Annotated in this window: 58 protein-coding genes (2 of these 58 running past the window's edge); 35 read left to right on the top strand and 23 right to left on the bottom strand. The window is 35.7% G+C overall.

Annotated elements, in window-relative coordinates; translation table 11 throughout:
- On the top strand, window positions 1-4,363 hold the 3' portion of the coding sequence (locus tag JKP34_RS01120; protein ID WP_201916838.1) for a T9SS type B sorting domain-containing protein. It extends 1,739 nt beyond the left edge of the window; the window shows 4,363 of its 6,102 coding nt (coding positions 1,740-6,102); its start codon lies off the left edge, out of view; the stop codon is at window positions 4,361-4,363.
- A gap of 5 nt (window positions 4,364-4,368) precedes the next feature.
- Window positions 4,369-5,337, top strand: coding sequence for a PorP/SprF family type IX secretion system membrane protein (locus JKP34_RS01115; RefSeq protein WP_201916836.1), 969 nt, complete (start codon window positions 4,369-4,371; stop codon window positions 5,335-5,337).
- Between the two features lie 45 nt (window positions 5,338-5,382).
- Here JKP34_RS01115 and JKP34_RS01110 read toward each other — a convergent pair whose 3' ends face one another.
- The 7 genes from JKP34_RS01110 to JKP34_RS01080 form a co-directional block, all read right to left on the bottom strand.
- Entirely contained in the window at window positions 5,383-6,348 is a 966-nt protein-coding gene (locus JKP34_RS01110) for an AAA family ATPase (protein ID WP_201916834.1), read from the bottom strand.
- Window positions 6,349-6,350: 2 nt separating this feature from the next.
- Entirely contained in the window at window positions 6,351-7,700 is a 1,350-nt protein-coding gene (locus tag JKP34_RS01105) for a peptidylprolyl isomerase (protein WP_201916832.1), read from the bottom strand.
- Window positions 7,681-8,571 (bottom strand): peptidylprolyl isomerase, encoded by an 891-nt coding sequence (locus JKP34_RS01100; RefSeq protein ID WP_201916830.1) that lies wholly within the window; start codon window positions 8,569-8,571, stop codon window positions 7,681-7,683. The genes JKP34_RS01105 and JKP34_RS01100 overlap by 20 nt, the downstream gene beginning before the upstream one ends.
- A complete protein-coding gene (locus JKP34_RS01095) occupies window positions 8,561-10,699 on the bottom strand; it encodes a peptidylprolyl isomerase (RefSeq protein WP_201916828.1) in 2,139 nt (712 codons plus the stop codon). The genes JKP34_RS01100 and JKP34_RS01095 overlap by 11 nt, the downstream gene beginning before the upstream one ends.
- A 78-nt stretch (window positions 10,700-10,777) precedes the next feature.
- Window positions 10,778-11,197: an ATP-binding protein gene (locus tag JKP34_RS01090; RefSeq protein ID WP_201916826.1), complete on the bottom strand. Its 420-nt coding sequence runs from the start codon at window positions 11,195-11,197 to the stop codon at window positions 10,778-10,780.
- Complete coding sequence (locus JKP34_RS01085) at window positions 11,181-11,534, bottom strand: STAS domain-containing protein (protein ID WP_201916825.1); 354 nt, start codon at window positions 11,532-11,534, stop codon at window positions 11,181-11,183. The genes JKP34_RS01090 and JKP34_RS01085 overlap by 17 nt, the downstream gene beginning before the upstream one ends.
- A gap of 43 nt (window positions 11,535-11,577) precedes the next feature.
- Window positions 11,578-13,665, bottom strand: coding sequence for a PP2C family protein-serine/threonine phosphatase (locus JKP34_RS01080; RefSeq protein ID WP_201916823.1), 2,088 nt, complete (start codon window positions 13,663-13,665; stop codon window positions 11,578-11,580).
- Window positions 13,666-13,760: 95 nt separating this feature from the next.
- Here JKP34_RS01080 and JKP34_RS01075 point away from each other — a divergent pair, with 95 nt between their 5' ends.
- On the top strand, window positions 13,761-14,438 hold the full coding sequence (locus JKP34_RS01075) for a septal ring lytic transglycosylase RlpA family protein (protein ID WP_201916821.1): 678 nt from the start codon (window positions 13,761-13,763) through the stop codon (window positions 14,436-14,438).
- A 30-nt stretch (window positions 14,439-14,468) separates the two neighbouring features.
- A complete protein-coding gene (locus JKP34_RS01070) occupies window positions 14,469-15,263 on the top strand; it encodes an SDR family oxidoreductase (RefSeq protein WP_201916819.1) in 795 nt (264 codons plus the stop codon).
- 98 nt (window positions 15,264-15,361) lie between these two features.
- Here the strand turns inward: JKP34_RS01070 and metK are convergent, their stop codons facing one another.
- The 4 genes from metK to JKP34_RS01050 all read right to left on the bottom strand — a co-directional run bounded on the left by metK (window position 15,362) and on the right by JKP34_RS01050 (window position 18,906).
- Window positions 15,362-16,618, bottom strand: a complete 1,257-nt coding sequence (metK, locus tag JKP34_RS01065) for a methionine adenosyltransferase (RefSeq protein WP_201916817.1) — start codon at window positions 16,616-16,618, stop codon at window positions 15,362-15,364.
- A 78-nt stretch (window positions 16,619-16,696) separates the two neighbouring features.
- Window positions 16,697-17,410 carry an SAM-dependent methyltransferase gene (locus tag JKP34_RS01060; protein ID WP_201916815.1) on the bottom strand — a complete coding sequence of 238 codons (714 nt, stop codon included), beginning with the start codon at window positions 17,408-17,410 and terminating at the stop codon, window positions 16,697-16,699.
- Window positions 17,411-17,414: 4 nt separating this feature from the next.
- Window positions 17,415-18,179 (bottom strand): alpha/beta fold hydrolase, encoded by a 765-nt coding sequence (locus JKP34_RS01055; RefSeq protein WP_201916813.1) that lies wholly within the window; start codon window positions 18,177-18,179, stop codon window positions 17,415-17,417.
- A gap of 1 nt (window position 18,180) precedes the next feature.
- Entirely contained in the window at window positions 18,181-18,906 is a 726-nt protein-coding gene (locus JKP34_RS01050) for a pyridoxine 5'-phosphate synthase (protein ID WP_201916811.1), read from the bottom strand.
- A gap of 57 nt (window positions 18,907-18,963) precedes the next feature.
- On the opposite strand from JKP34_RS01050, the gene JKP34_RS01045 reads away from it, so the two are divergent.
- From JKP34_RS01045 to JKP34_RS00970, 16 genes are all read left to right on the top strand, one after another.
- Window positions 18,964-19,413: a GatB/YqeY domain-containing protein gene (locus JKP34_RS01045; RefSeq protein ID WP_201916808.1), complete on the top strand. Its 450-nt coding sequence runs from the start codon at window positions 18,964-18,966 to the stop codon at window positions 19,411-19,413.
- The gene (locus JKP34_RS01040) at window positions 19,413-19,937 is read left to right on the top strand and encodes a CvpA family protein (protein WP_201916806.1); all 525 of its coding nucleotides are present in this window, start codon (window positions 19,413-19,415) and stop codon (window positions 19,935-19,937) included. Before JKP34_RS01045 ends, JKP34_RS01040 begins: the two co-directional genes overlap by 1 nt.
- Window positions 19,938-20,528: an anthranilate synthase component II gene (locus tag JKP34_RS01035; RefSeq protein WP_201916804.1), complete on the top strand. Its 591-nt coding sequence runs from the start codon at window positions 19,938-19,940 to the stop codon at window positions 20,526-20,528.
- 93 nt (window positions 20,529-20,621) lie between these two features.
- On the top strand, window positions 20,622-21,392 hold the full coding sequence (locus JKP34_RS01030) for an alpha/beta fold hydrolase (protein WP_201919256.1): 771 nt from the start codon (window positions 20,622-20,624) through the stop codon (window positions 21,390-21,392).
- Window positions 21,392-22,051 (top strand): CBS domain-containing protein, encoded by a 660-nt coding sequence (locus JKP34_RS01025; protein ID WP_236664856.1) that lies wholly within the window; start codon window positions 21,392-21,394, stop codon window positions 22,049-22,051. Before JKP34_RS01030 ends, JKP34_RS01025 begins: the two co-directional genes overlap by 1 nt.
- Before the next feature lie 3 nt (window positions 22,052-22,054).
- On the top strand, window positions 22,055-22,930 hold the full coding sequence (locus tag JKP34_RS01020; protein WP_201916802.1) for an NAD kinase: 876 nt from the start codon (window positions 22,055-22,057) through the stop codon (window positions 22,928-22,930).
- 59 nt (window positions 22,931-22,989) lie between these two features.
- A complete protein-coding gene (locus JKP34_RS01015) occupies window positions 22,990-24,216 on the top strand; it encodes a DUF6089 family protein (protein WP_201916800.1) in 1,227 nt (408 codons plus the stop codon).
- A gap of 3 nt (window positions 24,217-24,219) precedes the next feature.
- Window positions 24,220-24,936 (top strand): type IX secretion system protein PorG, encoded by a 717-nt coding sequence (gene porG, locus JKP34_RS01010; protein ID WP_201916798.1) that lies wholly within the window; start codon window positions 24,220-24,222, stop codon window positions 24,934-24,936.
- Between the two features lie 85 nt (window positions 24,937-25,021).
- Complete coding sequence (locus tag JKP34_RS01005) at window positions 25,022-25,750, top strand: isoprenyl transferase (protein ID WP_201916796.1); 729 nt, start codon at window positions 25,022-25,024, stop codon at window positions 25,748-25,750.
- Window positions 25,747-28,395 carry a BamA/OMP85 family outer membrane protein gene (locus tag JKP34_RS01000; protein WP_201916794.1) on the top strand — a complete coding sequence of 883 codons (2,649 nt, stop codon included), beginning with the start codon at window positions 25,747-25,749 and terminating at the stop codon, window positions 28,393-28,395. Before JKP34_RS01005 ends, JKP34_RS01000 begins: the two co-directional genes overlap by 4 nt.
- 5 nt (window positions 28,396-28,400) lie before the next feature.
- Entirely contained in the window at window positions 28,401-28,940 is a 540-nt protein-coding gene (locus JKP34_RS00995; RefSeq protein WP_201916792.1) for an OmpH family outer membrane protein, read from the top strand.
- Between the two features lie 13 nt (window positions 28,941-28,953).
- Window positions 28,954-29,478, top strand: a complete 525-nt coding sequence (locus tag JKP34_RS00990; protein WP_201916790.1) for an OmpH family outer membrane protein — start codon at window positions 28,954-28,956, stop codon at window positions 29,476-29,478.
- A 58-nt stretch (window positions 29,479-29,536) separates the two neighbouring features.
- Window positions 29,537-30,409, top strand: coding sequence for a S66 peptidase family protein (locus tag JKP34_RS00985; protein ID WP_201916788.1), 873 nt, complete (start codon window positions 29,537-29,539; stop codon window positions 30,407-30,409).
- An 84-nt stretch (window positions 30,410-30,493) separates the two neighbouring features.
- Window positions 30,494-30,694 carry an HTH domain-containing protein gene (locus JKP34_RS18410; RefSeq protein WP_201916786.1) on the top strand — a complete coding sequence of 67 codons (201 nt, stop codon included), beginning with the start codon at window positions 30,494-30,496 and terminating at the stop codon, window positions 30,692-30,694.
- 65 nt (window positions 30,695-30,759) lie between these two features.
- Window positions 30,760-30,921, top strand: a complete 162-nt coding sequence (locus tag JKP34_RS00975; RefSeq protein ID WP_201916784.1) for a hypothetical protein — start codon at window positions 30,760-30,762, stop codon at window positions 30,919-30,921.
- Between the two features lie 43 nt (window positions 30,922-30,964).
- Entirely contained in the window at window positions 30,965-31,381 is a 417-nt protein-coding gene (locus tag JKP34_RS00970) for a hypothetical protein (protein ID WP_201916782.1), read from the top strand.
- Here the strand turns inward: JKP34_RS00970 and JKP34_RS00965 are convergent, their stop codons facing one another.
- Complete coding sequence (locus tag JKP34_RS00965) at window positions 31,382-31,756, bottom strand: helix-turn-helix domain-containing protein (RefSeq protein ID WP_201916779.1); 375 nt, start codon at window positions 31,754-31,756, stop codon at window positions 31,382-31,384.
- 258 nt (window positions 31,757-32,014) lie between these two features.
- Between JKP34_RS00965 and JKP34_RS00960 the strand changes: the two genes are divergently transcribed.
- From JKP34_RS00960 to JKP34_RS00940, 5 genes are all read left to right on the top strand, one after another.
- The gene (locus tag JKP34_RS00960; RefSeq protein ID WP_201916777.1) at window positions 32,015-32,188 is read left to right on the top strand and encodes a hypothetical protein; all 174 of its coding nucleotides are present in this window, start codon (window positions 32,015-32,017) and stop codon (window positions 32,186-32,188) included.
- Between the two features lie 12 nt (window positions 32,189-32,200).
- A complete protein-coding gene (locus JKP34_RS00955; RefSeq protein WP_201916775.1) occupies window positions 32,201-32,371 on the top strand; it encodes a hypothetical protein in 171 nt (56 codons plus the stop codon).
- Window positions 32,372-32,941: 570 nt separating this feature from the next.
- Window positions 32,942-33,280, top strand: coding sequence for a hypothetical protein (locus tag JKP34_RS00950; RefSeq protein ID WP_201916773.1), 339 nt, complete (start codon window positions 32,942-32,944; stop codon window positions 33,278-33,280).
- Window positions 33,280-33,759, top strand: coding sequence for a peroxiredoxin family protein (locus JKP34_RS00945; protein ID WP_201916771.1), 480 nt, complete (start codon window positions 33,280-33,282; stop codon window positions 33,757-33,759). The genes JKP34_RS00950 and JKP34_RS00945 overlap by 1 nt, the downstream gene beginning before the upstream one ends.
- Window positions 33,760-33,831: 72 nt before the next feature.
- Window positions 33,832-36,015, top strand: a complete 2,184-nt coding sequence (locus tag JKP34_RS00940; protein WP_201916769.1) for a peptidase domain-containing ABC transporter — start codon at window positions 33,832-33,834, stop codon at window positions 36,013-36,015.
- Here JKP34_RS00940 and chrA read toward each other — a convergent pair.
- On the bottom strand, window positions 36,004-37,182 hold the full coding sequence (chrA, locus tag JKP34_RS00935; RefSeq protein WP_201916767.1) for a chromate efflux transporter: 1,179 nt from the start codon (window positions 37,180-37,182) through the stop codon (window positions 36,004-36,006). The two genes, JKP34_RS00940 and chrA, sit on opposite strands and share 12 nt — an antisense overlap.
- Window positions 37,183-38,163, bottom strand: coding sequence for an isopenicillin N synthase family dioxygenase (locus tag JKP34_RS00930; RefSeq protein WP_201916765.1), 981 nt, complete (start codon window positions 38,161-38,163; stop codon window positions 37,183-37,185).
- A gap of 176 nt (window positions 38,164-38,339) precedes the next feature.
- Between JKP34_RS00930 and JKP34_RS00925 the strand changes: the two genes are divergently transcribed.
- Complete coding sequence (locus JKP34_RS00925) at window positions 38,340-39,188, top strand: phosphopeptide-binding protein (RefSeq protein WP_201916763.1); 849 nt, start codon at window positions 38,340-38,342, stop codon at window positions 39,186-39,188.
- 54 nt (window positions 39,189-39,242) lie between these two features.
- Here JKP34_RS00925 and corA read toward each other — a convergent pair whose 3' ends face one another.
- Window positions 39,243-40,385 (bottom strand): magnesium/cobalt transporter CorA, encoded by a 1,143-nt coding sequence (corA, locus tag JKP34_RS00920; RefSeq protein ID WP_201916761.1) that lies wholly within the window; start codon window positions 40,383-40,385, stop codon window positions 39,243-39,245.
- The gene (gene rho, locus JKP34_RS00915) at window positions 40,378-41,997 is read right to left on the bottom strand and encodes a transcription termination factor Rho (RefSeq protein ID WP_201916759.1); all 1,620 of its coding nucleotides are present in this window, start codon (window positions 41,995-41,997) and stop codon (window positions 40,378-40,380) included. The genes corA and rho overlap by 8 nt, the downstream gene beginning before the upstream one ends.
- A gap of 250 nt (window positions 41,998-42,247) precedes the next feature.
- On the opposite strand from rho, the gene serS reads away from it, so the two are divergent.
- The 4 genes from serS to JKP34_RS00895 all read left to right on the top strand — a co-directional run bounded on the left by serS (window position 42,248) and on the right by JKP34_RS00895 (window position 46,450).
- Window positions 42,248-43,522 (top strand): serine--tRNA ligase, encoded by a 1,275-nt coding sequence (gene serS / locus JKP34_RS00910; RefSeq protein WP_201916757.1) that lies wholly within the window; start codon window positions 42,248-42,250, stop codon window positions 43,520-43,522.
- 109 nt (window positions 43,523-43,631) lie between these two features.
- A complete protein-coding gene (locus JKP34_RS00905; RefSeq protein WP_201916755.1) occupies window positions 43,632-44,618 on the top strand; it encodes a YpdA family putative bacillithiol disulfide reductase in 987 nt (328 codons plus the stop codon).
- Window positions 44,605-45,141, top strand: a complete 537-nt coding sequence (locus JKP34_RS00900) for a lipocalin family protein (protein ID WP_201916752.1) — start codon at window positions 44,605-44,607, stop codon at window positions 45,139-45,141. The genes JKP34_RS00905 and JKP34_RS00900 overlap by 14 nt, the downstream gene beginning before the upstream one ends.
- 88 nt (window positions 45,142-45,229) lie before the next feature.
- Window positions 45,230-46,450 (top strand): glycosyltransferase family 4 protein, encoded by a 1,221-nt coding sequence (locus JKP34_RS00895; RefSeq protein WP_201916750.1) that lies wholly within the window; start codon window positions 45,230-45,232, stop codon window positions 46,448-46,450.
- On the opposite strand, the gene JKP34_RS00890 is transcribed toward JKP34_RS00895, so the two are convergent.
- A complete protein-coding gene (locus tag JKP34_RS00890) occupies window positions 46,447-47,688 on the bottom strand; it encodes a M28 family metallopeptidase (protein ID WP_201916748.1) in 1,242 nt (413 codons plus the stop codon). The two genes, JKP34_RS00895 and JKP34_RS00890, sit on opposite strands and share 4 nt — an antisense overlap.
- Window positions 47,681-48,874 carry a J domain-containing protein gene (locus JKP34_RS18265; protein ID WP_201916746.1) on the bottom strand — a complete coding sequence of 398 codons (1,194 nt, stop codon included), beginning with the start codon at window positions 48,872-48,874 and terminating at the stop codon, window positions 47,681-47,683. Before JKP34_RS18265 ends, JKP34_RS00890 begins: the two co-directional genes overlap by 8 nt.
- An 82-nt stretch (window positions 48,875-48,956) precedes the next feature.
- On the opposite strand from JKP34_RS18265, the gene JKP34_RS00880 reads away from it, so the two are divergent.
- The 3 genes from JKP34_RS00880 (at window position 48,957) to JKP34_RS00870 (ending at window position 51,621) form a co-directional block, all read left to right on the top strand.
- Window positions 48,957-49,616, top strand: coding sequence for a DUF2461 domain-containing protein (locus JKP34_RS00880; protein WP_201916744.1), 660 nt, complete (start codon window positions 48,957-48,959; stop codon window positions 49,614-49,616).
- 125 nt (window positions 49,617-49,741) lie between these two features.
- Window positions 49,742-50,377, top strand: a complete 636-nt coding sequence (locus JKP34_RS00875) for a deoxynucleoside kinase (RefSeq protein ID WP_201916742.1) — start codon at window positions 49,742-49,744, stop codon at window positions 50,375-50,377.
- Between the two features lie 38 nt (window positions 50,378-50,415).
- Window positions 50,416-51,621, top strand: a complete 1,206-nt coding sequence (locus tag JKP34_RS00870) for an NAD(P)-dependent oxidoreductase (RefSeq protein WP_201916740.1) — start codon at window positions 50,416-50,418, stop codon at window positions 51,619-51,621.
- Here JKP34_RS00870 and JKP34_RS00865 read toward each other — a convergent pair whose 3' ends face one another.
- The 4 genes from JKP34_RS00865 to JKP34_RS00850 form a co-directional block, all read right to left on the bottom strand.
- Window positions 51,622-51,837: a hypothetical protein gene (locus JKP34_RS00865; RefSeq protein WP_201916738.1), complete on the bottom strand. Its 216-nt coding sequence runs from the start codon at window positions 51,835-51,837 to the stop codon at window positions 51,622-51,624. It lies immediately after the preceding gene.
- A gap of 155 nt (window positions 51,838-51,992) precedes the next feature.
- Entirely contained in the window at window positions 51,993-52,931 is a 939-nt protein-coding gene (locus tag JKP34_RS00860) for a hypothetical protein (RefSeq protein WP_201916736.1), read from the bottom strand.
- A 109-nt stretch (window positions 52,932-53,040) separates the two neighbouring features.
- Complete coding sequence (locus JKP34_RS00855) at window positions 53,041-55,350, bottom strand: M1 family metallopeptidase (RefSeq protein ID WP_201916735.1); 2,310 nt, start codon at window positions 55,348-55,350, stop codon at window positions 53,041-53,043.
- A gap of 18 nt (window positions 55,351-55,368) precedes the next feature.
- The gene (locus JKP34_RS00850; RefSeq protein ID WP_201916734.1) at window positions 55,369-55,956 is read right to left on the bottom strand and encodes a HupE/UreJ family protein; all 588 of its coding nucleotides are present in this window, start codon (window positions 55,954-55,956) and stop codon (window positions 55,369-55,371) included.
- Window positions 55,957-56,040: 84 nt separating this feature from the next.
- On the opposite strand from JKP34_RS00850, the gene JKP34_RS00845 reads away from it, so the two are divergent.
- On the top strand, window positions 56,041-56,532 hold the full coding sequence (locus JKP34_RS00845) for a DUF6702 family protein (protein ID WP_201916733.1): 492 nt from the start codon (window positions 56,041-56,043) through the stop codon (window positions 56,530-56,532).
- Here JKP34_RS00845 and JKP34_RS00840 read toward each other — a convergent pair.
- Window positions 56,529-57,101, bottom strand: a complete 573-nt coding sequence (locus tag JKP34_RS00840) for a 2'-5' RNA ligase family protein (RefSeq protein ID WP_201916732.1) — start codon at window positions 57,099-57,101, stop codon at window positions 56,529-56,531. The genes JKP34_RS00845 and JKP34_RS00840 overlap by 4 nt on opposite strands.
- 66 nt (window positions 57,102-57,167) lie before the next feature.
- Here JKP34_RS00840 and JKP34_RS00835 point away from each other — a divergent pair, with 66 nt between their 5' ends.
- On the top strand, window positions 57,168-57,671 hold the start of the coding sequence (locus JKP34_RS00835) for a hypothetical protein (protein ID WP_201916730.1). The gene runs 1,077 nt beyond the window's last position; 504 of the gene's 1,581 nt are visible here — the first part of the coding sequence; it begins with the start codon at window positions 57,168-57,170; its stop codon lies off the right edge, out of view.

The raw sequence follows: 57,671 nt of genomic DNA, 5'->3' as shown, positions 1-57,671 counted from the left end.
AGGTGATGTGCCGCTTTCAGGTGATGTGCCTATTACCTTTTATGATGGTGATCCACTTGTTGCTGGTACAAATAGATTGAATACAGAATATTTATCACTCACAAATTTCGCGGTGGGTCAGGTAGATTCAGCTATTGATATTAACATTAGCGGAAGTGGTTCGGCATTTACGCTTTATGCTGTACTCAATGATGACGGTGCTACTACGCCAGCTCCTATTACCTTTCCGAGCACTAATTTTTTAGAGTGTGATTATTTTAACAACATTGTAGCCGCAGATGTAAACCCGGCACCATTTACTTTATCTGCTGAAATTACAAATAACTTTGCCTGTGTAGATTCTTTATTTGCAAATGGTACGGCAAGAGTTTTTAGAGATGTTGGTGGATCTGAAGTAACCACAAATTATGATTTCTTTTGGTTTGATGGAACAGATACTTCTGGTACTCCTGATTTTGAAGGGATTACTTATACAGGATTAGCTCCGGGAACCTATTCAGTTTATGCCACTCATAATATTGCAGGCTGTAGCTCTGATACTTTAAGAATTCAAATTGCTGATAGTAGTACTACCAGAGATTTAGTGGCAACCATCAATCTTGACCAAGCCGTTACCAATTGTAAGAACCCTAATGGTAAGCTTACAGTTACAGTTAACGGAGGAGACAATGATCCTAACAGTGCCGACCCACCTGGTAAATATGATTACGTATGGTTTGAAGGGTCTCAGGTCTTTACAGGTGATACTATAGCTGTGTCACATACTGTGACAACACTTAGTGCAGGTTTCTATTCCGTAAGGATTATAGAGAAAGCTACAGGGTGCACGGTAACACAATCGGCTCAAGTACCGGACAATACCGTTTCACCTGATATTACACTTGATGCAACAGATATTGTTTGTTCAGCTTTAAATTCAGGAAGTGTTAGTGTTTCCGTAACAGGTGGTAACTCTGGCCACAAATTTGATTGGTTTGAAGGAACAAGTATAAAGCCTAGTGCAGACTATACCGGAGCTGAAGTAACAGGGCTTGCCGAAGGTTGGTATACGGTTGTGGTGACTGATAATAGTTCTAAATGTACAACTACTGATAGCATCAGAATTAATCAAACCACCGCTCCAGAAATTGAGAGTGTCTCAGGTACTAATAATATCTCGTGCGATAATAGTCAACCAAATGGTTCCGTGAGTGCTACCATAGTTGGAGATATAAATGATCATACGGTAGAATGGTTTGCTGGTGCCAGCACGACTGGTTCACCAATTGGAACGGGCTTAAATTTAAATAACCTAAGTGGCGGTGTTTATACCGTTAAGTTGACGATAGATAGCACAGGTTGTTTTGTGACAGATCAGGTAAATATTATAAATGATATAGTTCAGCCTAATGTAAGCTTAACAGCTCAGCCTATTACCCAGTGTTCACCTTTTAACGGTAGTGTAACAGCTAGTGTAGACTTGGATGACTTAAATGATTATACCTTCTTATGGTATGACGGCCAACAAGTAAAAGCTTCTCCGGATTACACTGAAAACGGAAATGTACTTGATGACTTAGCTCCAGGCTTTTATACAGTTGAAGCTTTCCATAATGCAAGAAATTGCTTTGATATTCAAACCATAGAGGTGGCAGATAGTGCAACGGTAAATATTGAGCAGGATAAAGCGATTTTGGACACTCCAAGTACATGTGCCGAGCGAAACGGTATATTACAGGTTGAGGTAAGTTCGCCAAATAATACATCAGGTTTTTTTATAGAGTGGTACAAAGGTAATTCATCATCAGGAAGTCCTTTTTTAACAGAAGATGGTGTATTCATTTCAAGAGCCGATAGTTTACTCACTGGATTATACACCGTAACTGCAACAGATTTAGATAATGGTTGTACAAGTCAGGAGGTACTTTATTTACCTTTTGATGAGGCTCATAAAATTGACACTGTTTTGATAGAAAACGCCACTACTTGTATTCCAAATAATGGAAGTATTGAAGTGATCGGTTTAGATCCGGCTCCAGGAACTACGGCTAATCAATATCTTGCCATTCTTCAGATACAGAATGGTGCCGTTTATGATAGTGTTACTACCCTTAGGGGCAATACCAATCCTTTAATTTTTGAGAATCTTGAAAAGGGTATTTATATAGTTCAAATTTATTCTGAAGTTTCAGAATGTTCTATTTATGAAATAGATATAGAGATTGAATTAGAAGTTGAGGATCCTGTAATTTCTGGGGTGACAAGACAACCCAATACTAATTGTATTTCTTCTACAGCTAATGGTTCTATAACTATAGAAGTTGATCAGGGAAGTATTGATTTAAATGATTATGTGATCAATTGGTATAGTGGCACAACTGTTGATCCATTAAATCAGTTGGCTTTCGCTGGCCTTACGGCTGACAGTTTAATGGCTGGTGATTATACTGTTGAAGTAATAAATGATAGTTCGCAATGCTCAGTAGTTGAAACCTATAGTATTATAGATAATATTACTACAGTAAGTATTGCTTCTGCAGATTTACAGCTAACGCCTGTAACACTATGTGGTGATCCTGGTAATGGAACTGCAACCATCATTAATGTTAATGAAAATGGTAGTCCTGCTAACATGGCTGATTACACATTTGAATGGTTTGAAGAAAGCGATACAGCTAACCCAATTCAATCTGGAACTACTAACACTTGGTCAGACTTAAGAGAGGGTATATATTATGTAATAGCTACGAATACAGCAACTGGTTGCGCTAGCTCACTCACGGAGTTTGTTATTGAAAGAGATATTGACGAGCCAGTGCTTAGTTTGGATTTTGACAATCCACAACTATGTGCTGTTCAGCCTGGAGCAGGTGGAGGTCGTTTAGAGGTAACAGTTTCTGGGCTAAGCGGTCCTTATTCTATCGCTTGGTTTGAAGGAACAGGTACTACCAATCAAATTGGCACAACTAATGCAGGACCAAGCAATGAAATCACCGATTTGACTGAAGGCTCTTATACTGTTAGGGTTATGGATAGTACTTCAAGTTGTACTTATGAAGAGACTTATCAATTAGTTACTGAAGTCAATCAAGTTCAAATTACGACTTCTGCTACACCAGTAACAAATTGTGATAGTGATAATGGCTCTGTGTTTGCCACGGTTACTTCAGACGGTGGTTACAGCTATGAATGGAGAACGCTCAGTGGTACTTTTGTTGCAGAATCAAGAAGAGTTGAGAATTTATCTGCTGGAGATTACATAATTATTGCAACAGATACTATTACTGCTGCTTGTACGGCAAGAGATACTATTACCATAGCTAATGAACAAGTAATACCAAATATTCAGGTAAACCAAGTGGATCCTTTAACTGTGTGTGACTTGAGTTTAGCCAATGGTGTTGCTAGCGCTTCTGTTGATGGAGAAATTGTAGGTTATACATTTGAGTGGTTTGAAGGAAACTCGGCCACAGGAGATATAGTTTATACTGGACCTGAATTCGCAGAAATGCAAGATATTGCTTATACGGTTAGAGCAACAGATAATATTACTCAATGCTCAAATGAAGCAACAATAACTATTACTTCTGATGTGATAGCAACTTCAGCACCTACGATAGAGGTTCTATCCCATGATACTCATTGCCAATTAGATAATGGTAGTCTGAGAGTAGATGTAAATGGAAGTACTGGTCGATATATATTTAACTGGTATGTGGGGGAAGAGGTAGGAGCAACTACCTTCGCAGTTGGTGAAAGAGTAACTAATCTTTCAGCGGGTATTTACACAGTTACGGCTACTGATACAAGAACGGGCTGTATTTCTGAACCAGTATCTGCTGAAATTATAGAAGACCTGGAGTATCCTGATTTTGAATTTGAAGTTCAAGGTGTTAGCTGTAACGAATCAAATGGTTATGTTGCATTGCTAATTACATCAGCGATTGAAATTAATACCATCGAATGGACTAATTCCGCTGGTATACGTGTTGGTACTGGACCAAGTTTAACTAATGTACCGGCAGACACTTATACTGCTAGTGTAGAAAGCTCCATGGGATGTAGTGCTGAGAAGGAAGTGACTGTACCAACTGAGATTAATGCATTCAATGGTATATCAAGAAACGGAGATTCTAGAAATAATTCCTTCAAAATTGACTGTATTTCAAATTTTCCTAATAATCTTGTAAAAATATACAATAGAGCAGGAACTTTGGTGTATGAAGCAAAAGGATATGACAATAATACTGTAGTGTTTGATGGCGTATCTAACAAAGGACTGAATCTGATGGGGACAAACGTGCCAGATGGAACTTACTTTTATGTAATTGATAAGGGTAACGGTTCTAAACCTGTAACTGGCTATTTAGAAATAGTAAATTAAAATAAATGCTTAATAGATTTAGGAAATACATTTACGCCTTTCCAATAATCATTTTATTCTTTTTTTCTGCTGCTGAGTCTGGAAAGGCTCAGCAGTATCCTATTTATTCACAATATATTTTTAATGGGCTCATACTGAATCCGGCATATGCGGGGAGTCATGTACAATTTAGTGCCTCTGCAATGTATAGAAATCAATGGGTAAACTTTGATGGAGCTCCACAAACACTGTTTTTTAGTGCGCATACCTCATTATGGAAAGAGCGAATGGGTTTAGGTCTTTTGGTTTCTGATGATAGGATAGGTAGCTATTCTAATCAAAATGTATACGCCAGCTATGCTTTTATTATTAAAACACCAGTCGGTAAATTAGCCATGGGTTTACAAGCTGGTGTTAATATGCTATCAGCAGATTATGAGGATTTAAATTTGGATGACGTAAATGATATTTCTTTTACCAGTCTTAACAATCAGCTAAAACCCAATTTTGGAACGGGTGTGTATTATTACAGTAAATATTTCTTTGCTGGCTTTTCTGTGCCTTTCTTATTGACTAATGGTTATTCTAATGCAGAACTTGAGAATGTTATTAATGGAGGTATTAGATCAGCAAGAAATTATTATTTGTATGGAGGAATGAACATCCCCTTAAATAGAGATGCAACTGTAAAGTTTCAACCATCATTGTTACTAAGGGGACAGGAAGGCTCTCCTTTAAGTGCTGATATTAATGCTAGCTTTGTCTTTTATGACTTATTGAGCGTTGGAGCATCCTATAGAAATATTGATGCTGTAGTTTCTTATATCGACTTAAAGCTAAGCGAGTCTTTTCATTTTTCTTATTCTTATGACTTAACAACTTCAGCCATTAGAGCTGCATCCAACGGAACGCACGAGTTTATGCTCAACTACAGATTTAAGATAAGAAGCATACACGGTAATATAGAATGTCCGAACTTTTATCAGTTCCTGTAATCTATAAAAACTATTGACTGCAAGTCGGTAAAAAAACTTATAAAGTTAAAGAAGCTTTTCTATGATAGCCTCAATAGTTAAACCTTCGGCATCTGCTTTAAAGTTCTTAACCAATCTATGTCGCAAAATAGGAGTGGCAACAGCCCTTACATCTTCTATATCAGGTGAATACTTTCCGTTCAATAAAGCGTTGCATTTGGCTGCTTTAATTAGAAATTGTGAGGCTCTTGGCCCGGCACCCCATTCCAGGTAAGTATTCGTGATGTCTTTGCTTAAACCGGAGTTTGGGCGAGTTGAATGAACGAGCTTTACAGTATATTCTACCACATTATCGGCAACAGGGACTTTGTCAACTAGCTTTTGAAATTCAATAATCTCTGCAGCTGATAGTACTGCATTAATTTGTTGCTCTGCTTGTGAAGGTCCGTTTTTCACGATACTTAACTCATCCTCATAGCTAGGGTAGTCAAGATTAATATTGAACATGAACCTGTCAAGTTGTGCTTCAGGTAGTGGATAGGTACCCTCTTGTTCAATCGGGTTCTGGGTAGCTAATACAAAAAACGGATTAGGTAATGCATATTCTTTTCCTGCAACAGTTACATTTTTCTCCTGCATGGCCTCTAACAGAGCTGCCTGAGTTTTTGGAGGCGTACGGTTTATCTCATCTGCTAGGATGATGTTATTGAAAACAGGGCCTTTAATAAATTTAAAATTTCTATCCTTATCCAGCGTTTCGGCTCCTATGATATCTGAAGGCATCAGGTCAGGGGTAAACTGAATTCTATTAAAATCCAGGTTCATAGCTGATGCTACAGTTTTAATAAGTAATGTTTTTGCAAGGCCTGGTACACCAACCAAAAGGCTGTGAGCATGACAGAACAATGAACTTAAGACAAGCTTAACCACTTCATCTTGCCCAACAATAATTTTGTTGATTTCAGTTTTAAGTGACGTGTACTTTTCATGCAAGGCATCAGCTGCCTCTACCTCATTTGCAAATTTATTCATACTTAGTTATTCAGTATCTGGCAGTCTTGGTAGGCTTCATCAATTGTGATGTAAACTTCATCCTGTGCCTCCCTAAACCATTTGTCTAAAACTTCACTACGTTTTTTGTTTAGCGCAGCCTGTTTTATTCTTTGGTAGTCTAACTCAAGACTTGCCTGATGCGGTCTTATTCTGTCTTTGTAATATAAGATTCTAACCGCATCGGAACCATCTTGTTTAGTAAATGTAATCGGTTTAGTAATGCTTCCAATTTGCATAGTATCTATGGTAAAGAAAACATTTGGCTCTAATTCTTCAACTGATATTTTGGTGCCTTGAGATTCAGGATCAAGGAAATAACCACCACTCGAAGAGGTGTTCATATCATCGGAATATTCTTTAGCAGCACTCTCAAAACTGATACTGTCAGCAAGGATCACAGTTCTTAAACTGTCTAGATAGTTAGTGGCTCTTGCCATATCTTGCTTAGTGAAACTAGGTCTAATAAGAATGTGCCTGGTGTTAAATTCATTACCTCTTCTATCAATCAATTCTATGATATGAAAACCGAAATCTGTTTCTACTGGCTTAGAAATTTCACCTTTCTTAAGCTTTAGCGCAGCCGCTTCATATTCCGGTGCTAACTGACCTCTTTTAAAGTAGCCTAAATTACCACCTGATTGCTTAGCACCAGGCTCCTGAGAGTATAGTTTAGCTATTTGGGAGAAGTCTTCACCTTCCAGAATTCGCTCTCTTAAACCATTTAGTCTTGCTTTAATACTAGCTTTCGCCTCACGACTCATTTCAGGATATTTAACAATTTGACCTACCTGTACCTGTGTTGAATAAAAGGGTAAACTATCTCGTGGTATGTTCTTGAAGAATTTCTGAACCTCTCTAGGGGTTACTTCAATATCAGATGTAATGGTTCGCTGCATTTCGCCCATTACCATTTGCTCTTTGATGTCACCTCTAATTTCTACTTTAAATTCATCTAGCGACTTGCCATAATATTCCTCAATTTTCTCTACTGAGCCAATTTGGTTAATCATTACGTTTAACCTACTATCCAATTGTGCATCTACCTGAGCATCAGGAACTACTACTGAATCAATTTCAGCTTTCGCCAAGAGAAGCTTATTAACAACCAAGCCCTCCAATACATTACATTTGGAAGCATCGTTTTTATTATTACCTCTTGAAAGGTATTCTCTGTAGGCTATTGCCAGATCCGATTCTAAGATGATATAATTATCAACCTTAGCAATAATCTCATCAACAACTTGCTGCTTTTGAGAGTAGGCTGATGAAATAAAAAAAGAAGAAATTAATACTGCTAAAAAGATTAATGTTCTATTGGGCGTAAATCTCATATTTTTCTGACTTTGTGGCCTTTTTGAAAACGTTCTCTTCAAGTTCGTTGGCAAGGGCCACTTTTCTCTTATTTAAAATTATTTGTTCAATGTCATTTCTGACGAACTCCAACGGTGAAATCTGATCAGATATTTTGTATTCCTTAATTTTAAGGAGGTATTTAAACTGCTCATCTTCCTCTTCCACATAGTTATTGGATTTAAGAAACTCCACTTTATTGGTTACACTTACAAATGGTGTATTTTTAATAACCTCATCAAAATTTATCCAAATTGAATCTTCAAGAAAGTAGGTGTCTGCAAAACGGAAGCAGTATGATTTTAGCTCGGTGAAATCATCTTTCTTTTTTGAATTAACAAGTTTTTCTAAACGATTTAGCTTTGGTGCATCTTTAGTTATTTTAATAAAATAGCCACGAATAATATTCTGTTTCAATTCAAAATTATCCTTGTTTTCCTCATAATAATTTTGAATTTCTTTACTACTGATAGCGGTATCTAAATGCTGATCAACATAAAACTTTTTGTATTCATGAACCATGAGTGCATAGCGATAATCAAGTACCTTCCTGTCAATAGAGGGTAAATCAAAATTGATTTGCTCGGAAGCCTCAGAAATTAGCAGTTGTTTCCGTACCCAAGAATTAACGTATCGGTTCATTAGGTTGGCGCTGTCAGCAGATGAAGCATCTTTATTGACAATACCCTTTAAATCATCTAAATATAGTGTTGAATTACCAACTGTAGCTACAACCACACGCTCCTCTTCTTCCTCTTCTTCCGTAAATTGTTTAAGGTTTATATACTCACAACCTGAAAGTACTATAAGGGCTATAGCTATTAGTATATTATGGTAATGCTTATTCTTCAATCTGATTTTTTACTTTCTTTAATACTGCTTGATTAACTACAACTGAATTTTCTGCTTTTAATTGCTTAATCCACTCTCTTTCAAGATACTCCTGGTAGTCGTTTATCAACTCAGATTTGGCATCTTTATAACTTAAAGGTTTAGCGTCAAAAAACTGATAAACATTAATTAGTTGAAACTGATTTTCATCTTCTTTTAAAATTGATTCTCCGGCTTTTACTGAAGCTTCATTTCCAAGCAAATTAGCTACCTCAAACATTCCATTTTCAACCTGAAGTATAGATTCATATTCTTCACTAAGAATGTCAGATGCTGGGCAAAACAACTGCAAATATACTTCTTTTTTATCGGAATAAGATGGTTCCAGTGGAATGATGTACTTGCTAAAATCCTTCAATTGTTCCACAATATTTGTTAATGTTTTCTCATCTTCACCATTAGGGATAGTAAGCTTAGCATAAACTGGAGTTGTGTATCCTTTGAGGTAGCTCAGTTCTTTTTTGTTTAGGGTCTCAAAATTAAGTGCTTTGGTAAGTGCATAAAGACTATCATAAACTGTTTCTTTCAAACTAGTGACATTACTTGTATCAGCTAATAGGAATACGTCAGCTTCAATTTTTGGAGCACTGTAGTAGTCATTTTTGTTAGCAGTATAATAACTTTTCATACCCACAGTATCGGTACTGATTTTATCCCAAACTTTTCTGCTCATTATTTCAAACAGTAAAAGCCCATCTCTGTATTCAGAGGCCAATAACCTATATTCAGGATATTTGTCAGCAAGGTGTTCATCTTCGTAATCCAAAATGGCCTTTTCTTCAAATGCCTTAACAGCCGTTTCAAAATTTCTGATTCTCTTTTGTGAATCAAGAAACTCCTGAACAGTGTGAACTTCGCCATTTATGGTGAAAATAGTTTGTGGTTTTAAGTTTTCAGGAATATTAGCCTCCTCATAGCTTTCCTGTGAGCGAAGCTGAACATATACACCTTCATTTTTCTGAAAATTATTTTCCTTTTTAAGTTTCTCTATAATTTCAGAGACTTTCAAGGCAGATCTCTGATCGCGTTGAATTCTTCTAACGAGGCTTTCACGCATGTTTTCCATGCTTCCTATTCCTCTTTTTTCTTCCAGTTTAATGATATGCCAGCCGAAAGGGGTTTTAACAGGAGATGAAATCTGATCGGGTTGAGATAATTTGAAAGCTGCGTCCTCCATTTTTTTAGGTAAGCTGCCAATACCAAACCATGGTAAACTACCGCCATTATCCTTAGTATTTAAATCTTCTGAATATTTTGTGGCTGCTGCAAACCAGGGCTCTCCTTCCATTAACTCGCCATGAATTTCATATATTCTTTTCTTCACAGCTAATGAATCGGCAGTAGTGCCATTTGGTGGAAAACGTAATAAAATATGAGATATCTTTATTCTGCCAGAGGTTTCGCGTTTATCATTCACTTTAATCAAGTGATAACCAAACCTTGTTCTTACAATGTCTGAAATAGAATCTTTTGGCGTGTTAAAAGCAGCTGATTCGAAAGGATAAACCATCTGAAACGCAGTAAACCAACCTAAATTACCCTGATTCTGCTTTGCAGAAGGATCTTCAGAATATTCTTCAGCCAGTTTGCTGAATGATTGCCCTGCCAGGTATTTCTGACGGATTTCTTTAATTTTTTGATAAGCTTTAAGTGTATCTTCCGGTGATGGGTTTTCATCAAGTCTCACCAAAATATGAGATGCATTAATTTCTTGCTGCAGTCTGTTATACGTTTCTTCTAAAAGAGCTTCATTAACTTTTTCAGTAACCAGATAAGGCTTTTTAACATCTTTTAGGTATCCGGCAAGCTCATTCTGGTATGAGGGCAGAGTGTCAATACCGGCTTTTTTGGCATCTTCAACCTTTAGTTTAAAGTTGATGTACAGGTCGAGGTATTCTTCAATAGGTTCACGCTCCCCTTTATTCTTCGCACTCTTTTTATAGGCATATATGAACTCGTCAGGGTATACCTTGGTATTATTTACAGTAAACAGGGGCTCTTTTAATTCCTTACTATTTTGCTTGGTGTTTTTTGATACCTGGCACGACACAAATAATACAAGCAGTGTCAGCAATGAAAATTGGCGCATATGTCTATTGATTTTTCGATGCGCAAGTTATGTAATTGAAGGTAAATGGGAAAGATTAAGCGCCTTGAATGCTTAAAATTAACTGTTTCTTGAAAAGGTTTTGTACAGTATGCACTTATTTGAGTTTTTCTGAGAGAGAAATTCTACCTTATCCATAATCCGATTAACGAGCATAAGGCCAATTCCTCCTTTGCGTTTTTCACGAACTACCTGCTCAATGGTTGGCTCCTGATATTTACTAAAATCAAATTCAACTCCATTATCAGTTATCTCGAAGGTAACCCCATCATCATTAACTAATACTTCTAAATTGATAGATTCCTGAGCATTGCACGCGTTGGAGTGGATAATTAGGTTGGCACATACTTCATCCACGGCCAGCACAAGCTGGTTTATTTCTACCTCATCTGTAGTATAAGATTGGAGTTTATCGCTAACGAAATCTCTAATCTCTTTTAATCTGGTTTTTTCGCAATATACCTTAAGATTGAACTTCATGTAATTTCTCCTTCGCTGCTTCTTTGTCTTTAGTGATGTTCAACAATTGGTCAAGTCCTAAAATTTGAAACACATTAAAAACCTTATTGCTAAGTCCGAAAATGATGAGTTGTATGTCCTTAGACTTAAAAACATCTATATACGACATAAATACGCCTAAACCCGCAGAAGATATGTAGTCTAATTTACTACCATCTACTAAAATGGCTTTAATATCGTCACCATCCGCTAGTTTTGTAAGAGCCTCATCTAAATGTATGCTTGAACTTGCATCCACATCACCCTCAACAATCAGGTAATCTATTTGCTCTTCTTTATAAGTTTCAATGTTTATCATTACTGTTTTATTACGTGCTAGTTTTCAGTAAGTTGAGTCAATGTTATAAAAATCTTATTATTAATAGCGTATAATCGTCATCCAGCTCTTTTGACTCGGCAAAATCCGTTAATCTGTCTATTAAAACTTTTTTAATTTCTTTAGGGCTTCTGCCGGCATTAACCTCAATAGTGCTGCATAACCTTTCATAGCCAAATTCTTCTCCACTCTTATTCTTAGCCTCAATTATGCCATCTGTATAGAGGATAAGCATGTCATTAGGCTTGTAAGAAATTTGCTTCAACTCAATGTATTTTTCAAAACTTGCATCTCTCACAATACCTAGTCCAAGCCCTTTGTTTTTAAAATAGCTGGCTTTCTTTTCACTGCTATCATAAAAAAGTGCCGGGCAATGTCCAGCTCTTGATAGGCATATCTTTCTTTCCTTTGTATTGATGTTATAATAAGCCGCAGTTATAAAGCTGGTTTTATCCAGACAGGAGGCTAGCGCCTGATTAGCTTTATTTAGGAAACTTTTAGGATCGAGTCCGAGCTGAACAAGGCTGTGAAATACACCTTTCATCTGTGACATATGGAAAGCTGCTGATGTACCCTTCCCTGAAACATCACCTATAATTACGGCTACTTCATCTTCATTTAAACGATAATAATCGTAGTAGTCACCCCCTACTTCATCAGCTGACGTGTAAAAGGCGAACATTTCTAACTTATCGTCTTGTATAAGTTCACTAGGCAGAAGGCTTTTTTGAACTTTAGAAGCAATTTTTAACTCTTCCCGATAGCGCTCATTCTCTAAAGCTTCAGTGAGCAGTTCGAAATTTTCAATTGAGATACATGCCTGATTTACAAAAGAGCTAATAATATCAAACATCTCTCTATTGAAACCATCAGAAACATCTTTCAACAAAGTCAAACTTCCAATTTCTTCATCTTTCACTATTAGAGGCATCACCATTACTGATGAAAATGTAGGATCATTGATATTGCTGATAAGCTTACTCTGGATAAAATCCTTTTTATAACCAGCAGCCTTTTGCTTATTCAGGTAGGCATAAATGCCACTTTCCATTATGCTGTTTTTGGCCTGAATTATCTCATTATCTTCAATATTAGATTTCAGTACTTTTTTTCTTGTTTCGATAACACCTTCCTCATTTTCATAGGTTTCCGATATCTCTAGCCAGGCACTTGCTGAAAATACAGCATTAGTTGAACTGTCAAGAAGGGTCTCGTATACCTGATCTTTATTTTCACCTTTTTGGATAGATTGACTCAACTTTTGAAAGTTGAGCACCTCACTTATTTTTTGTTCAAAAACAGATGAGGTAGGCAAGTTGAATAATATGACAAGAATAGAGATTAAGGCGTAAACTGAAATGAAGCCAACTATTGAAAGGATAAATACGCTTTCAAGTAAGTTTAGCACCAGGCTAAATTCTTGAGCAAAATTAAAGAGGTTGTTTACAAAATAGTAAAGGTATAATAGCACCAACGAGAGTAATAAAATACTCCTCCACTTTTGTTTAAAGTTTAGATAGGCTATCCATTTAAGGTTAAAAGATAGGATGAGTCCGAAAATAAAAAAGCCTCCTAAAATCCCTGTAAATACCCATTGCTGAAAGGCACTATCAAAGAAACTAAATAATAAACTGGCTAGCAGCCCATACTCGAAAAACTGCCATGCAAACTGCAAACGCTTATTCTTTTGATAGAGAATTAGCCTTTTCCAGGTTATAAATGTTGAGATCAGAAATATAACAATGGCTCCTAAATTAATGTGGTAGAAGAAGTTTACTGCCAGTTCATTCTTTAAAAGCTTGCTATCTGATAAAAGGTAAAATAAAAGCCCTATTACCAACTGGATTATGGAAACCATTAATCCGATCGAAAATACGCGCCAGAGCAGATCAATAAAATTAATACTTTCTGCTTTTTGAGTTTTTAACCTGAAATAAAGAAATATGAAAAGAATAAATAAGGTTAAAAACAGAAAAGGAATTTCTCTTGTAATCCCAGCATTTACATTGCTCTGTTGGGCAAACAGCAAGAACAAATCAGAAGCTATTAATGCTAGCCAACATAAAATGGCGAAGAGAACGGCTAGTCTGATGAGTGCTTTTGTTGATATCAAGATTACTTAATTAGATCCGCAAATTAAGAGATAATTAATTATTGTGAAAATAAGGATTAGTACATTAATTTCATGTGTTGCTAAACCCAAACATTATGATGCATAAATTACTATTTACGGTATTATCCTTATTCATACTTCAAACCGCACTTTTAGCTCAAAAACAGACCGGAACAGCATCATACTATGCTGATAAGTTTGAAGGCAAGCAAACGGCTAGTGGAGAAAAATATAAACATAAAAAACTAACAGCTGCCCATAAAATACTTCCTTTTGGTACAATTGTAAGAGTTAAAAATTTAAAAAATGGAAATACGGTAGATGTTAGAATAAATGATAGAGGTCCTTTTGTTGAAGGTAGAGTAATTGATTTGTCTCGTTTTGCTGCCGAACAGCTTAAGTTTACAGCACAAGGATTAACAGAAGTTGAAATTGAAGTGATTGATGCAGGTGATGGAAGAAACTCAGCCGCACCTTTTCAAGTAGACAGGACTGTAGCCAGCGACACCTACTTTTCCATGAAAGTAGAGCGAGAAGAACCTAAGGGATATGGTGTGCAAATAGCAAGTTTTCAAAATCTTGACAATGTGCTAAGGTTATCAGAGAATTTAAAGAAATCATATGGTGAAGTACCAATAGTGGAAGTGAAGAACCTTAACGGCCAAAAGGTTTATGCCATTATTATTGGGGACTTAAAAAGCAGAAAGAAGGCGGATGATCTTAAGCTCGAAATCAACGATAGATTTCCCGATGCCTTTGTAGTTACTTATTAAGTTACTGTTTATTCTTAGTTTTACGATTCTATGACACAAATAAAAAATAAAGTTGCCTGGGTAACAGGTGCAAGTTCCGGAATAGGGGAAGCACTTGCAAAGGAGTTATCAAAACAAGGTGCTAAAGTTATAATCTCAGCCAGAAGAGAAGAAGCCTTAGAAAAAGTAAAAGCAAGCTGTACAAATCCTGATAATGTAGCTGTCCTTACTTTAGATTTGATGGACATTGACTCTTTTGAATCTAAGGTAAAAGAGGCACTATCATTTTTTGGAGCTATAGATATACTTTATAATAATGGTGGCATCAGCCAAAGGAGTATGGCTATGGAAACATCCTTAGAGGTTGACAGGCGCATCATGGAAATTGATTATTTTGGAACCATTGCACTCACTAAGGCTGTGCTTCCTCATATGATCGAACAGCAGTCGGGTCATGTGATAACAACTAGTAGTTTAGTTGGTAAATTTGGTAGCCCGTGGCGCTCTTCTTACGCTGCTGCCAAGCATGCACTTCATGGCTTCTTTGATTCTATTAGAACAGAGCTCTATAATGATAATATCAAATTTACCATGGTATGTCCCGGCTTTATTAAAACTGAAATTTCAGTAAATGCTTTAGGTGCCGATGGGAAACCAACTGGTGAAATGGATAATGCCCAGGCAAATGGCATGCCGGCAAGCACTTGTGCAAAGCATATAGTTTCAGCTACCAGAAATGAAAAGCTGGAAGTTGTAATTGGCGGTACTGAAAAGTTTGGTGTGCTATTGAAAAGGTTTTTACCTGGAGTTTTTGCTAAAGTTATAAGGAAACGAAGTGTGAGGTAATTTTCAATTAACAATGATCAATTAACAAAAAGGCAGCGAAGAACTTTTATTTAACTTCTTCGCTGCCTTTAATTAATGTCTTGTAAAAAATTAATTGATTAGAGCTTGAAGGCTGCTTTCACCTTATCAACGTAGTCTAACTTTTCCCAGGTGAATAACTCCACTTCTTTCGTAATTTCATCACCATTGCTGGCAACAAATTTCTTTGTAACAGTTTGCGGCTCTCTACCCATATGACCGTATGCTGCAGATTCGCTATACATCGGGTTACGTAACTTTAATCGAGTTTCAATAGCGTAAGGGCGCATGTCAAATATCTCAGAAACCTTTTTAGCTATTTCACCATCTGTCATATCTACGTTGGCAGTGCCATTAGTAGATACAAATATCCCCATAGGCTCCACTACACCAATAGCATAAGATACTTGCACTAAAATTTCATCGGCAACTCCTGCAGCCACCAGGTTTTTAGCGATATGTCTGGTAGCATAAGCAGCTGATCTATCCACTTTCGATGGGTCTTTTCCTGAAAATGCACCACCACCATGAGCACCTTTGCCACCATATGTGTCTACAATAATCTTTCTTCCTGTTAATCCGGCATCACCATGAGGGCCTCCAATAACGAATTTACCTGTTGGGTTAATATGGTATTTAATGTCATCATTGAATAACTTCTGCAATTCAGGCTTCAACTGATTTTTAACTCTTGGTATTAATACATTGATGATGTCATGCTTAATTTTTTCAAGCATAGCGTTATCATCCTTGTCAAATGCATCATGCTGAGTTGAAACCACAATTGCATCAATTCTTTGCGGTACATTATCATCAGAATATTCAATGGTTACCTGCGCTTTGGCATCAGGTCTTAGGTAAGTTACCTCACTATTTTCTCTTCTGATAGCGGCTAACTCCATCAATATCTTATGAGATAAATCTAGTGCAAGGGGCATATAGTTTTCGGTTTCTTTAGTCGCATAACCGAACATCATGCCTTGATCGCCAGCACCTTGCTCTTCAGGGTTCTCTCTGTCAACGCCCTGATTAATATCTTGTGATTGTTCGTGTATGGTAGATATAACTCCGCAAGAGTTACCATCAAACATGTATTCACCCTTGGTATAGCCAATTCTGTTAATTACTTCTCTGGCAACTTGCTGCACATCAACATAAGAGTTGCTTCTTACTTCTCCACTTAAAACAGTTAAACCAGTAGTCACCAATGTTTCACAAGCTACCTTTGATTTGCTGTCAAATGCGATGAAATGATCTAGAAGTGCATCAGATATCTGATCTGCTACTTTATCTGGGTGTCCTTCTGAAACTGACTCTGAAGTAAATAAATATGGCATAATTGAAATTTTAAAACTGGCTGCAAATTTAGCCTACTAAATAGATATTTTAAATTAATTGTTTAATAATAATTAAACTCAATGGTTTCCGATAAGGAAAATGCATGGTATTTTATGGAGATCAGGTTTGTTCTTGCTCCAACTATGTATAGTCTGAGTTTTTATCATTTCATCTTTTCCTGTGATATTTTTGGCTATGCACAGCAAATCATTTTTACCAAGCACCTTAATCAAATCCTCCAAAAGCGGATTATTTCTGTAAGGTGTTTCCATAAAAATTTGTGTTTGACCGCTTTTCCTTAAATTTTCAGATAACGTTCTGATTGCCTCGTGTTTTTCTTTCTTATCAATTGGCAAATAGCCATGAAAAGCAAATGATTGTCCGCTGAAACCTGAGGCCATTAATGCCAAAAAGATGGATGATGGGCCAACAAGAGGAATAACTTCTATACCTTTTGCATGCGCATAAGCAACAGCCCTTGCACCAGGGTCAGCTATACCCGGGCAGCCTGCTTCAGACATGACACCTATATCTTTACCTTGAAAAATAGGCTGCATCAAAGTATTAATCTGCTCTGCGTTTGTTTTTTTACTAAGCTCCTGAAAGTTGAGTTCCTGAATAGGCTTACTCATTTTCATGGCGCTCAAACATCTTCTGGCAGTTCTGATATTTTCTGCCAAGAAGTAATCTATTGAATCGCAGATGGTTTTCAAATCTGGTGGTAATACCAGGTTTTCGGTTTCAGCTGCTATTACAGTAGGTATTAGAAATAGCTTCCCTTGTTTTGCCATTTTATTATCTCAAGAAGTCTTCAATGATAGATAGAAATTCCTCTGGCTTTTCAGCATGAATCCAGTGACCAGCGCCTTCAACCATTTCTATTTTAGCATTAGGGAAGAAGTTATTGATAGTAATGTAGTCTTCTTCTTTTATGTAATAAGAATTTTTACCTCCAACAAAAAGCACTGGTTTTTCTGTAGCTAATCTTTTTTCGAGCCCCTCGCTGATTTGCTCAATATTTTTATCAAGTACATCGAGATTAATCTTCCATGAATATTGCTTTTTGGCGTCTCTGTTTAGGTTCTTTAACAAAAACTGTCTAACACCCAATTCAGGTACATATTCCGATAATTGCTTGTCAGCATCGCTTCTGGTTTTTACAGCATCTAAATCTATACTTTTTAAACCTTCCAAAATTTGATCATGATGGACAGGATAAGCTTTTGGAGCAATGTCAACCACAATTAATTTATCAAATAAATCAGGATGTGTAACGGCAAAATACATAGCAGTTTTACCACCCATAGAATGCCCCATTATATGAGGATTTTCAATCTTATGCTGTTTAATAAAATCGGCTAGATCTTGAGCCATAGCCTTATAAGAGTGCTCGTCAGAGTGTGGTGAATCACCATGGTTACGTTGGTCAACAATATATACTTTGTATTCTTCTGATAATTTTCTGCCAATTGTTAGCCAGTTGTCAGAAGAGCCAAAAAGTCCGTGAAGTATAATCAAAGATTTTGATCCTTCGCCAAGCTCTTTATAATTCAATTCCATATTATTTAGTCTTTTCTCTTAACTGTCTTAAATAAAGTTGTATCGTATTTTCAAGGCCATAATAGAGCGCATCGGAAATCAATGCATGCCCTATCGATACTTCATCAAGCTTCGGTAGCTGCTCTTTCAAATAAGCTATGTTTTCCAAACTTAGATCATGTCCTGCATTTATACCCAAACCCAATTTTGAAGCAATTTTGGATGCCTCGGCAAAAGCCTTTACGGCCTGCTCTTTATTTGTAGCGTATTCAGAAGCATAAGGTTCTGTATATAGTTCAATTCTATCTGTACCTAATTCGGCTGCCTTTTCTATTAGCTTAATATCAGGTTCAATAAATATGGAGACTCTTATTCCCATTGCTTTAATTTCCTGACATATGTCCTTGAGTAGATCAAAGTTTTTGACCGTATCCCAGCCAGCATTAGAAGTAAGCACATTAGGCGGGTCAGGTACTAAGGTAGCTTGCTCAGGATGCACATCATCCAGCAATTTCATAAACCTGTCGTCAGGATAACCTTCAATATTATACTCAGTGGTTACCACCTTCTTCAGGTCATAAACATCCTTGGTAGTTATGTGCCTTTCATCTGGCCTTGGATGAATGGTGATGCCCTGTGCACCGAACCTTTCACAATCTTTCGCTACCTGAACAACGTTAGGATTATCTCCACCACGCGCATTTCTTAATGTGGCAATCTTATTTATATTGACACTTAGTCTTGTCATAAAATTATTTTTATTATGATAACTTTGTGCGCAAGTTAATGATTTAAAAAATTTACAATGAGCTTAAAGGAACAAATAGACAACGATATTAAAGAAGCAATGAAGGCTAAAGACAAAGAGCAGTTAACCGCTTTGAGGTCTATTAAGTCATTAATATTATTAGCTGAATCCGAAAAAGGAGGTAGAGAAGGTATGAATGAAGATGCTGAAATGAAGCTTTTGATGAAGGCAGCTAAACAAAGAAAAGAAAGTGCGGAGACCTATCAAGCAAACGGCAGACAGGAGTTAGCAGATAAAGAATTAGCTGAATTACAGGTGATCGAAAAATATCTTCCAAAGCAGATGAGCGATGAAGAGTTAGAGGCTGCTTTAAAGCAAATAATAGAAAAAGTAGGAGCAAGCGGACCATCTGACATGGGGAAAGTTATGGGGGCAGCCACTAAAGAGTTAGCTGGTAAGGCAGATGGAAAAGCTATTTCTGCTAAAGTAAAGTCACTGCTTAATTAGTGAAAACACTAGATATTATTTTACTAATCCCCCTTATCTTCGGAGCATACCTTGGCTATAAAAAGGGTTTGCTTCTGGAGATTGTATCTCTATTTGCTTTTATACTCGCCATAATAGGAGCCTTTAAACTGGTTGATTTGGGGGAAGAATTATTAAGGCCTTATTTACCTGATTGGGAAAAGGCACTGCCTATTGTTTCTTTTATCCTGCTTTTTGTGGCTATTCTACTGCTCGTAAATATGATAGGCAAAATCACCAAGAAAATACTAGACATGACCTTACTGGGCGGGCTGGATAATTTTGCCGGAGCGGTTTTAGGACTATTAAAGTGGGCCTTTGGGGTTAGTTTGGTGCTTTGGTTGGCACAGTCTGTTGAAATAGGCGTTTCTGAAGAGATGACTAAAGAGACACATATTTACCCAATTGTAGCTTCTATTGCCCCTTTTGTGGTGGAATCATTTGCAGAATATTTGCCGTTTATTCAAGAGGTTTTTGATAACCTTAAGGAAAAGTTTATTAGCTAAATGCTGCTTATTATTGATAATTATGATTCATTTACCTTTAATCTGGTCGATTATTTTGAGCAGCTGGGAGAAGAATGTGTTGTGGTTAAAAATGATACTTCAATCGCTGATATTCCGGATTTGGATTTTAAAGCTCTTGTGTTGAGTCCCGGCCCTGGAAAACCGGATGAAGCCGGATATTTGTTAGATTACATAAAACACTATAAGAATAAACTTCCAATTTTGGGAATATGCCTTGGACATCAGGCTATTGCACAGCACTTTGGTTATGAGGTACATAAGGCAATAAAGCCTATGCATGGAAAAATCTCTAATGTTTTTTCAATATTAAGTGATAGAATTTTTGATAAATTACCTTCAACCTGGCAGGTTGTAAGATACCATTCTCTGGTTGTTTCATGTGCAGGAGAAGGTGAACTAATTGCTTTAGCCGAAACAGCAGAAGGAGAAAATATGATGCTAAAACACAAAGAATTAGCTATCTATGGTATTCAATACCATCCTGAAGCTGCTCTTACCCAACATGGATTGTTAATTTTAGAAAATTGGCTAAGATTAGTTGAAAGAGAAGTAGCCATCGAGCTGGCCTAATATTCGGAATAGAAACTATTTTAATATATTTAACATTTAATACATTGTTCCGTTTCCTGAATAGAGCATCTGTTTCAGGAGGAATAGAAACTTATTAGCATGAAAATTCATAAAAAAGGAGAATATAGTTTTATCGATGAGGGTCAGGGAGAACCATTAGTATTATTACATGGGTTGTTCGGTGCACTTAGTAACTGGGAGAGCGTAGTAGGAAAATTTTCTCAGGAATATAGAGTGCTCATCCCTTTGCTACCAATTTATGAAATGCCAATTAAAAAGGCAGGGCTTGATGCACTTACTGATTTTACCGAAGGCTTTGTTGATATGATGGGCCTTGATCAAATGACTTTAATAGGAAATTCTCTTGGCGGGCACGTTGCTTTGATATACACCTTAAGACATCCGGAACAAATTAAAAGACTTGTACTCACAGGAAGTTCTGGCTTATTTGAAAATACTATGGGTGGTTCTTTCCCAAAAAGAGGAAGTTATGATTATATTAAAGAAAGAGTAGCTTACACTTTCTATGATCCAAAAACGGCCACTAAAGAGTTAGTTGATGAAGTTTTTGAAACTACTAAAAGCATTCCAAAATGTATGCGTATTGTAGCCATTGCTAAGTCAGCTCAAAGACATAACATGGCTAAAGAAATAACAAAAATTAAAGCGCCTACTTTATTAGTTTGGGGACTTAACGATACTATCACCCCACCTATGGTAGCGCATGAGTTTGATAAATTAATACCTAATACCACGTTAAGGTTTATTGATAAATGTTGTCATGCGCCAATGATGGAAAAACCTGAGGAGTTTAATGAATATTTGGATACATTTTTAAAAAATGAAGCTATACTAGCTAACTAATGCTCGACCTAATAAACGATATGATTCCACCTTTAAAAGGGACCGATGATGCTGCTAAAGCACTCATATGGATGGAAGAATTACGTTTAGAGTATTTACCAGTAGTTGACAACCAAAAATTTCTAGGTTTTTTATCGGAAGGAGCTATTTTGGATGAAAACGATGCTTCAAAAACTGTTGGCGAATATTATCTGGATGGTAAAGAATGTTTCATTTTGCAACATCAGCATATATATGATGCAGTTAAAAAAGCTACAGATTATGATTTTCAAAGTGTAGCAGTTTTAAATGATGATGGTACCTATAAAGGATTGCTCATTCTGTCTGATTTACTTTCCGTTTTTTCGCAATCAGCATTCATTCAAAGTTCTGGCGGTATAATTGTATTATCAATTAATCAATTAGATTATTCGCTCAGTGAAATTAGTAGACTTATTGAGTCAAATGATGCACAAATACTTGGTTCCAGCATAAATGTTGATAAAAATGATTTTTCTAAATTCAGACTCACATTAAAAATTAATAGAGAAGATTTAACGCACATTATCGCCACTCTTGAAAGGTTTGATTATAAGGTTATTGCCAAATATCACGAAGCCGTTAACACAAGCAATGATAAAGAACGGCTAGATTTATTGATGCGTTATTTAGATGCTTGATATATGAAGATTGCACTCCACGGAAAAGTTTTTAATAAAGAAGTAGAGCCATATATTAAGAAAGTACTTGATTTTCTCCTTGCAGCAGATGCTGAATTGCGCATTTCAAATTTATCTATAAATAGTTTTATTGACACCTTCCCTGAGTGCGAAAAGTGCTCAAGTTTCGACAAAATCACCTCTTCCGATGACGTAGACTTCCTAATCAGTCTTGGTGGTGACGGAACTTTACTCGAGGCAGTTTCAATGGTTGGAAATGCTGAAATTCCAATTTTGGGCATTAATACCGGTAGGCTCGGGTTTCTGGCAACCACTCCAAAAGAAAAAATTGAGCAGGCTTTAACGGATCTTTTAAATAGAAACTATAAAATAGATGCAAGAACTCTAATAAAAATGGAGTCAAACAGACCTATTTTTCAAGATATTGATTTTGCTTTAAATGAATTTGGTATCCTGAAGACCGATTCATCTTCTATGATTACAGTGCATACTTATGTAGATGGAGATTATCTTAATTCTTACTGGGCGGACGGTTTAATCGTTGCTACGCCTACGGGATCAACTGGCTATTCTTTAAGTTGTGGTGGTCCAATAGTTTTGCCACATTCTAACAATTTTATAATTACTCCTGTAAGTGCGCATAATTTAAATGTTCGCCCTCTTATCGTTTCAGATCAGAGCGAAATTACCTTTAAAATAGAAAGTAGAAGCAACAAGTTTCTTGTATCCCTCGATTCAAAATCGGAGTCTGTCGATAATGATGTAAAGTTGACCGTAAGAAAGGAGGATTTTCAAGCAAAACTTGTTACGTTTAGTTATTCTAATTACTTCGATACATTAAGGCAAAAATTAAACTGGGGATTGGATTTAAGGAATTGATTTTCATTTAATTAAAATATTTGTCTTATTTTTGAGGTTTAATATCGATACTTCGCATAATGAGAAAAGTAATATTACTCTTTAGTATTGTAATGTCAGCAATGATGGTTTTACCAGAATCAGCTGATGCACAATTGTTTGGTGGTAGAAATAAGAGACGTAAGAGCAGCAGAAAGATTGGTTCTTTCTCTGGTTCTAAACGTGCTTTTAATCCGGAGATAACTTATTTTGCAATAGGGGGTGGCATTAATGCGCTAAATTATTTTGGCGATATAGCACCAAGACCATCAACTTTTAGTACTGATATTTCATTTACCCGTCCTGGCTTTAATATTTTCTTGAAACAAAAGTTCGGTGATAGATTTTCTTGGAGAGCCAATTTCATGTGGGGTAGACTCCAAGCAAGCGATCAGGAAACAATAGGAACAAAGAATTTTAATCAGGAAAATGCCAATAGATACCTGAGAAACCTTTCTTTCAGGAATGATATACTGGAATTGTCATTAACAGGTCAGGTAGATATTTTTAAGCACGGAGGAAGATTTGCCTCAAGACCGATTTTGAATATTTATGCTTTCGGAGGATTAGGTATCATCTATCATAACCCTAAAGGACAGGTCCCTAATTTTGCAACAACAGATGCTTTTATAGTTGATAATCCGGAAGACTTTCAAGGAGGTAGTAGTCCTAGATATATTGAGCTTGAGAATGCTGGAGAATGGGTTTCTTTAAGAGAGTTGGGTACAGAGGGACAGAATTTTACTGCAGCGCAGAGAGCACGATATGATACTTTATATAATCATGATCTTCCAGATCCTTATAGCAGGTTTCAGATAGTAATACCGCTTGGTATTGGAGCTAGATATAAACTGACTAACAATATTGATCTAGGTTTAGAATTTAGTTTTAGATATACATTTACGGATTATTTAGACGATGTGAGTGGAAGATATGTTGATTTAGGTGATTTCTTGGAGAATGGACAAGAGAATGATAATCTGGTTGCTTTTGCTATGTCAGATATGTCTAATCAGTTTAGTGGAGAAGATTTCGGAAGTATTACTCAAGCAACTTATACAGATAGAGTTAATGTCAACGAATCAAATTCTGAGTATCCTATAGTTTACAGAAGAGCTGCTGGCTATGGTTGGCCAGGAGGCCCCGCAGAAAGAACCTTCAACAATAGAGGAGATGGTGGTGCTGAAAATGATATTTACATCGTAACAAATATAAGTTTGACATACATTTTAGGAGGAGGATTCGTTAGAGGTGCAAAGTTCAGATAATTTATGATGCTTATTAATAGGCTTAAGAGCACGTCTTTTTTAATACTTACTTTAATTTTCGTTGTTTCTTCATCATTTAGAGGCTTTTCTCAGTCTAAAGAGATTGGCGGTGGCATATCATCATTTAATTATACAGGTGATTTAGTTAGAACCTATAATTTAGCCAACCAAACCATAGGAGGACATATTTTTTACTCCAAAACATTTAAAAAAGGTTGGTCCAGTAAGTTAATGTTAGCGGCTGGCAGAATTAAAGGGTCAGATCAGGGAAAGTCCGTTGATGCTTTATCAAGTGCTCGAAATTATTCATTTAATGAGTTTAATACTGAGGTGTCATTTCAAGTACAATACGAGTTTTTGGATTTTAGAAATGATAGAGCAATTGCTGACTTCACGCCCTATATAGGCTTTGGTGCTGGTTTCTTTCTAATTAATAGAGCTGATAAAAACGCTACATACAGTGATATTCAGTTAATGCTCCCTCTTAGCATTGGCATAAAGTATAATTTCAGTCCGCTGTGGACTATTCACTTTGAGTTTGCTGGAAGAAAAACTTTTTACGATTACCTCGATAATATTTCTGAAGAAGAGATAACTGATAAGAGAAATAGCACTTTTCAATTTGACAACTGGAATGATAATGATTGGTATTACTTCGCGGGTCTTGCTATTAGCTATACTTTTTGGCAGGTTGATTGTCCCGTTCCATTGTCTAAATAATTGAACTATATACTTTGCCTTTCTAGTTTATAAATTTCAATGATTTTTGTACCTTGCGGCCTAATTTTCAGAGGGCACCAGTTGCATGGAAAAAGAATTTGACAAAAGCAATTTACCAAAACACGTAGCCGTTATTATGGACGGCAATGGGAGATGGGCTAAAAAGCAGGGAGCAGCACGAGTGTTTGGGCATAAAAGTGCTATAAAGGCTGTTCGTGATGTTGTTGAAGGTTGTGCTGAATTAGAAATTGATCATTTGAGTCTGTATGCCTTTTCTACTGAAAACTGGGGGAGACCAAAAAGAGAGGTTGATGCTTTAATGCAGCTTTTAGTAAGTACTATCAAATCTGAAATGAAGACTTTACAAGAGAATAATGTAAGGTTAACATCAATAGGTGATATAGAAAATTTACCGACAAAGTGTTTTAATGAATTGAGTACAGCTATAGAGCAAACAAAAAACAATACAGGACTCAATCTAATTCTGGCATTAAATTATAGTGGCAAGTGGGATTTACTTCAAGCAACTCAAAAGATTGCCCAAGAAGTAAAAGCAAATAAAGTTGCTGCTAACGAAATAGATAATGCTCTTATTGAGCAATATTTATCAACAAAAGGAGTTCCTGATCCTGAGTTATTAATCAGAACTAGTGGGGAGTATAGAATTAGCAATTTTATGCTTTGGCAAATGGCATATACCGAAATTTATATTACAGACGTTCTATGGCCTGATTTCCGCAAGCAACATTTACACGGGGCATTGGAAAATTATCTCATGCGAGAAAGAAGGTTTGGAAAAGTATTAAGTGAATGAAGAAATTATTAGGGTTATTTTTTGTAGTAATTATTGGTACTGTCACTTCTGCTTCTGCTCAGAGTAGCAGTGCTTTGAATTATAATACACCTCGAAAATACGAAGTGGCGGAAATTGAAGCCAGAGGCTTAGAGTACCTTGATGAAGGAGCCGTTATTTCTATAACAGGAATTAAGGTTGGTGATAGGGTAGATATACCTGGTGATGATATTTCATTTGCTATCAAAAAACTTTGGAGACAAGGTTTATTTTCTGATGTAACTGTATTATACGAAGTAATTGAGGAGGGTAAAATCAAGTTGATCCTCGATTTACTCGAAAGACCAAGACTAACAAAGTACACTTTTGAAGGCGTTAAGAAAGCTAAAGTAACAGAACTTTCTGATGAGATCAGTTTAGTAAAAGGTAGAATTTTAACAGATGCATCAGTAAAGAATGCTGAGCTTAATATTATAGATTTTTATAAAGGCAAGGGGTTTCTAAATGTAAAGGTTGATTCACGTCAAAAGGCAGATACGCTAATTGGTAATGGAGTTGAGCTTATTTTCAAAGTAGATAAAGGGAGCAAAGTCAAAATCACTGATATTTACTTTGTAGGTAATGAAGCTTTTGGTGATCGTAGATTACGTTCTAAAATGAAAGAAACCCATGAAAAGCTGCACTTTACTCTTTTCGAAGATATTGTTTCAAGAGCTATTCATTCTTCACCTAAAGACTGGTTCAAGTTTTTTACAAAACAAGACTCAGTTAACCATATCACCTTACTTGACTATTTAGGAGAACATGTAAATGTTAACTTCTTCAAGTCATCTAAACTGGTAAGATCAGAATATAAGAATGACAAAAATACAGTTATTGATTTTTATAATAGCAAAGGTTACAGAGATGCAGAAATAACTTATGACAGTATCTACACTGATAAAAATGGAATATCTATCGAAATAGGAATTAATGAGGGTCAGAAGTATTATTTTAGAGATATTGATTGGAGCGGTAACTTCACTTACAATGATGAGATATTAGATAGAATATTGAGCATTGAAAAAGGTGATGTTTACGACTTAGAAAAAATTCAAAGAAAACTTAATTATGATCCTGTAGGTGGAGACATCACCTCTCTTTACATGGATAATGGTTATTTATTTTTTAATGTAACTCCTGTTGAAGTAAAAGTAGATAGTGATTCCATTGATGTAGAAATGCGAATTTATGAAGGTAGTAAGGCTACTATTAGTGAAGTAAATATTTCTGGAAATACCAGAACGAATGATCACGTAATTATAAGAGAACTTCAGACAATACCTGGTGAATACTTCTCTAGAAGAGATTTAATTGAAACTACCAGACGTCTTTCTCAACTTGGTTATTTTAATCCTGAAACTGTTAATCCGGTTCCTGTACCTAATGCAGCAGATGGAACGGTGGATATCAATTGGGAGTTAGAAGAAGTTTCTAATGATCAGGTTCAACTTTCAGGTGGTTGGGGAGGCCAGATTGGTTTTGTAGGTAGTTTGGGTATTACATTTAATAACTTCTCTTTGGGTAATTTCTTAGACTTTGGTAATTGGGATCCGCTACCAGTTGGAGACGGACAAGTACTTTCATTACAATTTCAGGCTAATGGTAGACAATACCAGAGTTATAATGCCTCTTTTACTGAACCATGGTTAGGTGGTAAAAAACCAAATGCGCTAACTGTTGGTGGTAGCTATTCTTTTATTGGGCAAATAGATTATAGAGATTTAAGTGCGCCAGCAAGAGGTTCATTCAGAATTTCTAGAGGGTATGTCACATTGTCAAGAAGACTTCAGTGGCCAGATCAATTCTTTACTCTTGCCAATACTTTAGAATACTCAAGATATAACTTAAATAACTACGGAAGATCTTTAGGCTGTGCAACTTGTGAGGCTAACAATGTTATATTTAAAACAACCATTGCTAGAAATAGTGTTGATAACCCTATATTCCCAAGAAGTGGTTCTAACATAAGCTTAGCAATTTCATTAACGCCTCCTTACAGTACGTTTAATAATCTAAACTACAATGAGGTTTCTTTTGAAAGAAGTATTAAGTGGGTGGAGTATAATAAATGGATGTTTGATGCTTCATTCTTTAATAAAATCATCGGAGATTTAGTGATTAATACAAGGGCGAACTTTGGGATTATTAATAATTACAAGAGTGGTGTGAGTGTTGGTCCGTTTGAAAGGTTTATTCTTGGAGGATCAGGTTTAGGAGGCCAGAACTTCTTATTAGGAAGTGATATTATTGGCTTAAGAGGATATGAGGACAACTCTCTGAGCCCTGTGGAATATGTTAGCTCTGGAGAAAGTCCTGAACCAACTCGATTAAGTGGCGGAACAATTTACAACAAGTTTGTAATGGAACTGCGTTACCCAATATCTCTAAATCCATCGGCTACTATCTATGTGTTAGGATTTGGAGAAGCAGGTAATAACTGGGCGAATTTTAATGAATATAACCCTTATAACCTTAAGCGTTCAGCCGGTGTGGGTGCTCGTATCTTTATGCCAGCGTTCGGGACTATTGGTATTGATTGGGGCTATGGATTTGACAAGCTTGACGGCTCAAATGTTATCAGTGGAGGACAAATCCACTTTACTATAGGTAATCAAATTAGATAATTGGTATGAGATTTGTGTTTCTAGCTTTAAGCATTGTACTTTTGCTTCCATCACAAATGGTAATGGCTCAAAAATTTGGCTATGTTGATTCAAAGTTCATTTTGAGCAAAATGCCGGAGTATAAAGAGGCACAACAAGAAATAGAGGATTTATCTGATGCCTGGCAGCAGGAAATTCAAAGTATGCGTAAGGAAATAGAATCTATGTATGCTGAATTGAAAGCTGAAGAAGTACTTTTAACGAAAGAGTTGAAAGAACAAAGACTTAAGGAAATTCAGAAGAAAGAAAGTGAAGTTAAAGCTTATCAGAAAAAGGTTTTCGGCTTTGATGGTTTGTTTTTTCTAAAGAAAAAAGAATTAGTAAAACCCGTTCAAGATAAAGTTTTTGAAGCGGTTGAAATAGTGGCTAAGAAAGAACGATTACAGATAGTTTTTGACAAGGCAGGTGAATTAATCATGATTTATACTGACCCAATTCATGACTATACGGATATTGTTCTTGAAGAGCTTGGATTAATAGATGATAACGACTTAAACAAAAATTAAATTTAGACGAAGAATGAAAAGGATTTTAATCATCATGTTAGCTTTAGGTTTAGCAATAAACCTAAACGCACAAAATGTTAAAATTGGATATACCAATGCTGACTATGTTTTAAGCTTAATGCCTGAATCTAAGGAGGTTCAATCACAAATTCAGGCTTATGAAAAGCAATTCTCAAATACTATTCAGCAGAAAGTACAAACTTTCCAACAAAAAGTAGCTGAGTACCAGCAAAATGCTCCAACTATGACTGATCAGGTTAGAACTGATAAAGAAATGGAGTTACAAGCTGAGCAGCAGTCACTTCAAAAGTTCCAGCAAGATGCTGAGCAATCAATTATGAGAAAGCAACAAGAGCTGTATGAGCCATTATATGAGAAAATACAGAATGCTATTGACAAAGTGGCTGAAGAGAATGGATTTACGCATATAGTAAGAGCTGAAGCTATGTTATATATAGCTGACGAAGACAATGGAAACATCTCTGATATGGTATTAAGAAAGCTTGGTGTTGAGCCACCAGTTGATGATGCCGAATAAGCTTACGATATCCAATAATAAATACTACATTAGTCCTGATAACCTCAGGACTTTTTTTATGCCCAAGATTTCTCCAAAACCGCTCAAACAACATGATTTAATTTTAGCCATTAATCCTTCTGGAAAGGTTAATGTGGAAAAGTTTCTACAAGGATGTAAATTTCTTGAATCTAAAGGTTTTCAAGTAGAAGTGGGAAAGTATGCTTTAAGTGATTATTTTAAGTTTGCGGCTACTCATGAGGAACGTTTGCAAGATCTTCAATGGGCTTTAGATCATCCTAATGCAAGCGCAGTATTCTGTGGAAGAGGCGGTTTTGGAGTTACTCACATTATTGATTCTATTGACTGGAGTGCTTTTAAGAATAACCCTAAATGGGTAATTGGGTATAGTGATATCACCGTTCTTCATCATGCTATTTACAAACAAGGTTATTGTAGTATACACGGACCGGTCTTGCAAAACCTTCATCTTCATTCAGCTCAAGATGTGAACGCTTTAATTGATCTTCTAAAAGGAAAGGAATACTCATCATTAATTAATGAGCAGTATCAAAAATTTCAAAAATTGTCAACTGAGATAATCGGTGGTAATTTATCGATGATTGTGAATCAAATTGGCACTTCATCGGAGATAGACTTTGAAGGCAAAATATTATTTGTAGAAGAGGTGGGAGAATACCTTTACCATATCGATAGAATGTTCCTACAGCTTAAGCGAAGTGGAAAGCTTGACCAACTCAAAGCTTTGCTAGTTGGTGAATTTGTAGGGATGAAAGAATCTATGGAAGTTTATGGACAAGATGTGAAGGATATTATTAATTATCATTGTGGATCATATGACTATCCCATCGTTTTTGATTTTCCAGCCGGGCATGGAGATAGAAATATGCCTTTTGTTCATGGGTATAATGTAAATTCAATTTTAGAATAAAATGTTCTAAAATTATAATTGTAAATAATTCATTTTTAATTGAATAATAGAGATTTTGGTGGCTAAACCAAATCCTTATAATAAATGAATAGTTTAGCTTATGTAAAACGAATTAATTATCTCTTAGAAAAAATTAAAAAGGGGTCTTTACATTCTCCATATCAAATGACTTCTCAATTTAATTGCTCTGAAAGAACTATAAGAAATATGATTAATGAGCTTAGAAATGAGGGTTATAATATTCGGTATTCTAGGAAGGAAAAAAAATATCTTCTAAAGAACTAACGGAAAAAATTTTTCCGAGAGTTGAGCTAAATTACCGACATGTTTAACCAAATAAATTACAAGTCATGAAAAATTTACATGTAAATCAAATGAATACCATTAAAGGTGGTGTTACACGTGCTGAATATTGCGGTACATTATGGACAATCTTAACAGGTGGAGGCTACCAAGGTGATATTCTTTGGGGTTGGGAAGTATTCGGTGCAAATTGCGCTGGAAGACTATAAAATGAATAGGCATCTATCAATAATAGATGCCTTTATATAATATATGAGGTTATTTTTGTCTATACTGTTTATTTCTACTGCTTTTACACTGAATGACGATATTCAAGGGAAGTGGCATATTGTATCTTATGATGCAATTGAAAGAATAAGAATGTCATCTGCATATAATAATGCCGATATTTCAGATCAACTAAAATTAGAAGAACAATTCAAACTTATGCTTGAAAGTGCCTTCTATGAATTTAAATCTGATACACTTACATACTCTGATTTATCAAATGGACAATTAGTGACAAGAAGAGCACTCTATTCTATTAATGATGATACGTTGAAAATTAAAGAAATTGATAGATCATTTGACAGAAAAGCCATTATAAACTACTGTTCCAATGATTCTTTAGTCATAGTACCAATTATAAGCGGTAAAAGCGGTACTTCAAAAATTGTTTTCATAAAATAACTAGGCTATTAATCTAGTTCTTAAAAGTGATATGAGTTCAGAGTTATTTTTTTCTAAAAATTCAATTTGTTTTTTTAAAGTTTTAATAGTTTCAGTTTGTTCGGCTATCCTGTGCTCATAACTTTCTTTACACTTTTCAATAATTGAATCAAACATAACTTCTTTTGAATTCTCAATACCAGCGTGGTTTTCATCTAAAAGATCGTTGGGAGTTACATTGAAGAATTTACAAATTTCAGTAAGATATTTTGCCCAATTGCCACTACCATTTTCTAGCCTTGCATAAGTAGGTTGTGAAATGCAAAGCTCATATGCTAGCTCCTCCTGACTCAAATTATTTTTTAATCTTAAAACACGTAATCTTTTACTTATCATGATGTAAGTTTTGTAGGGTTCTGGTTAGTGATTATTTGTCTATTCTAATTTATGAGTATATCATTTAACTTAGAATAATTTACAAGTATATAATAATCGAGTGTAATTAAAAAGGATTAGAACCTTTAAATACAGTCTTTTATGCTTTTGAATTACGTATTCAATTATAGAAGATAGATATTCAGAATATGAATAGCTAGGGTAATTTGTTTTTATCTTCTTTGTAAGAAATAATTTGTTTAACTAAATTTTAAATTCATGAAAAAATTAGAATTAAAAGAAATGTCCATACTTGAGGCCTCATGGTCTGATGCTACATCGTGTGGTTTGGGAGTAGGGTTATTTGCCGCAAGTGCAGTAAGCGGAGTAGGAGTAATATGGGGTGCAGCAGCATTCATGGCATTATGTTTATCTGGAGATTCAGCACAGTAAAAATTTTGAAAAATGAAAGAGATTAATGTAATTCAACTAGAACAAATTGTTGGTGGTTCTGAGGCTACCGATTTTGGTGATGGCTTTTGCGCAGGAGTTGCTCTGTGGGGAGCTTTTGTAGCCCCTGTTGGCCTTGTTTTGGGTGGCGGGTGTGCTATATACGCTGTTTATCGATTAGTATAGTCAGAACAGCTTATTTAAATGGAATTTCAGAAATTGAGCTGTTGTTTGGTTTCTGAAATTTTGTTTTATGACAAAATAATTTCGTAATGCTTTTCAACAGATTTCAGTTGTTATGAAATTTAAAAAACGCTCTAAATTTTATAAAATACTTATGGTTTTAATAAAGGTAATTTTGCTTGTATTTTTAGCATCTTTTCTATATTCTGAAATAACTGGCTCTGATATTTCTTTATTTAAATAATATAAAACTTGATGGTTAAGGTACCGATATTAAGCAATTCTAATTTCTTAGTTTTTCTTTTACTTTGTTTAATTGCAATTCTATTTAATGCTTTCATACATTCAAACATAGTTACCGAATCTGTATTAGTTGATTATTTACAGAATCAAATGAGCTATGAAAGAATATATAAGTTAATTCAGGCTAAGGAGAAATGGTCATGGTTAAATTATACTCTGCTACCTATTTTCTATTTTTTTAAATGTGTTTTATTAACCCTTTGGTTACTATGTGGTGCTATTATTTTCGATTTTAAGGCCTCATTTAAAGGTTTTTTCAAAGTTGTATTAATGGCTGAGTTTGTTTGGTTAATACCCTCTTTGCTACTAATTATTTGGTATGGTTTTATAGATACCGGTTATTCCTATTCGGATATACAATATTTTGCTCCCTTATCACTTCTTAGTCTTTTTGAGAACCCTGAAAGTTTGGATAGCTGGTTAGTTTATCCGCTAAAATCTCTAAATATCTTTGAGCTCGCTTATATAATAGCGCTTTCAGTAGGCATAATGAAAATTATGAAAAAGGACTTTAATAAAACACTTGAATTTACTTTACCTGTTTATGGTTCTTCTTTAGTTGTTTGGTTGCTGTTTATCACCTTTCTATCTATTAACTTGGGCAGCTGATGAAGAAAAAAATAGTTGGTTCAGTCGCATTAGCATTAGTGCTTTTATGTGTTTGGTTTGCTTATAAAAGTATTACAAAGCTTCAACAAAAAGAAAAAGTACAGGACACACAACAAACTTTGAGCTTAATAGGTGAAAAGCTAGGAATAGAAACTTTGGATAGCCAAAAGCCGGCTGTTCTTATTTATTTTAATAGTGAGTGTCATTTCTGTCAGTATGAAGTGAAAGAAATTTCAAAAAATCTTTCTAAATTTAAACAATATCAATTAGGGTTTATGTCTTTTGAACCTGAAATAAAAGCAAAAAACTTCTTAAAGGAATATGGACTACAAGCTTTTTATTTATCTGTAGATGAAAATAGGTTAACAACTCATATTATGGGTGGTGTTCCTCAAGTTTTTATTTACGATGACAACAGTCTGAAGAAGCATTTTAAAGGAGAGGTGAAAATAGAAGCTATACTTAAAGTTTTAGAATAAAAACCAACTCTCCTAAAAAATACATAGAAAGTATCTTTCTAATTAAAGCCCTAATTATCTTAAGTATTTAACATGGACAAAAGCCTGAAAAAGTATTTTGTAAAGCAGCATGGTCAATCTGATTGTGGTCCGGCATGTTTAGCGACTATAATTAAATATCATGGAGGAAGTCCGAATCTCGATGAGTTAAGAAGGACTACTGGTACGACTCAGACAGGCACTAAATTGCTCGGCCTATATCAGGGAGCACAAGCTTTAGGATTTGATGTTGAAGGTCTAGAGGCTGAGGGTATTGATAATTTAAAAGAATTAGAGCATCCAGCAATTTTACATGTTATACTTGAAAATAGACTACAACATTATGTTATTTTTTATGGCTTTCAAGGTGATAAGATAGTTATTAATGATCCTGGCAAAGGTGTTGAATTATGGGATAAGGAGAAACTAAATAAGGTTTGGCAATCTAAGGCCTTGCTTAGCTTAAATCCAAATAATGATTTTAAGCAAGATACAAAAGGGTCTAAAGGTAGGTATCATAAAATTATTGAATGGGTAAAGGAAGATTTTAACATTCTTATTGCTTCATTATTTCTTGGACTCATCATCGCAGTTTTTTCTTTGGCTACAGCTATTTTTAGTCAAAAGCTAATTGATGTGATTTTACCTTCGAGAGAATTGGATAAGCTTATAATAGGCCTAACGCTATTTGCTTTAATACTTTTAATAAAAATGGGGCTTAATTATTTGAGATCCACTTTTTTAATTACCCAAAGCCGCGATTTCAATAACAGAATGATCGGATCTTTTTTTGGTTCATTATTAAGAATACCAAAGGTTTTCTTTGATTCTAAGAAAACAGGGGATATGGTAGCCAGAATGAATGACACAAGAAGGATTCAAACAACGGTAAGCAGTTTGATTGGGAGTTTGCTAATTGAGTTTTTGGTAATTATTATTTCTTTAATTGGTGTTTTTGTCTATTCGTGGCAAGTCGGATTGATCGTTGCTGTTTTCATTCCCGTTTATGCAATCGTATTGTATCGCTTAAATAATCCAATTATCGAAAGGCAAAAGGAATTAATGAGTGCTTATTCCCTAAACGAAAGTAACTACATAGATGTGATTAATGGCATTACTGAAGTAAAAGGGACTAATACTATAAATTTGTTTCATAAGTCAACTACTTTTCTATATAAGGCCTTTCAAGAAAGCTCATTTAGACTGGGTAAGATTCAAGTTAAGTTTCAACTACTTACTGAGCTGCTCAACATAACAGTTGTAGTTGCTGTGATATCTGTTGCGTCCTATTTCGTGTTTCAGGATGATTTATTATTAGGCTCCTTAATGGCATTATTGTCCTTATCTGGATCCATTGGCCCATCACTTACAAAAATTGCATTATTCAATATTCAGTTTCAAGAGGCAAGAGTAGCTTTTGATAGAATGGAAGAATTTTCCGGAATTGATGAAGAGCAAACTGAAGGAATAAAATTAAATGAGATTTCTAAAATAACTTGTAAGGAAGTATCATTTAATTATCCGGGTTCTTTAGATCTTTTGAAAAAGGTTTCATTGGATGTTACTAAGGGTAGAATAACAACGCTTTTAGGCGAAAGTGGTTCAGGGAAAAGTACTTTTATTCAGTTGCTGCAAAGATTTTATTCACCCTCTAATGGGAAGATTTTAATTAATGATCAGCAAATAGAAAAAATTGAAGTTAGCAGTTTAAGATCAAGAATTGCTGTAATGCCACAACAAATAAAAATATTTAATAGCTATCTGGTTTTTAATATTGCCTTATCTGAAGATCAAAGGGAGTTAGAAAATGTTATTAAATGGTGTAAAGAGACTGGTTTTGATAAATTTTTCTCCAGTTTTCCTCAAGGCTATATGACCTTACTTGGTGAAGAGGGAGTGAATATTTCCGGAGGACAAAAGCAGCTTGTAAGCCTCGCAAGAGCACTTTATAAAAACCCTGATGTTATAGTCATTGATGAGGGTACATCTGCCATGGATAGGGCAACAGAATCTTTTGTTCTGAATTTATTGAATAAGCTTAAAAAAGACAAAGCAATTTTCGTAATAACACATAGGATGAAAGTTGCGTCATTGTCCGACTATATTTATATTTTGAGAAATGGTCAAATTGAGGACGAGGGCGAGCCAGATCAATTGGTTAATCGTAGTAATTTTTATAGTTCAAGTGTTCAAGAATTATTAGATATACCAGTTTTTGGAAAGCGATTAACTCAATAAAAAGCCCGCGGCTAAGCCTGCCAATACAACATACGGAGCTGGAATTTTAGTAAATAATAAAATAGCTGCTGTTCCAAAAAGTAAGGCAAAGTTAAGTAGAGTATTTTCCACTGGTACAAAAAGCAAATAGACAGCGGCTACCACCATTCCTGAGCTCACTGCTGTTATACCTTCTAAAGAGGCTTTAATCACTCTATACTTTTTTAACTCATCCCAGAAACGAACCAGAAAAAATATCATCAATGTGCCAGGGACAAATATTCCTACGGCAGCTAAAAACCCGCCTAATAATTCGCCCCACGTACCATAACTACGCATAGAAAGTGAACCTATGTAAGAGGCAAAACTGAAGGTTGGTCCTGGAACGGCCTGTGATATAGCAAAGCCACTCAGAAACTCTGAAGAGCTTAAATAGTCTTTAAAATCTACAAACTCTGTATAAAGAAAAGGAATTAATACCTGCCCACCACCAAAGATTAAGCTTCCGTTCCTGTAGAAGTTCTCTAAGAGCCGAATAGGTAGGGATTGCGTAATGGTACCAATAACAGCAATGAGAATAAGCACGCTTATCCAAATAATTAAGGCAGTCCATCTAATTTTCATTTTCTGCTTTTCTTCAATGGGCTGTGCTTTGTATTTAAATGATGTGATTAACCCTCCTGCTACTATCATAGCAGGAAAAGCATACGGGGAACTCAAAAACACCGATAAAACAGCCGAACAAACCAGAATAATAAAGCTGGTTTTAGTATGAATTACTTTAACGCAGATTTTATAGGCAGCGACTCCCACAAAGCCAACAGCTATTGGTTGAATGAATCTGGTAAAGGCTGTTGAAAGTTCTTTTTCATCCAGATTAGACATAATCACTCCAAAAAGACTCATGATAGCTACAGCAGGTATGGCCCAAATGAAAAGTGTTAGGAAGGCGAAAGGGGCACCACCTTTTTTGTAAGCTAATCCACATAGAATTTGTGTAGAAGATGGACCAGGTAAAAGCTGGCAGAGCGCATTCATCTCAATTAACTCCTGTTCTGTATAGTATCCTCTTTTCTTTACAAGGTAATCCAGAAATAGAGCAAAGTGTGCTTGCGCTCCGCCAAAAGCAGTAACGGATAGTACGAAAATATCCTTTAGAAATATATAGTTCCTAAGGTGCCGAACCACTTATTTCTTCTTGTTCAGCAAGCCTATTTCTGCTAGTCTTTCATCGAGAAATTCTCCAGCAGTTGTATCATCATACTGTTTTGGGTTAGCCTCATTAACACAGCTATCTAAGCAAGTTAAATCCATGTCAGATTTAGGATGCATAAAGAAAGGAATGCTATATCGAGATGTTTTCATCTTTTCCTTCGGAGGGTTTACCACTCGGTGAATGGTTGATTTCAACTTGTTGTTAGTTAATCTGGCTAGCATATCGCCAACATTAACTACTAGTTGATTAGGTAAAGCAGTGATAGGAATCCACTTTCCATCTCTTCTAAGCACTTCAAGTCCATCGGCACTGGCACCCATTAGTAAGGTAATTAGGTTGATGTCTCCGTGCTCAGCTGCGCGAACTGCACCTGGAGGTAAAGCATCTGGGTTCTCAATTGGTGGATAATGTATCGCTCTTAAAATACTATTACCATCCTTCACTTTATCATCGAAATAATTTTCAGGAAGCTCTAGATATAAAGCTATAGCTCTTAACATTTCAAAACCTGTTTTCTCCAGTTTTTGATAAACCTCTTTAGCGATAGTTTTCATCTCAGGAAGTTCATCAGGCCATAAATTGTCAGGATATTCGCTTTTCAATGGATGATCATCGGCCACAAACTGACCAACCTGATAAAATTCTTTTAAATCAGGAACATCATGTCCTTTTGCTTGCTCTCGGCCTTTGCTAGTGTACCCTCTTTGGCCAGCTAATTCAGGATTCTCATATCCTTTTTTGGCCTCCATTGATAGATCGAAAAACTTTTTTACAACTTCATAAAGGCTAGCACTTAGCTCATCAGTTAAATAATGGCCTTTTATAGCCACAAAACCAATATTATTGTAGGCTTGTCCTAAATCTTCAACAAATTTTCTTTTGTCATCGGCATTACCGCTAGTAAAGTGTGTCAGATCTAATGATGGTACTTCGTCATATAACATTTTGCTCATATCTCTGTTGTTTGTAATGTTTCAGGGATGGTAAAATAGATTGTATTTTCTAAATCTAAAATTAACAGTTTTTAGGTAAAAGGTCTATTTACTGTTGTTAATCCCTCAAAAAATCATTGTTTGTTCTTATATTATTATAATTTAAAACATAACCAATTAAACTAAAAGCAATACTTATGAAACTTACTAAACTACAAATAGGTGCATTTTTATTAATGGCAGGCTTAGTGGCCTGTTCACCTTCAAAAAAAGAAAATGAAGGGAATGACGAAACATCTGAGGATACTTCCATGACAATGGACGAAAACGAAGAGATGGTCTCAAGCATAAGCCTTACTCCCGTAGAATCCCCTGAATTTGATAACTCTAAATTGGAAATGCTGAGCCCCGCTGAAAATGAAGAGAATATTAAAGCAGGAGATGTGAAATTTTCTTACAATGTGAAGAATTATGAATTAGCAACACAGACTATAGATGCTGACGTAAAGAATTGTGCTAATTCTGCGAAGGGGCAACATATTCATTTGATTTTGAACAACGAACCTTACTCAGCGCATTATGAGGCAGAGTTTATGAAGAATTTAGAAGAAGGGCATTATGTAGCCTTGTCTTTTCTATCAAGATCATATCATGAAAGTGTAAAAAGCTATGGAGCCTATAATATCCGACAGTTTACAGTAGGAAGGGCTACAGGGGAAGATGAAATGGCTGATTTAACAGCTCCTCACATGTTTTATAGTAGACCAAAAGGAACATATGTAGGTGATGATGCAAAGAAAGTATTACTAGATTTCTTTTTGCTAAATACTGAATTATCGGAAGAAGGAAATAAGGTAAGGGCTACCATCAATGGACAAGAATTTATGCTTGACAAATGGCAACCATACTTTATTGAGGGTCAAGAAATGGGTGAAATGATTATTAAATTGGAATTGCTGGACGCAGAAGGAAATTTAATAGCAAGTCCGTTTAACCCTGTTACAAGAAAAGTTACCCTTAAAGCTAGTGAAGAAGAAACAATGTAATTTCAATTCTTATATTAAGATTTGAGAAGTAAAGGAGCTATTGAGCTCCTTTTTTTATATCCATTTTTTCCATCTAAAAATGGCTAATGTAAAAACTGCCGATCCAATTAATAAACTCCAGAAATATGCGTAACCATATTCCCATTTAAATTCCGGGACATTTTCAAAGTTTATCCCGTAAAGACCAGCAATAAAAGTAAGAGGGATGAAAATTACCGAAATGATCGTAAGCGTTTTCATCACCTGATTCATTTTATTACCGATAACAGATTGATATAAATCACTCAAACTGGAAATAAAATCACGATAAGTTTCCACTGAATCTATTGCCTGAATAGTATGGTCATAAACGTCCCGTATGAATATTCGTGTTGATTTTTTGATGAATTTGAAGTCGTCTCTTTCAATTCTACTTATCACCTCGCGGAGGGGCCATACAGACCTTCTAATGTGTATCATCTCTCGCTTAAGCTCATAAAGGATTTCAAAATCCCTTCTTTGGCCTGAACGCAAAATCCGCTCTTCTATATCCTCTAGCTGATCGCCAAATTTTTCCATTACGATAAAGTAATGATCGACAATGGTATCTATTAGAGCATAGTACAAATAGTCACTACCTTCTTTTCTTATTCTTCCTTTGCCGGCTCTTAATCTGCCTCTTACTGCTTCAAATGTATCACCTTCTTTTTCCTGAAAGGTTATAATTACATTTTTAAGTAACACCATGCTTAACTGTTCGCTTACAGTTTTCCTGGTTTTAGGATTAAACTGAAGCATACGAATGGCAGTGTAAATGTAATTTTCTGTATCGTCAATTTTAGGCCGTTGCTCAACGGTAAGAATATCTTCTAAGGTGAGGGGGTGTATTTCATATAATTCACATATAGCTTTCACCTGTTCTACATGATGAATACCCTCTATGTTGAGCCAGAGAAATTTGTTTTCGACATTTAACTGCTTGAGCTCTTCTATCGAAATGTTATCTCGTTCTTCAAGTGTTTCCTCATCATAAAGGAAAATAGACATTGAGAAAGGATCATCTCTCCTAAGCCCTGTGTATACAGCCTGACCAGGAGGCAAACCTGCAATGGTGGAGCTTTCACGGAACATGCCCCTGATGCCAGTATATAAATTAAGCGGCTCTTGAACTAAAAGCCGCTTAGGTAAATCCATTATTTTTTTGGTGATTTTATCCATTCATGGAAATCAGGAATTCGTCATTATCCATCGTTCCTTTCATTTTTGTAAGCAATAGTTCCATTGCTTCACCTGAATTCATATCAGCCATAAACTTACGAAGTATCCAAACTCTTTGAAGTTCTTCTTTGCTCATCAATAGATCTTCACGTCTTGTACCAGAAGCGGTTACATCAATTGCAGGATAAACACGCTTATTAGCAAGTTTTCTATCCAATACAAGCTCCATGTTACCAGTTCCTTTGAATTCTTCAAAGATAACTTCATCCATTTTAGAACCAGTTTCAATTAATGCAGTGGCAATAATGGTCAATGATCCACCATTTTCTACATTTCTTGCAGCACCAAAGAATCTTTTAGGCTTATGTAATGCGTTAGCATCAACACCACCCGAAAGTATTTTACCACTTGATGGTACAACTGTGTTGTAAGCTCTTGCCAATCTGGTGATTGAATCAAGAAGAATTACTACGTCATGACCACATTCAGTCATCCTCTTCGCTTTTTCAAGTACCATACTTGAAACCTTCACATGTCTGTCAGCCTGCTCATCAAAAGTAGAACTTACTACTTCGCCTTTGACCGAACGAGCCATGTCAGTCACTTCTTCCGGACGCTCATCAATAAGTAAAATGATCAAGTAACACTCTGGATGGTTTTCTGCAATAGCGTTAGCGATTTCTTTTAACAAAACTGTTTTACCAGTTTTAGGCTGCGCTACAATCATACCTCTTTGTCCTTTACCAATTGGCGAGAACAGATCAAGGATACGAGTAGAGTATTTGTTAGGCTTATTGCTAAGGTTTAATTTCTCTTCAGGGAAAAGAGGCGTTAAGTATTCAAACGGTACTCTGTCTCTTATTTCCTCAGTTGTTTTTCCATTAACAGAAGATACTCTTAAAAGAGCGAAATATTTTTCACCTTCTTTTGGAGGTCTGATTTGACCTTTAACTGTATCACCAGTTCTTAAACCAAATAATTTTATTTGAGATGGTGATACATAGATATCGTCAGGGCTGGCAAGGTAATTATAATCTGATGAACGAAGGAAGCCATAACCATCCTGCATCATTTCTAGAACACCTTCATTTTCAATTAGGCCGTCAAAATCTGTAATGTCTGCTTTTTTAACTTTAGGTCCTTTATCGTGATTACTACGATCATTTCTGTCGTTTCTACGATTATCTTTAGGACCCTTGTTGTTAGGCTTATTATCTCTCTCTGGCTTATCTGACTTATCATCCTTCTTAGGGCTGTTTTTAGCTTCAGCCTTAGGGGCATCTTTTTTTGGAGCTTCACTTTTAGCTTCTGGTTTCCCGGCTTCTTTTGAAGGTTTTTCTTCTTGCTCTTGTACTTTATCGGCAGGCTTACTGTCGCTTTTTGGTGATCGAGGACGCTTCGGTCTTGCTGGTTTTTCATCAGCCTTTGAATCGTCTTTTTTAGCTTCTTCCTTTTTTGGGAGCTCGCTCTCCGGGAGAAGAGCCTGTTGATCTAAAATCTTATAGATTAATTCTTTCTTGGGTAATTTCTTGAACTGAGAAACTCCTAATTTTTCGGCTATTTCCTTTAATTCAGAAAGTAGCTTTAAGTTTAATTCTTCAATATTATACATAAAGAGGTTTTTGCTTGTTCAGGCATTGATAGCCTGATGAATTGGTATGATTATTTGAAATTTTGAAATTCGGATTATAAAATGAACGAGTAGTCGAAATGCTCTCGCCCCTGTTGGATGATACAATGATATGCTAAGTGTGACTAATAGTCAAGTAAAAACTCAATTATAAATGATAAATGGATTTTTAAAGACCGCATGTGTTCCGTTTGCAGGCAAAAATCATTTATTTTGACAAAAAATTAATAAAATGCTACAAGTTGCTTATTTAAGAGAAGAGAAATTAAAAGCGATAGAAGGTCTTAAAAAAAGGCATATTGCTGACCCTGAGATATTAATAGATGGCATCATTTCATTAGACGACAAAAGAAAAAGCACTCAAACAGAATTGGATGCCTTATTGGCGGAGATGAATTCAGCCTCAAAAAGCATTGGCGCCCTTATGCAACAGGGTAAAAAAGAGGAAGCTGAGCAAGCGAAATCTAAAACTGCTGAACTTAAGAGCAATAGTAAAATATTACAGGAAGAGTTACAAAAGGTAGAAGATCAATTGCAGAAAGCCTTATATAACATCCCGAATATACCTCATGAGAGTGTAAAAGCCGGCAAAGGTGAAGATGATAATGAAGTGCTTTCAGAACATGGCACTAAGCCTACCTTACCTGATAATAAGCAGCCACACTGGGATTTAATTAAAAAATATGACATTATAGACTTTGAGCTTGGTGTAAAAATATCAGGTGCTGGTTTTCCAGTATATAAAGGAAAGGGAGCAAGATTGCAGCGTGCCTTGCTAAACTTCTTCTTAGATGAAGCAGAAAAGGAAGGCTTTAAGGAAATTCAACCACCTATTCTAATCAATGAAGCAAGTGGAATTGGAACTGGTCAGTTACCCGATAAAGAAGGGCAAATGTATCATGTGCCAGATGTTGATTTATATTTAATACCTACGGCTGAAGTGCCAATCACCAATATTTTTAGAGACTCAATATTAGAAGAGAAGGATTTACCGGTGAAACTGACTGGCTACACACCATGCTTTAGAAAAGAAGCAGGTTCTTGGGGAGCACACGTGCGTGGTTTGAACAGACTCCATCAGTTTGATAAAGTTGAGATAGTTCAGGTGCAGCATCCTGATAAATCTTATGAAGCACTTGAAGAAATGAGTAAATACATTCAAGGCTTATTAACTAAGCTTGAATTACCTTACCGAGTGTTGAGGCTTTGTGGAGGCGATTTAGGCTTTACCTCTGCATTAACTTATGATATGGAAGTATGGTCAGCGGCACAAGAAAAGTGGTTGGAAGTAAGCTCAGTTTCTAATTTTGAGACCTACCAAGCCAATAGGCTGAAGTTGCGTTATAAAGATGCCGATAAGAAAAAACACTTATTACACACGCTAAATGGTAGTGCACTTGCATTTCCTCGTATTCTCGCTTCAATATTAGAAAATAATCAGACTGATGAAGGCATTAAAGTGCCTAAAGTGTTGCAGCCATACACTGGCTTTGATATGATTAGCTAATATCAAAACTGCAGATTTTACGTAAGGAGCTTCTTAGAGCTCCTTTTTTTATAGCTAAAATCTGTAACAAAGCATTAGAGAAAAGGCTTATTATTATAGAAATTAAGATATGCAAAACAGATATGACATTGTAATAGTAGGTGCAGGACCAATTGGGTTGGCATGTGGAATTGCAGCTCAAGAGAAAGGTTTAACCTATATTATTGTTGATAAGGGCACTTTAGTGAATTCGCTTTACAATTATCCTTATGGAATGACCTTTTTTAGTACTTCTGATAAGCTTGAAATTGGTAACGTACCATTTATCTCTCACAATCCGAAGCCTACAAGAATGGAAGCACTCGAATATTATAGAAGAGTGGCCCAATCTAAAAAACTAAATACTTCCCTATATAATCCTGTAGATAGCATAACCAAAATAGGAGAGGAGTTTCAGGTAAAAACCCAGAAGCAAGATATAGTAACGGAGCATATCATACTTTCTACTGGCTTTTACGATTTGCCACATAAATTGGGTATTCCTGGTGAAGAGCTTTCAAAGGTTAATCATTATTACAAAGAGCCCCATCCGTACTTTGATCAACGTATTGCCATTATTGGGGCAGCCAATTCAGCTGTAGATGCCGCTCTGGAGTGTTATAGAAAGGGAGCGAAGGAGGTAAGTATGATTATCCGTAAGGATTCTATCAAAGAAACTGTTAAATATTGGGTTAAGCCTGATATTGAAAACCGTATAGAGGAAGGTAGTATCAAAGCTTTTTTCAACAGCGAATTAACGGCAATAGCAGAAGATAGTATCAAAATTAAAACTCCTGAAGGAGAAAAAACTATAGAGAACGATTTTGTTTTAGCCATGACTGGTTATGAACCCGACTATGAGTTTATAAAAGATATAGGAGTTACCATAAGAGATGAATATCCGTTTGCACCTTATTATGATGAGGGAACCATGGAAACAAATGTAGAAGGGCTGTATTTGGCAGGAGTAGTCTGCGGAGGACTACAAACCAATAAGTGGTTTATAGAAAATAGTAGAGTGCATGCTGATATGATTGTTGAAGATATTTTAGAAAAGAAGAATTATGCAAAAGTATAATACGCTATTCATAATTATTTTAATGTTGGCTTTTTCAGCTTGCCAGAAAGAGTATGCAAAGTTGGAAACAGCACAAAATGTTAACCTAAACAAGTATGTTGGTAAATGGTATGAAATTGCCAGCATACCTCAACGTTTTCAAAAAGGGTGTACTTGCACTACCGCTGAGTACATTAAAAAGGATGGCTATATAGAAGTAATCAACAAATGTATCAATGAGGATGAGAATGGTGAGTTGGAAACCGCCAAAGGCAAAGCATTTTTAGCATCTGACTCATCAAATAGTAAATTGCAAGTGCAGTTTTTTTGGCCTTTTAAAGGGGATTATTGGATAGTAGAGTTGGGTGATAATTATGAATATGCGGCTGTTGGTGCACCAAGTAGAGAGTATTTATGGATTTTATCTAGAAAGCCAAGTTTGGAGAAAGCTACATATGATGTATTGCTAGGGAAATTAGCTAATAAGGGTTTCCCTATTACTGAGCTTCAAAAAACGGATCAAAGTTGTTCAACAGATAAATAGTATTAGCCAAAATATTTAATCGGCAATTCTTGTATTATTTATAGATTTCTTAATATTGGCTTAATTAAATGAAATCAATTTTAAAAGCTTGAAATTACTTTACATTCATCAATATTTTAAAACGCCTGATGAGGGCGGGGCTAATCGTTCCTACTATATGGCAAAATCACTAGTTGAGGCTGGGCATGAAGTGACAATGCTTACTGCTCATAATGAGGCTGCCATGCTAGAGAAGAATGTTGATGGAATAAAAACGGTTTATTTACCCGTAAACTACAGCAATACTTTCAGCTTTTGGAAGAGGGTTAAAGCTTTCTTTGGTTTTGTACAGAAGAGTAAAAGGTGGCTTAGAAAAAACCACGATTTTGACAAATGCATTGCTACCAGTACCCCTTTAACCGTTGGTAAAATTGCTCTATGGCTTAAAAGTAGATATTCCATCCCCTACATTTTTGAGGTAAGGGATTTGTGGCCAGAAGCACCTATACAAATGGGAGTGGTCAAGAATATATTCTTAAAGGATTTTTTGAAAAATACTGAAAAGGATATTTACAAAGAATCGGAAAGAATTATAGCGCTTTCACCAGGGATGAGAAACCATATTGAAGCAACGGTGAAAAATAAGGAGGTACAGTTAATACCCAATGTGGCTGACTGTGATTTTTTCGGGATGGTAAAAGAAAAAGATCCTGATTTAGAACTTCATTTTGGCGTTAAAAATAAATTTGTGATCAGTTATTTTGGAGCCGTTGGCCCAGTAAATGATTTGATGAGTTTAATCCGATGTGCTCAATACTTTAAGGATTTACCTGTGCGCTTTCTAATCATGGGGCAAGGAAAAAGCTTACCTGAAACAAAGCAGTATGTTAAAGAACATGAGCTATCCAATGTGTTTTTTATCCCATATGGTACCAAGGAAGATGTTAAAGACTTACTTAATGTGACAGATGCCTGTTATGTGTCTTTTCTTCATAAGCCGGTTCTTAGAACCAATTCACCGAACAAATTTTTTGATGCCATTGCTTCAGGCAAAATGATTATTACTAACATACAAGGGTGGATCAGAGGCTTGGTTGAAAAAAGAAACTTTGGTATTTATGCGGATTCTGACATTCCATCCGAATTGAGAGAAAAAATAATTCCGTTTATTAATTCACCGGAGCTCCTCGCTAAATATCAAAATAATGCTAGAACTACGGCAGAACAATTCTTTGAACGCAAGGATTTAGCAGATCAGTTTGTTGCAGCTGTAGAAGGTAAAAGTTTCAAAAAAATGCAGAATAACTCCATTTTTACGCTAAGTGCCTAAAGTGAGTTTACCACATCGATTATCAAGCTTTGCAGTTGGTTAAATGCATACAAACTTGGGCTGCTTATATCATCATGTATATCATGATAGGCCTTGCTTCCTCCTAAGGTATAGATAAAAATAGCCGGAACGCCAGCCTTATCAAAGAAACAATGATCGCTATTGCAGGCTTCGCCTCTGGCTTTTATTTGAGATAATCTTGTCGCATTCAGCCCAGTAAAAAGATCAAAAATCTTGCCGTGCTTAGTGCCATTTACAATAGTTATTCCTTCCTCACCTGTTCCTACTAAATCAAGGTTCACTAGCAATTTAATTTTATTTAGGGGTAGTAAAGGATTTGTCACATAATAGTAGCTACCGAGTAAACCAATTTCCTCTGCTGTTGTAAATAAAAAGTAAGTGTCGAACTCAGGGGTATTGTTACTATAGTGCTCAGCAAGTGTTAGTAAAAGAGCTACGCCAGAGGCATTATCGTTAGCCCCAGGGAAGATATGCTCTCCGAGCCTACCAAGATGATCATAATGGGCACTAAAAAAAATTGCTGAATCATTCCTGTTACCAGATATTTTACCAATTACATTAACAGCTTGAAAGGCATTATTTAAAACAGACTTCCAGTTGGCAGAAATATACTTTTCAGCAATAGGCTGGTTGCTATATATAACAGCATTTTTAGCTTGGTTTTGTGACGGGTACCAACTGAGTTTTGTACTATCATATACAACCAATAAGCTGTTTTCTACTTTTTCATCAGCAATAAAGGCTTGTTCTATTTTATGAAATGCCTCCTTGTCAAAAGCATGTTTATTGATGTAGTAGGCTTTGTTGGATTTAACCCTGTCCAACGCCTTTTCATCGTGAAGATAGTTGAGTTCAACCTCTTCTTTATTCATAGGTGCTGATGCTGGATGCAGTAAAAAATCTTTCCCTGCAGTAAAGATTTTAGGGTTTTGCTTTTTATCGTAAGCATTAAAAGTAATTTTTGATGGAAAAGTATTTACAGAAAATGGAGTAATTTCCTGAAAGAAGGAACTAACTTCTATAGCTGGTTCAGCACCCAATTGATCCAGCTGATCAGCAATATATGTTGCTGATTTATGCATTCCGTTTTCAACATACCCTCTGCCTGCTAAAGAATCAGAAGTAAGTATTCTCATATTTTTAAGCGCTGATGCTCTTTGGGCATACGTGGCTACTGAAAAACAAATAAGAATCGTGGCTGATAAAATCCTAAACATTGCAATTGTTTTTCATCTCTTCAGATAGTTGTACGTTTTTTCTTTTGGCCTTTCTTGCAACAGCACAGGCTTGTTTTGGCTGGTCCAGTCTATTATATGTTTTATACAAATACTCATAACCTTCAGCTTGTTGAGGGCTGAAAAACACTACCCACTCTAAAAGTTTTCGGGCCTCTTGATAATCTTCTTGGCTAAAATATATTTTGGCGGATTCAAAATATATCTGTTTATAAACATTAGGTGTGTTTTCTGCTGTTACCAATAACCTATAAGCATCTCCATAAGTAGTTTTATAAGTGTTCTCAATATTGGCGAGTCCCATTTCGTAATACTGTAAAGCTACAGGGATATTACCTAAATCATTTTTATATATGTCTGCTATTAAAGCAAGTGTATGGAACCTCCTATAATTTTTATTGAGCAACTCGTTTAGAATAAATACAGATTTTCCGAATTCGCCTAATTGTTTGTAACAAATGGCAAGTTTATAAACCATATCTTCTTCCTGTTTTTGGGTATATTCCATGTAGAACAGATAACCCCAGACAGCATCCTGATAAGCACGGTTTTTAAAATCAATATCAGCTTGTTTTCTTCTAAATTTCAAATAATCATATTCGTAATTGCTAAGTCCTTTTTGCTGACTGACTTCGATACTCATCTTTTTAACAAATACCAATGCTGCTTCATCTTTACCAGCATAAAATAAGGAGTCTGCTGTGGCTGCTTGCTTATCAAAACTATCAACCAATCGCTGTTTCATATGGCTTTGATAATAATTGAAAATTGTAGCTCCTAAATAAACAATAAGTGCCACAGAGGCAATCATGGCAACCGCATAGAGAGTAGCTTTTCTTTCTGTTTTTCTATCGTAAACTGTTCTTCTCGGACTATATTTATAAACGGGCCTTTTATAAGGGTTTTGATAATCGGACCTGCTTGTGTTGCGTGTATAAGTACGCATTTCATCAAGCCTGTTCTGTGCAAGTTGACTATCATATTTACTGCGGCTAATAGTATTGCTCAAAACCCTGTAGGCAACAGAAATCTTCTTGAATTCATCTTCAGCAACAGGGCTAGGATTTAAATCCGGATGGTATTGCTTAGCCAACCTTTTATAAGCGCTTTTAATTTCCGCCAGGTTGGCGTTTTCCGTTATTCCTAGTATTTGGTAGTAATTGCTCAAATTAGCCGAAATATGATGACTTATGTATAAACAAAAATACTAATATATTATTTTAGTAAAACCTAAATCTTAATCTGCAACTATGGCTTACTTCACTAAAGACTTCATCAATTTTTATAAGGAACTTGAACAAAATAATCATAAAGAATGGTTTGATGAGAATAGGAAGCGCTACGAAAAAGTGGTAAAAACACCTTTTAGAAAATTTCTAGCAGATTTAATACTAGAGGTACAAAAGTTCGATCCTGAAATAATGATAGAACCCAAAAATGCTGTTTTCAGGATTAACCGAGATATCAGATTCTCAAAAGATAAAAGGCCTTATAAAACCAACGCTGCAGCGGTTATCAGTAGAATTAACAAGAAAGAAGAATTTCCCGCTTATTATGTGAATATTGACTCAAGTGGGCTAATGGTAGGTGGAGGCATGTATTCCTTATCAACAGATACACTTAATAAAGTAAGGCAAGAAATTCTTTACAGTGATAAAGAGTTTGAGGAAATAATCACGGGAGATTTCAAAAAAGAGTTCGGAGAAATAAAAGGTGAGCAAAATAAAATACTAAAACCACCCTATAAAGAAGCTTCCGAAAAGCTGCCTATACTATTCAATAAGCAGTTCTATTTTATGAAGAGCCTACCATTAGAAACAATCTATAGGGATAATCTACCTGAAATTTTGGCTGAAAAAATGCAGGCAGCTCTAGCATTAAACCAATTTCTTAGAAGAGCAATTGATTGATCAACAAAAAGTAAAATGGCTAACTGATTAATTAGCAAAGGCCTAATTATTTTATTGGCTTTTTTATCGAAATTCTACTTCACACCATTTAAGTTTTTTTACTTTTGTGGCGGCAAAAATCAGATATGCAAAAGTTAAAACACGTAGCGGTAGCAGGAAATATTGGGGCAGGCAAAACAACCCTTGCGAAGAAACTATCACATCATTACGGATGGAAAACCGAATTTGAAGCTGTTGAGAATAATCCTTATTTGGAGGACTTCTATGCTGATATGAAGCAATGGTCTTTTCATTTACAGGTGTATTTCTTGAATAGCAGGCTCAATCAGGTGAAAAGAATTCGTAAAGAAGAGCATACTGTTGTTCAGGATAGATCCATCTACGAAGATTGCTTTGTTTTTGCCAAAAATTTGTATGAATCTGGCAATATGACCGAGCGTGATTATGAGAATTATCTGGCGCTTTTTAAGTCAATGTCACCTGTAATAACACCTCCAGATTTATTGATTTATTTGAGAGCCGATATTCCAAAACTTGTTGGTCAGATTGAAAAAAGAGGTAGAAATTACGAGGAAAGTATAAGAATAGATTACCTCAAAACTTTGAACCAACATTACGAAGAGTGGATTAAAAATTACGATTTAGGGAAGCTCATCATCATAGATGTGAATCAACTTGATTATTTAAACAATGTGGAAGATTTTGCTTTGATCGTAAGTAAAATAGATACGGAAATTAATGGTTTGTTTTCCAACCAATAAATGAGTATTCTGATCAACCTAAACAAGAACCGAATTAAATGAAGATTGCCGTAATAAGAGAAGATAAAATTCCTGTTGATAAGCGAGTGCCTTTAACTCCAGCGCAGGCTTATGAAGTAGCTGAAAAATTTAAAGCAGAAGTAAACATTCAGGAAAGCGAAGTGCGTGTTTATAAAGCTGAAGAGTATCAAAATTACAATTTTACCCCTGTAAAGGATATAAGTGATAATGATATTCTTTTAGGCGTTAAAGAAGTGCCAATTGAAAAGCTTATTCCTGAAAAAACATATCTTTTCTTTTCTCACACTATCAAGGAACAGCCATACAACAGGGACCTACTTCGAGCAGTATTAGACAAAAAAATAAGGCTGATAGATTATGAGTGCTTGCTGGACCCTGAAACTAATCAACGTATAGTGGCTTTCGGCAGATATGCCGGGATAGTAGGTGCCTATAATACCATCTGGACTTTTGGTAAGCGATATAATTTATTTGATTTAAGAAGAGCTCACGAATGTTACGATCTGGCAGATTTAAAGACGGAGTACGAAAAAGTTGAGCTTCCGGCTATAAAAATAGCTATTACTGGTGGAGGTAGAGTGGCAAAAGGAGCAATGGAAGTGCTTTATGGAATGGGTATTTTACAGGTATCACCTTATGAATTTCTTCATGAACGCTTTGATCAACCTGTTTTTACACAGTTAAATAGTCAGGATTATCATGTTCATAAAGAAGGTAAGACTTTTAACAGAACGGAATTTCATGAAAATCCTGGTATGTATAAATCAGGTTTTGAAGATTATGCCAAAGTAACTGATGTGCTCATTGCTTCTGCATTTTGGGATCCAAGAGCTCCTAAACTTTTTAAGAAAGAAGATATTCTTAAGCCGGAATTCAAAATTAGATTAATCGGTGATATCACCTGCGATATTGATGGTTCTATACCTTCTACCAAGAAACCATCAACAATTGATGATCCAATTTATGACTACAATCCTGATACTGATTCGGTGGAGCCGGCAATGTCAGTGGAGTCAAATATAACGGTAATGGCTGTTGATAATCTGCCATGTGAATTACCTCGAGATGCTTCTGAAAGCTTTGGTAGAGAATTAATAGATAATGTACTACCTAATTTATTAGGTGATGATAAGCAGGGTGTGATAAAAAATGCCACCATAGCAGAAAACGGCAAGCTTACCGAAGAGTATAACTATCTGCAAGGTTATGTAGATGGCAATTAGTTACTCGACTACATCAGTTATTGGAATGCGGTCTACTTTACCGGTTGCTACATGCTCTATGTAATGTGTATTGTATTCGGTCCAGTGGATTTGCTTAACTTTTTCCTGAAAAGCAGTGGCATCATTAGCAGAGAAGTTTTTTATGAGATTTTCTCTACTTTCAGCTTCCATTTTCTTTTTTGAATTGTCTTTATATAAAATGGTAAATTCAATCATGCTCAATAGTTTTTTAGGTTGACTGTGTGTTTATGAATATTGTTTCTGATACCTGCAAAATTATTAATAAACTTTTACTGTAGAATAAATCAGCACTTCATTAAAAATAAAAAAAGCCCTCAATTGAGGGCTTTACATTTTGCAGGAATGTTTGATTAGTACAGTTCTCCGGCAGCTTCAAGCGCATCTACCATTTTGTTCAATTTTAACTGAGGTGAATCTTTATAATCGTACTCATATTTTAATTTTTCACCATTGCTGTAGAGTAATATTTCATCTTCACCAAGAGTCTTAAGTAGATCCACATAACCGAAAGGTACATAATACTGCATTTCTCCATATAACTTTTTTGGCTTATCCAGCTTAAGGTATATCTTCATTGATTTTTTATTACCAATGGAAGCCTGGCTTATTTTCTCAGTATATACCGCTGCTCCTATAAGTGCCCAAACGTTCTTATCGTTAATTCTATATTCTTCAGCGGTAGTCTTATCAGTCACTTTTTTCCAAATGAGCTGAGTTGTCCCTGCAGGAAGATTCTTAGGTCGGTCTTCAGGATCATTTTGTAATCGTGTAACAAGAATTTTGTCAAAATCTTCGTTTCGAGTCTCTCTATTATTGGCTATGTTTTCCTTCCAAAACTCCATAGTTCCATAAAATTCATCAAGCTTATTTTGCACTTCCTTTACGGATTTCTTCTCGCGAGCAGCTTCTATCTCTTCTATTTTAAAGCCATCTTTATATATATGAATGTCATTTTCAGCAAATATGTATTTCATGATTTGCTTTTCGTTAACAAGATTATATGAGATTATAACTTTAATCTCCTCTCCTAATTGCTTGAAATCTAAGGTGTAAACGGAAAAGTTGCGCAATTCAGAAAAATCAGAGAAAATTCTTTCTTGCTTAATGGTAACGGCAGTGTCCCCATCTTGTATGATTGCCAAGTCAGTTGCTTTAGCGAGATTTACGGTACCAACTATCTGGCCCATAGGCTCTTTGTCTTTCAATAATACGCCTTTTTTCTCCTTGTATTTTTGCCCGAAAGCAAGGTTGCCGGTTAATATTAATGCAAGTAGTAAATATTTTCTCATGGTTTTAATTTATTTAAGCCGTAATGCTACTACATTAATTCTTAAATAACAAAGCTTAATAAAAAAGCCCTCAATTGAGGGCTTTTATAATTTCAGAAGTTAAGGTTTATTAATTCTGTGCTCTGCTCATTTCGTTATCAGCAGGAGACTGCCCTCTTGCTGCACCTCTTTCACGCTTGTATAGTTCAAACTTGTTAGGTACGTTTCTTGGTGGCCAGTAATTATTTTCTTCATCAATATCAGCTGTTTCTCTTTTCGGGTCAACCTGGAACTGAATCACTTCTTTATCAGTAATGAATACCTTACTCACTTCATTTTCATGAATTTTCCAGATTTCAGCAGGAATCTTTAGTGTTTCCTCAGAGCCATCTTTGTATGTCATTTTTAAAATAATTGGCATTGGTAATCCGCCAACATTCTCGAAATGAATTTCGTAGAAATTTTTACCGCCATTTAAAAGCTTTTTCTCATTAGCGTTTAATGATGCAACAAAGGTTTTATAAGCTTTTCTGTCCTTATCGGTTACGTCATACTCATCCCACTTATTGTAGAAATCCTTTAATTCAGGATGCGTGTCTACTACAGTTTTTACTCCTTCTTTTTTATTCTTGTCAGGAGTTACCTGATAGTTGGAAGCATCTCTTTCTTTACGCTTTATTGGATTTTCAACATCAGGATTCATTGAGCTGATCTTGTACCAATCTACATCATTAATAGCTATATCAACCGGCTCAGTAGTGTAAAACCATCCTCTCCAAAACCAATCTAAATCTACAGCTGAAGCATCTTCTAAGGTTCTGAATAGGTCTTCAGGTGTTGGGTGTTTAAAAGCCCATCTTTCAGCATAAGTTTTGAAGGCTTTATCAAAAAGCTCTCTTCCCATAACCGTTTCTCTTAAAATATTGAGTGCAGTTGCGGGTTTACCGTAAGCATTATTACCAAACTGAACAACGTTCTCAGAGTTGGTCATAATTGGTCTGATGTTGGTTCTATCACCCTTCATGTAAGGCACTATATTGCCGGCAGGTCCTCTTCTACTAGGATAATTAGGCTCCCATTCTTGCTCAGCAATAAACTGTACAAAACTATTTAAACCCTCATCCATCCAAGTCCATTGGCGCTCATCTGAGTTAATAATCATAGGGAAGAAGTTGTGACCTACCTCATGAGTAATTACGCCAATCATGCCATACTTAGTTCTTGCAGAATAAGTACCATCTTCAGCCGGACGACCATAATTAAAGCAAATCATAGGGTATTCCATTCCGTTTGCTGCTTCAACAGAAATAGCTACCGGATAAGGATAAGGAATAGTCATTCTTGAATATACCTTTAAAGTATGTGCTACAACTTCAGTAGAATATACATTCCAAAGTCCCCAGGCTTCTTTAGGATAATACGACATAGCCATTACCGTACGGCCTTCAATGTCAACTCCCATGGCATCCCAAATGAATTTTCTAGAAGATCCAAATGCGAAGTCTCTTACATCTTTAGCTACATACTTCCATGTTTTAGTGCCGGATGCTTTGTTTTTTTCTGCCTTTTCAGCTTCTTTTTTTGTAACAATAAGTACCGGCTTGTCTGCAGTTTTAGATTTCTCCCATCTTTCTTTTTGCTCTTCAGTAAGGATTTCATCCGCATTTTGGAGCTCTCCCGTTGAGGCTACGATGTGGTCTTCTGGTACTGTAATGTTTACCTCATAGTCGCCAAAAGGAAGTGCAAACTCACCTCTGCCTAAAAACTGCTTGTTTTGCCATCCTTCAAAATCATTGTATACCGCCATTCTTGGGAACCACTGTGTAATGGTATAAACGGTATTATCATCTTCATCAAAGTAGTCGTAACCACCACGACCACCCATTCGAGCTCTGTCGTTTATGTTATAATACCAGTCTATATCAAATGATATTGACTCTCCAGCCTTTAATGGCTCATCCAAATCAATCCTCATCATGGTATGGTTAATAACATAATTCATTTTGTTACCATTTGAATCAACCAGCTTCTGTATTTTATGACCACCATCATAGTCAGGGTAACCCATCATCGCGTCCAATGTGCCTTCAGTTGCTTTTTCAGGCACTGTAGATTCAGAAACTTTATAAGAGTCACTATCTTTTGCTCTCATGTTTTGATCTAGCTGTACCCATAAATAAGTAAGCTCATCGGGTGAATTATTAGTATATGTTACTGTTTCACTACCGATGATTTTGTTGTTTTTTTCATCTAGGGTAACATCAATTTTGTAATCGGCTCTTTGCTGCCAATACATATGACCAGGTGCCCCAGAGGCTGTGCGGTAAACATTGGGTGACCGCAACTTATAATCAAGTTGTTCAAATTTGCCTTGGTTTTGATATTGAGCCATTGCTGAAACAGCAAAGCAAGACAAAACCAGCGTCCATATTTTTCTCATACTTTATAAGATTAAAAATTACCAAAATTTAGTTTCCATCATAAGTGTTAAGGCCAGGCCTATTATTATACTGGAAATGATGAGTACCCAGTCTCTTCGTTTTAAACCGAAGAGGTCAATAAAGATAAATGAAATTATTAAGAAAGATAATACAATGATGATTTGACCAACTTCTAATCCTAGATTAAAGGCCAAGAGTTCGGTTACTATCTTGCTACTTTTACCAAGTAATGATTTTAAGTAGTTACTAAAACCTAAACCGTGTATCAGACCGAAACCTAGGGCTAGTACATAGTTTAATTGAATTTTCTTTACCGATTTTAAACTACTCTCTTTTTTAAAAAGGTTGACAAAGGCAGTTATGAAAATGGTAACAGGTATTAAGAATTCAATGATTTCAGGCTTTATGATTACATAGTTTAAAGTAGAGAGTGCAAGAGTAATGGAGTGCCCAATGGTGAAGGCAGTAACTAAAATCAACACCTTTCGCCAATCCCTCAATAAATAAATGGCAGCAAGTGCTACAATGAAAAGAATATGGTCATACCCTCTTATATCCATAATATGATCATAGCCGAGCTCAAAATAAACTTTAAAGTTCTCCATATAAGTTTGGTATTATATTTATGGTTATAGTATTAACTCATAATATTACCATAATTTTGTAAAACAGACACAGTTAAAATCAGAATGAATATCAGTAATTATATAATCGGTTTAATATTTGTATTAGGAAGTTTTCATCCTTTCCATGTAGCTGTTACAGAGCTCATTTATAAAGAAGATGATAAAGCTGTTCAGGTAATGCATAGAATTTTTGTTGATGATTTCGAGCGTACTTTAAATAAGGCCTACGATGTTAATCTAGATATACTGGCGCTTGAAAATACCTCTTCCATTGATAGCCTTGTTGAAAATTATCTATCCCAAAGATTTAAGGTGACGATTGATGGTAAAGAAAAGGAACTTAATTATCTGGGAAGTGAGCTAGAGGAGGATGTAATTTGGTGTTATCAGGAAATTTATAAAGTACGTAAGCCTGAAACTTTTGAAATTACGAACACCATGATGTTTGAAGAATTTGATGATCAATCAAATCTGATACATACCACAGTGAGAGGTGAGCTTAAGACAATAAGACTTACGCTCAATGAACGGACTGATCAGGTTAGTTTTGACTAACCTTCTATAAAAGGGAAGAATAAATGATCTTCCCATTCTTTTCCGTTATGCTTAAATAAGGTTAACCCTTCTGCTCTAAAGCTGGACTCAAAACTTTTGTCTTTATATTCATTCCAGAGTTTATAAAACTGATGTTTTTGTAAGTCTCTAAAGGCTACAGTTACGTGTGGATTGAAGCCTCTAAGTTTATAAGTACTGTTAAATATTTGAAATTGCTTAAGAAGCTTTTGTAATTCACTTTGAAGTATTTCAAGTTCTGGGTTTTCTTTAACCTGTATGTAGACAACCCTTGGCTCAAAGGCACCAAAGTTTTTAAGGTCTATATTAAACTTACTGAAACTACCACTAAAATCAGTCAGAGCCTCTGCCATAGCAGGAATTTTATTTTCCTTTTTTTTAAAGGGCATTTGTAGTGTAATATGTCCGGGAGAGCGAAAAGCACCTTTAGTCTCATATTTTTGACTAATTGTAGTTTTGACCTCATAAATAGATTCCTGAACCCGACCAACAGGTGAAATAGCGATGAAAAATAGACTTTCCTGCTTGTTTTCCTTTTTTGATAATTTCATTAACTATTTTTTTAAGTCTAAATTGGGAAGGTATTAATAGATGTTTCCTTATAAGGCTTTAACAAAATGAGAAAACTAAATAACTTGAGCCTAGCTGCGTGCCTCGTTTTGATGATTCTGGCTGGTTGCTACAGCGAACTTAGCAATTTAAAGTTTCCTGAGAAAATCGAATGGAGTCCTGAGTTGGCTCTGCCTTTGGTAAACTCTTCTTTCACAATTGCAGATTTATTAAATGAGGCTGATTCTACCATCGAGTATGAAGAATCGGATGGTGTTTTAGTAATAACTATAGAAGATGACAGTCTTTTTAGTTCTAGCGCCAGAGACTTTTATAGTTTATCAGACAAAAATTTTCCAGCCTTACCACTAACCTTAACTCAGGAAGAAATAAATGAATTTAACCTCAATGGGCAAGTTACAGTAAATAGACAAGCTGAGTTGCCTTATGAATCAGATCTTGATTCGGTTCAAATTGAAAGAGGACTAATCAATTTAGAGTTGGAAGAGAATTTTCCCGCAAATGGTAATTTATCATTAAGCATTAGCGCAGCCAATGTTAATCTAATTGAT

Origin of the sequence: Marivirga atlantica (assembly GCF_016734805.1) — a bacterium.
Classification (GTDB): Bacteria; Bacteroidota; Bacteroidia; order Cytophagales; family Cyclobacteriaceae; genus Marivirga; species Marivirga atlantica.
Note: the sequence above shows the minus strand (reverse complement) of the source record. Positions and strands in the feature narration are given on the sequence as shown.

Excerpts from the sequence above, each read along its gene's own strand:
- corA (WP_201916761.1), bottom strand. The coding sequence starts at position 40,385 with ATGGATAAAATCACCAAAAAAATAATGGATTTACCTAAGCGGCTTTTA.
- JKP34_RS01060 (WP_201916815.1), bottom strand. The coding sequence starts at position 17,410 with ATGGCAAAACAAGGGAAGCTATTTCTAATACCTACTGTAATAGCAGCT.
- JKP34_RS01105 (WP_201916832.1), bottom strand. The coding sequence starts at position 7,700 with ATGAGATTTACGCCCAATAGAACATTAATCTTTTTAGCAGTATTAATT.
- JKP34_RS01025 (WP_236664856.1), top strand. The coding sequence starts at position 21,392 with ATGCTCGACCTAATAAACGATATGATTCCACCTTTAAAAGGGACCGAT.
- JKP34_RS00900 (WP_201916752.1), top strand. The coding sequence starts at position 44,605 with ATGCAAAAGTATAATACGCTATTCATAATTATTTTAATGTTGGCTTTT.
- JKP34_RS00890 (WP_201916748.1), bottom strand. The coding sequence starts at position 47,688 with ATGTTTAGGATTTTATCAGCCACGATTCTTATTTGTTTTTCAGTAGCC.
- JKP34_RS01115 (WP_201916836.1), top strand. The coding sequence starts at position 4,369 with ATGCTTAATAGATTTAGGAAATACATTTACGCCTTTCCAATAATCATT.
- JKP34_RS00870 (WP_201916740.1), top strand. The coding sequence starts at position 50,416 with ATGAAGATTGCCGTAATAAGAGAAGATAAAATTCCTGTTGATAAGCGA.
- JKP34_RS01090 (WP_201916826.1), bottom strand. The coding sequence starts at position 11,197 with ATGAAGTTCAATCTTAAGGTATATTGCGAAAAAACCAGATTAAAAGAG.
- JKP34_RS00850 (WP_201916734.1), bottom strand. The coding sequence starts at position 55,956 with ATGGAGAACTTTAAAGTTTATTTTGAGCTCGGCTATGATCATATTATG.
- JKP34_RS01035 (WP_201916804.1), top strand. The coding sequence starts at position 19,938 with ATGCTGCTTATTATTGATAATTATGATTCATTTACCTTTAATCTGGTC.
- JKP34_RS00965 (WP_201916779.1), bottom strand. The coding sequence starts at position 31,756 with ATGATAAGTAAAAGATTACGTGTTTTAAGATTAAAAAATAATTTGAGT.
- JKP34_RS00840 (WP_201916732.1), bottom strand. The coding sequence starts at position 57,101 with ATGAAATTATCAAAAAAGGAAAACAAGCAGGAAAGTCTATTTTTCATC.
- JKP34_RS00945 (WP_201916771.1), top strand. The coding sequence starts at position 33,280 with ATGAAGAAAAAAATAGTTGGTTCAGTCGCATTAGCATTAGTGCTTTTA.
- JKP34_RS00940 (WP_201916769.1), top strand. The coding sequence starts at position 33,832 with ATGGACAAAAGCCTGAAAAAGTATTTTGTAAAGCAGCATGGTCAATCT.
- JKP34_RS01110 (WP_201916834.1), bottom strand. The coding sequence starts at position 6,348 with ATGAATAAATTTGCAAATGAGGTAGAGGCAGCTGATGCCTTGCATGAA.
- JKP34_RS00860 (WP_201916736.1), bottom strand. The coding sequence starts at position 52,931 with ATGAGAAAATATTTACTACTTGCATTAATATTAACCGGCAACCTTGCT.
- JKP34_RS00925 (WP_201916763.1), top strand. The coding sequence starts at position 38,340 with ATGAAACTTACTAAACTACAAATAGGTGCATTTTTATTAATGGCAGGC.
- JKP34_RS01000 (WP_201916794.1), top strand. The coding sequence starts at position 25,747 with ATGAAGAAATTATTAGGGTTATTTTTTGTAGTAATTATTGGTACTGTC.
- JKP34_RS01085 (WP_201916825.1), bottom strand. The coding sequence starts at position 11,534 with ATGATAAACATTGAAACTTATAAAGAAGAGCAAATAGATTACCTGATT.
- JKP34_RS00975 (WP_201916784.1), top strand. The coding sequence starts at position 30,760 with ATGAAAAATTTACATGTAAATCAAATGAATACCATTAAAGGTGGTGTT.
- rho (WP_201916759.1), bottom strand. The coding sequence starts at position 41,997 with ATGTATAATATTGAAGAATTAAACTTAAAGCTACTTTCTGAATTAAAG.
- JKP34_RS00960 (WP_201916777.1), top strand. The coding sequence starts at position 32,015 with ATGAAAAAATTAGAATTAAAAGAAATGTCCATACTTGAGGCCTCATGG.
- JKP34_RS00950 (WP_201916773.1), top strand. The coding sequence starts at position 32,942 with ATGGCTGAGTTTGTTTGGTTAATACCCTCTTTGCTACTAATTATTTGG.
- JKP34_RS00865 (WP_201916738.1), bottom strand. The coding sequence starts at position 51,837 with ATGATTGAATTTACCATTTTATATAAAGACAATTCAAAAAAGAAAATG.
- metK (WP_201916817.1), bottom strand. The coding sequence starts at position 16,618 with ATGCCATATTTATTTACTTCAGAGTCAGTTTCAGAAGGACACCCAGAT.
- serS (WP_201916757.1), top strand. The coding sequence starts at position 42,248 with ATGCTACAAGTTGCTTATTTAAGAGAAGAGAAATTAAAAGCGATAGAA.
- JKP34_RS00955 (WP_201916775.1), top strand. The coding sequence starts at position 32,201 with ATGAAAGAGATTAATGTAATTCAACTAGAACAAATTGTTGGTGGTTCT.
- JKP34_RS18410 (WP_201916786.1), top strand. The coding sequence starts at position 30,494 with ATGAATAGTTTAGCTTATGTAAAACGAATTAATTATCTCTTAGAAAAA.
- JKP34_RS00995 (WP_201916792.1), top strand. The coding sequence starts at position 28,401 with ATGAGATTTGTGTTTCTAGCTTTAAGCATTGTACTTTTGCTTCCATCA.
- JKP34_RS01005 (WP_201916796.1), top strand. The coding sequence starts at position 25,022 with ATGGAAAAAGAATTTGACAAAAGCAATTTACCAAAACACGTAGCCGTT.
- JKP34_RS00855 (WP_201916735.1), bottom strand. The coding sequence starts at position 55,350 with ATGAGAAAAATATGGACGCTGGTTTTGTCTTGCTTTGCTGTTTCAGCA.
- JKP34_RS00875 (WP_201916742.1), top strand. The coding sequence starts at position 49,742 with ATGCAAAAGTTAAAACACGTAGCGGTAGCAGGAAATATTGGGGCAGGC.
- JKP34_RS01070 (WP_201916819.1), top strand. The coding sequence starts at position 14,469 with ATGACACAAATAAAAAATAAAGTTGCCTGGGTAACAGGTGCAAGTTCC.
- porG (WP_201916798.1), top strand. The coding sequence starts at position 24,220 with ATGATGCTTATTAATAGGCTTAAGAGCACGTCTTTTTTAATACTTACT.
- JKP34_RS00845 (WP_201916733.1), top strand. The coding sequence starts at position 56,041 with ATGAATATCAGTAATTATATAATCGGTTTAATATTTGTATTAGGAAGT.
- JKP34_RS00990 (WP_201916790.1), top strand. The coding sequence starts at position 28,954 with ATGAAAAGGATTTTAATCATCATGTTAGCTTTAGGTTTAGCAATAAAC.
- JKP34_RS00930 (WP_201916765.1), bottom strand. The coding sequence starts at position 38,163 with ATGAGCAAAATGTTATATGACGAAGTACCATCATTAGATCTGACACAC.
- JKP34_RS01055 (WP_201916813.1), bottom strand. The coding sequence starts at position 18,179 with ATGGAATTGAATTATAAAGAGCTTGGCGAAGGATCAAAATCTTTGATT.
- JKP34_RS01075 (WP_201916821.1), top strand. The coding sequence starts at position 13,761 with ATGATGCATAAATTACTATTTACGGTATTATCCTTATTCATACTTCAA.
- JKP34_RS00985 (WP_201916788.1), top strand. The coding sequence starts at position 29,537 with ATGCCCAAGATTTCTCCAAAACCGCTCAAACAACATGATTTAATTTTA.
- JKP34_RS01095 (WP_201916828.1), bottom strand. The coding sequence starts at position 10,699 with ATGCGCCAATTTTCATTGCTGACACTGCTTGTATTATTTGTGTCGTGC.
- JKP34_RS01045 (WP_201916808.1), top strand. The coding sequence starts at position 18,964 with ATGAGCTTAAAGGAACAAATAGACAACGATATTAAAGAAGCAATGAAG.
- JKP34_RS01050 (WP_201916811.1), bottom strand. The coding sequence starts at position 18,906 with ATGACAAGACTAAGTGTCAATATAAATAAGATTGCCACATTAAGAAAT.
- JKP34_RS00880 (WP_201916744.1), top strand. The coding sequence starts at position 48,957 with ATGGCTTACTTCACTAAAGACTTCATCAATTTTTATAAGGAACTTGAA.
- JKP34_RS00905 (WP_201916755.1), top strand. The coding sequence starts at position 43,632 with ATGCAAAACAGATATGACATTGTAATAGTAGGTGCAGGACCAATTGGG.
- JKP34_RS00970 (WP_201916782.1), top strand. The coding sequence starts at position 30,965 with ATGAGGTTATTTTTGTCTATACTGTTTATTTCTACTGCTTTTACACTG.
- JKP34_RS01015 (WP_201916800.1), top strand. The coding sequence starts at position 22,990 with ATGAGAAAAGTAATATTACTCTTTAGTATTGTAATGTCAGCAATGATG.
- JKP34_RS01020 (WP_201916802.1), top strand. The coding sequence starts at position 22,055 with ATGAAGATTGCACTCCACGGAAAAGTTTTTAATAAAGAAGTAGAGCCA.